The organism is Pseudomonas sp. PB106, from assembly GCF_009764645.1.
In the GTDB taxonomy this organism is placed as follows: domain Bacteria; phylum Pseudomonadota; class Gammaproteobacteria; order Pseudomonadales; family Pseudomonadaceae; genus Aquipseudomonas.
On the sequence record NZ_RWIM01000111.1, the window covers coordinates 1 to 56938 of the forward strand.

Sequence of the window (56938 nt, forward strand, 5' to 3'; positions counted from 1 at the left end):
GATTGCGGTGTGTCAGTCAGCAATTGTTCAGCTGACACACCGCAATCGCGAGCAGGCTCACTCCTACATTTGGTTTTGTGTACTCCCTCAAGTTTGTCTGGTGCCTGCTATGATGCGCGGCATCTCCATCGCTCAGGATCGCGCCGTTCCCCATGGATTACCGCAAACCTTCCGACCGTAAAAGCATGCACTCGCGCATCGTCCAGGAACTGGGCATGCAGATCGTCTCCGGACGCTTTTTGCCCGACGACAAACTGCCCGCCGAAGCCTTGCTCTGCGAGGAGTACGCGGTGAGCCGGCCGGTTTTGCGTGAAGCCACGCGGGTGCTGGTGGCCAAGGGTCTGGTGTACTCCAAACCCCGCGTCGGCACGGTGGTCAAGGCGCGCCGCGAATGGCACATGCTCGACCCGGACGTGCTGCACTGGCTGATGCAAAGCAGCCCGCAGAATGAATTCTTCAATGTGCTGACCAGCGTGCGCAGCATCATCGAACCCGCCGCTGCCGCCCTCGCCGCCCAGCATGCAACCGATGCCGATATCGCGGCGATTGGTGAAGCGTATCAACGCATGGAAGCGGCGCCGACGCCTGAGGCGTTGTTGCAGCCGGATCTGGATTTCCATAGCCGGATCGCTGACGCGACGCACAATGATTTGCTGGCGAACCTGTGCAATATGTTGTCGGTGGCGATTGCCGAGGCGCTGAAGCATTCGAATCAGCGGCCGAACCTGCATGAATTGGCGTTGCCACGGCACAAGGCAATTCTGACCGCCATCGAAAACCGCGATGCCCTCGGCGCCCGGCATGCAACGCTGGTACAGCTGGACGATGCCCGAAGTGCGCTCAGCGTCGTGCTCGGCACCGAACTCTCCTGAACAACAAAAAACCTGTGGGAGCTGGCTTGCCAGCGATGAGGGCTTAGCATTCAACAGCGATGTTGGCTGATAGTCCGCTATCGCTGGCAAGCCAGCTCCCACAGGGGTTTAGTGTGAGTTTCGAGAGACAAAAAAAGCCGCAACCCTAAGGTTGCGGCTTTGTCGTTTCAGCCTTTCAGATCAGTGGGCAAACAGCGAGTTACCCTTCTGCCCCGCCAGTTTCTCCGGCTTGATCAGGAACTTCGCCAGTGCCGGCAGCAGCCACAGCGCACCGAACATGTTCCACAGCAGCATGAAGGTCAGCATCAGGCCCATGTCGGCCTGGAACTTGATCGCAGAGAAGATCCAGGTGCACACGCCGATGGCCAGGCACAGACCGGTGAACAGCACCGCTTTACCGGTGGATTTCAGCGTCTGGTAATAGGCTTCCTGCAACGGCAGGCCGGCACGCAGGAAACTCTCCAGGCGGCTGTAGATGTAGATGCCGTAGTCGACACCGATCCCCACACCCAGCGCCACCACCGGCAAGGTCGCAACCTTCACGCCAATGCCCATGAACGCCATCAGCGCGTTGCCGAGGACCGAGGTCAGCACCAGCGGCAGGACGATGCACAGGGTCGCCGCCCACGAACGGAAGGTGATCATGCACATCACCGCCACGCAGATGTACACCAGAATCAGGATGGTCAGCTCAGCCTGTTTGATGACTTCGTTGGTGGCCGCTTCGATCCCGGCGTTACCGGCCGCGAGGATGAATTCCAGCCCGTCCTTGTTGTTGTCCTTGGCGAATTCCTGCACCGCGTGAACGGCCCGATCCAGGGTTTCAGCCTTGTGATCATTGAGGAACACCAGCACCGGCGCCAGCGAGCAACTGTTGTTGTACAGACCATCGGCGCGGGCAATCGAGTTGTTCAGCACGTCCGGGTTGCGCGACAGGGTTTCCCATTTCAGGTTGCCCTCGTTCATGCCCTTGATCATCTGCTTGGACACGGTCACCAGTGAGATCGCCGACTGCACGCCCTCGGTGTTCTGCATCTTCCACATCAGCTCGTCGATCGGCGCCATGGCTTCATAGCGCGAGCAGCCTTCAGCCTTGGTCTTGACCATCACCACCAGCACGTCGGAACTGGTCGAATAGTTGTTGATGATGAAGTTGTTGTCCTTGTTGTAGCGCGAATCCGGACGCAGTTCCGGCGCGCCTTGGTCGAGGTCACCGATTTTCAGGTTCTGGCTGTACCAGAGGCCGCCACCGAAGGCGATCAGCGCCAGGGTAATGGAGATCGGTGCGACTTTCGGGCTGGCGAAGTTCGACAGCAGGCGCCAGAACGGGTGTTCGCGGTTCGCGTCCTTCTTGCTCTTGGCGATGGCGCGCTTGCTGATGCCGACATAGGAAATCGCCACCGGCAGCAGAATCAGGTTGGTGAAGACGATCACCGCCACGCCGATGGACGCGCCGATGGCCAGTTCCCGGATCACGCCGATGTCGATGATCAGCAGCGTGATGAAACCCACTGCATCCGCAAGAATCGCGATCATCCCCGGCAGGAACAGTTGCCGGAACGTGCGTCGTGCGGCGGTTAGTGCGTTGTCGGCCTCGCTGGATTGCAGGGCGATGCCGTTGATCTTCTGCACGCCGTGGGAAATACCGATGGCGAAGATCAGGAACGGCACCAGCATCGAATACGGATCGAGCCCGAAGCCAAAGAAGTGCATCAAACCGAGCTGCCAGACCACCGCCACCAGCGTCGTACTCAACACCGCGATGGTGCTGCGCAGGCAGTTGGTGAACCACAACAGCAGGATCAGGGTGATGACGAAAGCGATGCCGAAGAACATCACCACCATCACCAGCCCATCGATCAGGTCACCGACCTTCTTGGCGAAACCGACGATGTGGATCTTGACGTTGGGGTTCTGCGCTTCGAACTTGTTGCGGATCTTGTCTTCGAGTTCATGGGAGAACTTGCGGTAGTCGAGTGCGAGCAACTTGCCCTGGTCTTCCGGGTCCGGATAGGACTCCAGCAGCGGGATGTCGACGATGCTCGATTTGAAGTCGTTGGACACCAGACGCCCGACCTGGCCGGACTTGAGCACGTTGTTGCGCAGCAGATCGAGGCTGTCCTGCGAGCCGTTGTAGCTCTGCGGAATCACTTCACCGCCGGCGAAACCCTCTTCGGTCACTTCGGTCCAGCGTACGCTCGGGCTCCACAGTGACTTCAGGCCGGAACGATCAACGCCAGAGATGTAGAACACCTCGTCGTTGATCTGGCGCAGGGTCTCCATGTACTCCTTGGAGAAGATGTCACCGTCCTTGGCTTCCACCGAAATGCGCACGGTGTTGCCCAGGTTCGCCAGATCGTTGCGGTGCTCCATCATCTTCTCGATGAATGGATGCTGGAGCGGGATCATTTTTTCGAAACTGGTCGACGGGCGGATCAGCGTGGCCTGCCAGAACAGGAAAACGCTCACCACCAGACAGATAAGGATCACTGCCGGGCGGTTGTTGAAGATCAGACGCTCAAGTACCGTCGCCTTTTCCTGCTGAGGAGTGATCAAGGAAGTCATAGCCCCGCCTTCTTATTATTAACTTCGGCGCCGTTTGGCTGAGTGGTGTGAACGCCACCCTGCCCGGTCAGAATCAGGTTGCCGTCGCCGGCAGCGGTGACGGAAGACAGCGAAATGCGATCCGGGCGGTTGAACACGCTGAAGGTCTCGCCGTTGTCGCTGCTGCTGATCACCGAACCGCCGTTGCCGACGATCACGATCGAGCCGTCCGGGAGCAAGGTGGCGCCGGACAGGCCGAACTCCAGCGCACCGCGCGCGGCTTTCAGCTCGACCTGCTCCCAGTTGCTGCCGAAATCGGTGGAGCGGTAGAGGTTGCCGCGCAAGCCGTAGGCCAGCAGGGTCTGCGGTTGCGCCGTGCCGATCACGCCGAACAGCGAGCCTTCGTATGGGCCTTCGAGTTTTTCCCAGGTCTGGCCCCAATCGGCGGAGCGGAACATGCTGCCCGACTCGCCGACGATGAACAGCCCGGCGTCCTTCACAGCAGCGATGGCGTTGAGGTGGAACTGGTCTTCGTTGTCGAGGCGGTCGCTGACGTCTTCCCAGTTTTTACCGCCGTCGGTGGTTTCCAGCAGCGCGCCGTACGCGCCCACGGCCATGCCGCTGTTGACGTCCTTGAACCAGACGTCGAGCAGCGGCGATTCACGTTTGAGGTCTTCGAATTGCTTGGTCCAGGTCAGACCGCCGTCTGCGCTGGCGAGGATTTGTGCGTCGTGGCCGACCGCCCAACCGTGCTTGTCGTCGACAAAATACACAGCGGTCAGCAGTTGCCGGCTCGGCACTTTGGCCTGGGTCCAGGTTTTGCCCTGGTCATCGGAATAGAGAATGTGCCCGCGATCCCCGACCGCGACCAGGCGCGTGCCGGCGTGGACGACATCAAGAATCAGGCTTTTCGCGGCTTTGCTGGATTCGGTGGCATAGACCACGTCGGCGGGCGCCTCGGCGGCAACCACAGGTGCCGACAACGTGGCAAAGCCCAGCAGAGAGAGTGCTGTGGCCAGCAACGCGGTGTTGCGTAACGCCGGCGGGCGGCAACGACTCATAGACCTTCCCCTATTTATTATTGTTAGGCCATCTGGCCTTCAAGGGCGCCGCAAGTGTGCTCCGCTGATGGCTGCTCAGGAGCATAGTCCTGAAACCCGCAATCCAGAGCCACTTCGGAAGCTGGCTCATCCTATCGGGCTTTCGAAACGTCTGACAATCGGCGCCACGTTATCTTTTGTTAACCGCACGGCTGGCAAATCCCCCTGTAGGAGTGAGCCTGCTCGCGATAGCGGTGTGTCAGTAAGAAATCATTGACTGATACACCGCTATCGCGAGCAAGCTCACTCCTACAGGGGGGTGTTGGTGGCTGCGGGATTTGAATACATGACCATTCGCCGGGGTGATGCGGCAAAAGTTATCGAGGGGACTTGCACGATCGGTATTATGGTATACCATCATACGCACAGACACTCTCAATCCCTCAACGGAGCAGCTCATGAGTTTCGAAATTCGCAAGATCGTCAGCTATGTCGAAGAAACCTTCATCGAAGGCGGCAAGGCCACTGACAAGCCAGTGACCATGGTTGGCCTGGCCGTGGTGATGAAAAACCCTTGGGTGGGCAATGGTTTCGTCGAAGACCTCAAGCCGCAGATCCGCGCCAACTGCTCCGACCTCGGTGCGCTGATGGTTGAGCGTCTGGTCGGCATCATCGGCGGTGCGGACAAAATCGAGGCCTACGGCAAAGCTGCTGTGGTGGGTGCCGATGGCGAGATCGAACACGCCTCCGCGGTGATCCACACCCTGCGCTTCGGCAACCACTACCGCGAAGCCGTCAACGCCAAGAGCTACCTGAGCTTCACCAACAAGCGCGGCGGCCCGGGCACTTCGATTCAGATCCCGATGATGCACAAGGACGACGAAGGTCAGCGTTCGCACTACATCACCCTGGAAATGCAGATCGAAGACGCGCCGCGCGCCGACGAAATCGTTGTCGTGCTGGGTTGCGCCGACGGTGGCCGCCTGCACCCGCGCATCGGTAACCGCTACATCGATCTGGAAGAACTGGCCGCCGAAAAAGCCCAGTAATCACAATAAAAAGGCATTGCAGGAGCGCTCCATGATTCGGCTCACCGCTGAACTCACCCCGGCTGGCACCAGTTACCTGGCGACCGGCCAAGGCCAGCCCGTGGTTTTGATCCACGGCGTGGGCCTGAACAAAGAAATGTGGGGCGGCCAGATTGTCGGCCTGTCCAGCCAGTACCGAGTGATCGCCTACGACATGCTCGGCCATGGCGCCAGCCCGCGACCGGCCAGCGGCACCAACCTGCTCGGTTACGCCGATCAGTTGCTGGAGCTGCTCGATCACTTGAATCTGCAACAGGCAGCGGTGATCGGTTTCTCCATGGGCGGTCTGGTTGCGCGGGCCTTCGCCCTGCATTACCCGGAGCGCCTGCAAAGCCTGGTGGTGTTGAACAGCGTGTTCAACCGCAGCGAAGAACAGCGTGCCGGCGTCATCGCCCGTACCGCGCAAGCGGCCGAACACGGCCCGGACGCCAACGCTGAAGCCGCATTGTCACGCTGGTTCAGCCGCGAATATCAGGCGGCCAATCCGGCGCAGATCGCCGCGTTGCGCCAGACCCTGGCCAATAATGATCCGCAGGGTTACCTGACCACCTACGAATTGTTCGCCACCCAAGACATGTACCGCGCCGACGACCTGGGCAGCATTCAGGCACCGACGCTGATCGCCACCGGTGAACTCGATCCGGGTTCGACCCCGGAAATGGCCGAGCAACTGGCCCGACGCATCCCCGGTGCGAAGGTTGCCGTGCTGCCCGAGCAACGGCATATGATGCCCGTAGAGTCGCCGCGACTGGTCAACCAGACGCTGCTGGAATTTCTCCAATTCGCACACTCCCGACAAAACCATATAAAGGGGATCGTTGCATGACACTCGCACGCTTCCAGATGTGCATCGGCGGAGAATGGGTCGACGCCCTCTCCGGCAAGACCTTCGAAAGCCTCAACCCGGCCACGGCGCAAGCCTGGGCCGAACTGCCTGACGCCGATGAAGCGGACGTCGAACGCGCCGTGCAATCGGCACAAGCCGCTTTCGACAGCCCGGCGTGGCGTGGCCTGACCGCCACCGCGCGCGGCAAATTGCTGCGCCGCCTCGGTGACCTGATCGCCGAAAACAAAGAACAACTGGCGCAGCTGGAAAGCCGCGACAACGGCAAGCTGATCCGCGAAACCCGTGGCCAGGTCAGCTATCTGCCGGAGTTTTTCCACTACACCGCCGGCCTCGCCGACAAACTGGAAGGCGGCACGCTGCCGCTGGACAAGCCGGATCTGTTCGCCTATACCGTGCACGAAGCGATGGGTGTGGTGGCCGCGATCATTCCGTGGAACAGCCCGCTGTACCTGACGGCAATCAAACTCGCCCCGGCCCTCGCCGCTGGCAACACGATTGTGATCAAGCCGTCCGAGCACGCCTCGGCGACGATTCTTGAGCTGGCACGTCTGGCCCTCGAAGCCGGAATTCCGCCGGGTGTGGTCAACGTCGTCACCGGTTACGGCCCGAGCACGGGCGCCGCCCTCACCCGCCATCCGCTGATCCGCAAAATTGCCTTCACTGGCGGTGCAGCCACGGCGCGGCATGTGGTGCGCAGCAGCGCCGAGAACTTCGCCAAACTGTCGCTGGAACTGGGCGGCAAGTCGCCGAACATCATTTTCGCCGACGCCGATCTGGACAGCGCGATCAACGGCGCGATTGCCGGGATCTACGCCGCGTCCGGGCAGAGTTGCGTGTCCGGTTCGCGCTTGCTGGTGCAGGACGAAATCTACGACGAATTCGTCAATCGGCTGGTCGAACGCGCCCAGCGCATTCGCATCGGCAACCCGCAGGAAGACAACAGTGAGATGGGCCCGATGGCCACCGCGCAGCAATTGGCGGTGGTCGAAGGTCTGGTCGCCGATGCCATCGCTGAAGGCGCGCGTTTGCGCACTGGCGGCAAGCGTCCGGCGGATCTCGGCGACGGCTGGTTCTACGAGCCGACGCTGTTCGAATGCGACCGCAATTCGATGAAGATCATGCAGGAAGAAGTCTTCGGCCCGGTGGCTTCGGTGATTCGTTTCAAAGATGAAGCCGAAGCGCTGGCGATTGCCAACGACTCGCAGTTCGGCCTCGCGGCCGGCATCTGGACCCGCGATCTCGGTCGCGCCCATCGCCTCGCTCGCGATGTGCGTTCGGGGATTATCTGGGTCAACACTTACCGCGCGGTGTCAGCGATGGCACCGATCGGCGGCTTCAAGAACAGTGGCTATGGACGCGAAAGCGGCATCGATTCGGTGCTGGCCTACACCGAACTGAAAACGGTGTGGATCAACCTGTCTCAGGCACCGATGCCTGATCCGTTTGTGATGCGCTAGGAGTCCTGCGAAATGATCGAACCCGGCATTTACAAAGACGTCATGAGCTCGTTCCCGTCCGGCGTCACGGTGGTGACCACCGTTGACCCGGATGGCGGGATCGTCGGCATCACCGCCAGCGCCTTCAGCGCGCTGTCGATTGACCCGGCGCTGGTGCTGTTCTGCCCCAACTATGCTTCCGACACCTATCCGATTCTGCGTGACAGCAAGAAGTTTGCGATTCACTTGCTGTCGGCTGACCAGACCGCTGAGGCCTACGCCTTTGCCGGTAAAGGCAAGGACAAGGCCGCCGGTATCGAGTGGCATCTGAGCGAACTCGGTAACCCTATTCTCGCTAAAGCCACCGCGATCATCGAGTGTGAGTTGTGGCGTGAATACGATGGTGGCGATCACGCGATTATCGTTGGCGCGGTGAAGAATCTGATCCTCCCGGCGCAACCGGTGACACCGATGATTTACCACAAGGGCAAGCTTGGGCCCCTGCCGACACTGGCCTGACGGATTCACACAACCCCCTGTAGGAGTGAGCCTGCTCGCGATAGCGGACTGACATTCAACATTGATGTCGACAGATCCACCGCTATCGCGAGCAGGCTCACTCCTACAAGGGATTCGTGGTGACTGGAGGATTTATGAATAACGAAAAGTACGAAAAAGGCCTGAAAATCCGCACTCAGGTACTCGGCGAAGCCTACGTCCGGCGCTCGATCGAGAACGCCGACGACTTCACCCGCCCCCTGCAGGAAATGGTCACCGAATACTGCTGGGGCCATGTCTGGGGTCGCGAAGGCTTGTCGCTCAAGGAGCGCAGCATGATCAACCTGGCGATGATCTCGGCGCTCAACCGTCCGCACGAACTCAAGCTGCATGTGCGTGGCGCCTTGCGTAACGGCCTGAGTCGTGAGCAAATACGCGAAATTCTGCTTCAGGTCGGCATTTATTGCGGCGTTCCGGCAGCCGTGGACAGTTTCCGGCTGGCCCGTGAAGCCTTTGCCGAAGCCGACGCCGAAGCCTCAGTTAACCCCTCGGCTGTTTAGATGCCCGTCTGGCATGGACAGCCAACCGAAAGAGCGGACCCCATGAAACGCCAGCCACTCGACGACAGCTTCAAGGTCAATCGCAACCCCGTTACCCTGCGCGAAATCGTGCTGGATAAACTGCGTAGCGCGATCATGAATTTCCAGCTCATGCCCGGTGATCGCTTGGTCGAGCGCGATCTGTGCGATCGCCTGGGCGTCAGCCGCACCTCCGTGCGTGAAGCCTTGCGTCACCTCGAATCCGAAGGCCTGGTGGAATTCGCCGATGCCAAGGGCCCGCGTGTCGCCATCATCACGTTGGCCGATGCCGTCGATATCTACGAATTGCGTTGCGTGCTCGAAGGCCTGATCGTTCAGCTGTTCACCCTGCGCGCCAAGGCCAAGGACATCAAAGCCCTGGAAAAAGCCCTCGACGACAACCGCAAGGCGTTGAAGGACGGCGAACTGCAACAGGTGATCGACTCGGTGCAAGGTTTCTACGACGTGCTGCTCGAAGGCTCAGGCAACCATGTCGCGGCCACTCAATTGCGTCAGTTGCAGGCGCGCATCAGTTACCTGCGCGCAACTTCGGTTTCTCAGGAAAACCGTCGCGGCGCGAGTAATCAGGAAATGGAAAAAATGGTCGCGGCGATCAAGAGCGGCGACCCGCTGGTGGCGCATCAGGCCTGTGTCGATCACGTTCGCGCAGCGGCTGCCGTGGCCCTCGACTATCTCAAGCGCAAACAGGAAGAAACAGGCGACACGCCTGCGATCACCCTGCCGATCGCGCTGAAAGAACCGCGCATAGGTCAATGACATGTTCAGCCCGAGCTTTTGCCCGAAATGCGGTGGCCCTGACCTCGGTCAGCAAGTGCCGCCGGGCGATACGCACGAGCGCCTGATGTGCCGCGGCTGCGGCTACATCCACTACGTCAATCCGAAAATCATTGCCGGCTGCATCATCGAGCAGGACGGCAAATACCTCTTGTGCCAACGGGCGATTCCCCCACGCCCCGGCACCTGGACGCTGCCGGCCGGCTTCATGGAAAGCGGCGAAACCACCGAGCAAGCGGCTGTGCGTGAAGTCTGGGAAGAAAGCGGTGTGCGTGCGGAAATCGTTTCGCCGTACTCGATTTTCAGCGTGCCGAAGATCAGCGAGGTGTACATCATCTTCCGCGCCATCGCGCTGGAGATTACCGGGCAGTACGGGCCGGAGACCATGGATTACAAGTTCTTCGCCTCTGAAGACATCCCGTGGGAGCAGATTTACTACCCGGCGATCCGGCAGATTCTTGAGCGCTATATCGAAGAGCGCCAGGCTGGGGTGTATGGGATTTACATGGGTAACGATGACAGCGGGAAGATTCACTTTATCCGCTGAAGATTACGTTTCCCCCTGCCTGATCGTTCCCACGCTCCGCGTGGGAACGATCAGTAGGCTTCAGAGTGGGGCGATGCCCTCGACGATAATGATCTCCGCCCTCGCCCATTCTTCGCGATAACTTTTCGCATCTTGGTACGCCGCCGAGTGGTAGCACGCCACAGCCTTCTCATAGCTCTCGAACTCGATCACCACGCTGCGCTGCGGCGTCTCGCGCCCTTCCATCGCCTCGCTGCGTCCGCCTCTGGCGAGAAACTTCGCGCCAAACGCGGCGAAGGCTGCCGGCGCACGCTGGGTGTATTGGCTGTAGTGATCGGCATCGGCTATATCGACATGAGCAATCCAGTACGCCTTCATAGTGACCTCTTTGCTGATTTTGTATTATGGTATACCAATATATTTCCAACGAACCCTGAGAGTCCAGCATGGCCTTCAACAGCATCGAAGAAATCATCGAAGATTATCGCCTCGGCAAAATGGTTTTGCTGGTCGATGACGAAGACCGCGAAAACGAAGGCGACCTGTTGCTGGCCGCCGACCGTTGCACGCCTGAGGCGATCAGCTTTATGGCCCGAGAGGCGCGTGGGCTGATTTGCCTGACCCTGACCGACGAACATTGCCAGCGTTTGGGCCTGGAGCAAATGGTCCCGGCCAACGGCAGCGTGTTCAGCACCGCGTTCACCGTGTCGATTGAAGCGGCGGTCGGCGTGACCACCGGCATCTCGGCGGCGGATCGCGCTTGCACCGTTGCAGCGGCCGTTGCGCCGAATGCCCGCGCTGAAGACCTGGTGCAGCCGGGCCATATCTTCCCGCTGCGCGCCAAGGAAGGTGGCGTGCTGACCCGCGCCGGCCATACCGAAGCGGGTTGCGATCTGGCGCGCCTGGCCGGTTTCACCCCGGCTTCGGTGATTGTCGAAGTGATGAACGATGACGGCACCATGGCCCGTCGCCCGGATCTCGAAGTGTTTGCGCGTAAGCATGGGATCAAGATCGGCACCATCGCCGACCTGATCCACTATCGCCTGAGCACCGAACACACCATCGAGCGAATTGGCGAACGCGAGCTGCCGACGGTGCATGGCACGTTCCGTTTGATCACCTTTGAGGATCGCATCGAGGGCGGCGTGCACATGGCGATGGTCATGGGCGATTTGCGCCGTGAAGAGCCAACGCTGGTGCGCGTGCACGTGATTGATCCGCTGCGGGATCTGGTTGGCGCCGAGTACAGCGGGCCGACCAACTGGACGTTGTGGGCCGCTTTGCAACGGGTCGCTGCCGAGGGGCACGGAGTTGTCGTGGTGCTGGCCAATCATGAATCGTCGCAGGCGCTGCTGGAACGGGTGCCGCAATTGACCCAGCCGCCGCGGCAGTTCAGCCGTTCGCAATCGCGGATTTATTCGGAGGTCGGGACTGGGGCGCAGATTTTGCAGAATCTTGGGGTTGGCAAATTGCGCCATCTCGGCCCGCCGCTCAAGTACGCCGGGTTGACCGGTTATGACCTGGAAGTGGTCGAAAGCATCCCCTTCACCGAATAACCCACGCCGAACACAAACCCAAATGTAGGAGTGAGCCTGCTCGCGATAGCGGTGTGACATTCAACAATGATGTTGGCTGATACACCGCTATCGCGAGCAGGCTCACTCCTACAGGGGTTTTGCATTTCAGATTCATTTCTTCGAACCACAAAAAAGGACAGCCGCCAGATAACCGGTAAGGCAAAGTGCTTGCACAAAGTTTGGAATACCATAATATGATATTCCATAGACCGGACACTCCAACGAACGTCCATCTACTGCTCCCGATAGGCGGGCAACAACGCAAGCCCGCTCAAAAACACAACAATGAGGGCGTGAACATGGTGTTGAACAAAGCTGCAACCGCGATCTTTTTTGCGGGACTGCTCAGCGTCACCGGCCAGGCTGCAATGGCTGCCGAAAGCGTGAATTTTGTCAGCTGGGGCGGAAGCACCCAGGATGCGCAGAAACAGGCCTGGGCCGATCCGTTCAGCAAGGCTAGCGGCATCACCGTCGTGCAGGACGGCCCGACCGACTACGGCAAACTCAAAGCCATGGTCGAAAGCGGCAACGTGCAGTGGGACGTGGTCGATGTCGAAGCCGATTTCGCCCTGCGCGCCGCTGCTGAAGGCCTGCTCGAACCCCTCGATTTCAAAGTCATCCAGCGCGACAGGATCGACCCGCGTTTCGTCAGCGATCACGGCGTCGGCTCGTTCTTCTTCTCCTTCGTCCTCGGCTACAACGAGGGCAAGCTCGGCGCCAACAAGCCGCAGGACTGGAGCGCCCTGTTCGACACCAAAACCTATCCCGGCAAACGCGCCCTCTACAAATGGCCAAGCCCAGGCGTGCTCGAACTGGCGCTGCTGGCCGATGGCGTAGCCGCCGACAAGCTCTACCCGCTGGATCTCGATCGCGCCTTCAAGAAACTCGACACCATCAAGAAAGACATCGTCTGGTGGGGCGGCGGCGCGCAGTCGCAGCAACTGCTGGCGTCCGGTGAAGCGAGCATGGGCCAGTTCTGGAACGGTCGTATTCACGCCCTGCAAGAAGACGGCGCGCCGGTCGGCGTGAGCTGGAAACAGAACCTGGTCATGGCCGACATTCTGGTGATTCCAAAGGGCTCGAAAAACAAGGACGCGGCGATGAAGTTCCTGGCCAGTGCCAGCAGCGCCAAAGGCCAGGCCGATTTCTCCAACCTGACCGCCTACGCCCCGGTCAACCTCGACAGTGTGGAGCGTCTGGATTCGACGCTGGCCCCCAACCTGCCGACTGCCTACGCTAAGGATCAGATCACTCTTGATTTCGCGTACTGGGCCAAAAATGGCCAAGCCATCGCGACACGGTGGAACGAATGGCTGGTCAAATGAAAATGGCGGCCACCGCGTCCCGTCCCTCCACTGCCACCGGGAGCGCGACCAGCGCTGCCGGCTCGGCCCACGGAACACAGGCGGTTGCGATGCAGCAAGCCCCGTCCCTCAGACAACGCTGGCGCGGCGCCGGCAACCTCGCCCCGGCGCTGCTGTTCATCGGCCTGTTCTTTCTGGCGCCGTTGATTGGCCTGCTGTTGCGCGGCGTGCTCGAACCGACGCCGGGCCTTGGCAACTATGAACAACTGTTCGCCAACTCGGCCTATGCCCGGGTGCTGCTCAACACCTTTTCGGTGGCCGGGCTGGTGACGCTGTTCAGCCTGCTGCTGGGCTTCCCGCTGGCCTGGGCGATCACTCTGGTGCCGCGCGGCTGGGGTCGCTGGATCCTCAACATCGTGCTGTTGTCGATGTGGACCAGCCTGCTCGCCCGCACCTATTCGTGGCTGGTGCTGCTGCAAGCCTCGGGCGTGATCAACAAGGCCTTGATGGCGATGGGCATCATCGATCAGCCGCTGGAAATGGTGCACAACCTCACTGGCGTAGTGATCGGCATGAGCTACATCATGATCCCGTTCATCGTGCTGCCGTTGCAGGCGACCATGCAGGCCATCGACCCGATGATCCTGCAGGCCGGCTCGATCTGCGGCGCCAGTCCGTGGACCAACTTCTTCCGGGTGTTCCTGCCGCTGTGCCGGCCAGGTCTGGCCTCCGGTGGCTTGATGGTGTTCGTGATGTCGCTCGGTTACTACGTGACCCCGGCGCTGCTCGGCGGGGCGCAGAACATGATGCTGCCGGAGTTCATCATTCAGCAGGTGCAATCGTTCCTCAACTGGGGTCTGGCCAGTGCCGGCGCCGCGTTGCTGATCGCGATCACTCTGGTGCTGTTCTACTTCTACCTGAAGCTTCAGCCGGAATCCCCGGTTGGCGCCAGTAACGCGAGGTAAGCCGACATGCTCCTGACCCCCAATGCGATGAGCCGCCGCATGCGTTTCGGCTTGTATGCAACCACCGGGCTGATCGGTCTGTTCCTGCTGTTGCCGATCGTGTTCATCGTGCTGCTGTCGTTCGGCTCGTCGCAGTGGCTGGTATTCCCGCCGCCGGGCTGGACGCTGAAATGGTACGGCCAGTTCTTCTCCAACCCTGACTGGATGAACGCTGCCGCGGCCAGCCTCAAGGTTGCCGTACTGACCACAATCTTTGCGGTTGCCCTCGGTCTGCCAACGGCGTTTGCGCTGGTGCGCGGACGTTTTCCCGGCCGGGAAATGCTCTACGGCCTGTTCACCCTGCCGATGATCGTGCCGTTGGTGATCATCGCCGTGGCGGTGTACGCGCTGTTCCTCAAGCTCGGTTACACCGGGACGATGTTCGCCTTCGTGGTCAGCCATGTGATCGTCGCGCTGCCGTTCACCATCATCTCGATCATCAACTCGCTGAAGCTGTTCGATCAGTCGATTGAAGACGCGGCGGTGATCTGCGGTGCCTCGCGCCTGCAAGCAGTGTTCAAGGTGACGTTCCCGGCGATTCGTCCGGGGATGGTCGCCGGCGCCCTCTTCGCCTTCCTGGTTTCGTGGGACGAAGTGGTACTCAGCGTGATGATGGCCAGCCCGACTCTGCAAACCCTTCCCGTGAAAATGTGGACCACCTTGCGCCAGGACCTGACGCCAGTGATCGCCGTCGCTTCGACGTTGCTGATCGGCTTGTCTGTTTTGGTCATGGTCATCGCCGCCGCATTGCGCCGGCGCAACGAAATCAGCGCTTGAGCGCCAGGAGTACGACATGAGTGCCGTGATCAAAGACGCCTCCCAGCAGACCGACAAACCCCTGGTCAGCCTGCGCAATCTGAACAAGCACTACGGCGACTTCGCCGCCGTCGACAACATCTCGCTGGACATCAAGGACGGCGAGTTCCTGACCTTCCTCGGCTCCAGCGGCTCGGGCAAAAGCACCACGCTGTCGATGCTCGCCGGATTCGAAACGCCGAGCAGCGGCGAGATCCTCGTCAACGGTGAATCGCTGGTCAATGTGCCGCCGCACAAGCGCGACATCGGCATGGTGTTCCAGCGTTACTCGCTGTTCCCGCATCTGTCGGTGCGCGACAACATCGCCTTTCCTTTGGCGATTCGCAAACTCGCGACGGCTGAGCGTGAAAAGCGCGTCGATGCGATGCTGAAACTGGTGCAGCTTGAGCAGTTCGCCCATCGCCGCCCTTCGCAACTGTCTGGCGGCCAGCAACAACGTGTCGCCATCGCTCGCGCTTTGGTTTACGAGCCGCGCATTCTGCTGATGGACGAACCACTCGGTGCCTTGGATAAAAAGCTGCGCGAGGATCTGCAGGATGAGCTCCGCCAACTGCATCGTCGTCTGGGCATCACCATCGTTTACGTGACCCACGACCAGGAAGAAGCCATGCGTTTGTCGCAGCGCATCGCGATTTTCAGTCACGGCAAGATTGTTGGATTGGGCAGCGGTTACGACCTTTATCAGAACCCGCCAAATGCGTTTGTCGCTTCGTTCCTGGGTAACTCGAACTTCCTCAAGCTCAAGGCGCAGGGCAATGCGGCGGCATCGTTTGAAGGGCAGTCATTGTCGATTCGCCTGACCGCTGGGTTGCGCACCGATCAGGATGTTTTGCTGATGGTGCGCCCGGAAAAGGCACTGGCGTTGAGCGTATCGCAGGCGATCAGCGAACCGCTGCCATCGGGGTGGAACGAGGTGTCAGCGAAGGTCGTGGAGGTGTTGTTTCTCGGTGAGAGTCAGACCTGCAGCGTGGTCACCTCGGGCGGCACCTCAATGACGGTTAAAGCACTGTCAGCCGCCGGCATGCCGCTCAAGGCTGGCGATCCGGTGCAAGTGCGCTGGGCCACCGCTGATGCTTGCGTCTACACCGAATGGACCGAAAGCGACCTCAACAAAGCCGCCGGCTCCCACTGAACCCCCCTGTAGGAGCTGCCGCAGGCTGCGATCTTTTGATCTTGCCGTTAAAAACAAGATCAACAGATCGCAGCCTCGTTTCACTCGACAGCTCCTACAGGAATGCATTCCAAATGTGGGAGCAGGCTCACTCCTACAATTGAACCGTGTTTGCGCCTCAGGGCCGCGGTGGCACTTTTTTTGATCTCAAGGCGCGACCGTCACATCGCCCTGTCCACTCTCGGCCAGCGCTGCAGCGACAAACCCCTCGGCCTTCTTGCGCTCGACAAACGCCCGCACATACGCCGCGCCTGCCTCTCGCCCACGGGGCACCGCCATGGCCTGGCGAATCGCCGTGAACTCGCCGTCCAGCACGCGATAGCGCGCGTCGGCGTTCGCCACTTTCTGCAATGGCTGACGGACACCGGCGGCGGCATCCAGGTGTTGCTCGATAAACAGGTCAACGGCACCCGCCGAGGTTTCGGCACGCTCCAATTGTGCGTGCTGCAGCGTGCGACTGAGGAACAGGTCGTAGGCTGCGCCTTTGCCAACGGCCAGTCGCAATCCTGGCTGATCGAGATCCTCGACGTTGCGATACGGTGCCTGCGCTTCGATCAGATAAGTCCCTTCAATGATCACGTACGGCTCGCTGAACGCGATCTGCGCTTCACGCACCGGCTCGATCGCAAGAAACGCCAGATTCCATACGCCCTCTTCCAACGCCGCGAAGACCTTGCCCGCCGCATCAAAGGTGCGCATCTCCAATTCGACACCCAACTCGGCAGCCAATGCTTTGGCCAATGCCACCGAAACACCCTGCGGCGCACCGTCCGCCCCGCGCTGTGCCAGCACCGGGTTGCCAAAATTGATGGCGGCATGCAGCACGCCGTCGGGCGCGAGATCGGCCATTACGGCCGGGGTGATTGCACTCATAGTGTTGCTCCCTGATCGGATAAAAAGTCAGTGTGCGTCGTAGCTGACACTGTCGAGGACACAACACGCAGCGCGTAAGCCTTATGTCGGTGCCTGACAGGCACTCAAGTGTTCCAGCGCCCGACGCGTCACCGCATCGATGTAAGCCGCGTCACCATAGACCCGCGCCAGCAGAATCGCCCCCTCGTAATCCGCCACCCATTGTCGAGCGGTCAGCAAGGCTTGTCCCTCATCGACCTGGCCTTCCAGCAAATGCGCAAACGCCTTGGCCCATGCATCGAAAAAGCCGCGAATCGGCTCCAGCAATTCACTTTTACCGTACGCCGCATCGACCGCCACCACGCCCATCAGGCAACCAATCGAGTCATCCTGAAACAGCCGCGCAGCCTTGCGGCCCATTTTGCTCAGGCGTTCTTGTGGCGTGAGTTTTTCGTCGAAGGCCACGGCAAACAAGGTCTGGTTGATGACTTGATGCGTCCAGTCGAGCACGTCACGCAGCAAGGCCTCCTTGTTCGGATAGTGGTGATAGAACGAAGCCTTGGTAAAGCCACAAGCGGACGCAAGCACGTCCATGGTGGTGCCATGATAGCCAAGGCGCTTGAAGGTATTGGCGCACCGCAGAAGCAGCTCTTCACGGGGGATTTTCAACGGTCGCACGAGTATTTCCTGATCCGGATAACTGGCGGTGATTCTATGACATAAGCCTGCCCTTCTCAATTTGACGGTTACCAACTGTTCGTTTAGTTTCTATTTACCGAACAGATGGTCAGTAACTGGCCGCCGACAAAAAATCAGGGAAAGCAGAGATGAACGAAGCCAACAGTGGCCCCGGCCGAGTCACCCGCGAACAACGCGGTCAGTTGTTTTTGATCGGTCTGGATCGCGCCGGCAAACGCAACGCATTCGACAGTGCAATGCTGACGGACCTGGCATTGGCCATCGGCGAGTATGAGCGCAATGACGAACTGCGCTGCGCCGTGCTGTTCGCGCATGGCGAGCACTTCACCGCAGGCCTGGACTTGATGGAGCTGACGCCGAAACTGGTGTCAGGCGCCTTCAAGTATCCTGAAGAAGGCATCGACCCATGGGGCGTTTCCAAACCGCGCAGGCGTAAACCGGTGGTGGTTGCCATTGAAGGCATTTGCTGGACGGCGGGCATCGAATTGATGCTCAACGCCGACATCAGCATTGCCGCCACCAATGCCCGTTTCGCTCATCTGGAAGTGTTGCGCGGGATCTCACCCGCCGGCGGTTCCACCGTGCGCTTTACCCGCGCAGCGGGCTGGACCGCCGCCATGCGCTACATGCTCACGGGGGAAGAGTTCGATGCCACTGCCGCCCTGCACATGCGCCTGCTGACCGAAGTGGTCGCACCCGGCCAGACTCTGGCACGCGCCATCGAATACGCCGAACGCATTGTCAAGGCTGCGCCTCTGGCGATTCAGGCGACGCTGCAATCGGCGTTTCTGGCGCAGGATCAGGGAGACGATGCGGCGCTGTCGAAGCTTGATGAACAACTGCTGGCCCTGATCAAAACCGAGGATGTCCGCGAAGGCGTCATGGCGATGATGCAAAAGCGCGAACCGCAGTTCAAAGGTCGCTGAAGGCTTTGCTCAACTCACTCGGAACAATTTCATGAACACCATGGCCGCAGCCTTTGCCAAATCGATCCAGAGACAGGACATCGCCCTCATTGCCCGCGATGGTTATCCGTTGTCCGCCAAGCGCTACGGCGCAGCGGGCGTCGTCAAAGGTAACCTGATCATGGCCGGTGCCACCGGGGTCCAGCAGCGTTTTTATCGGCGTTTTGCCGAGCACGCGGCGCGCCAGGGCTTTCACGTGCTGACCCTCGATTACCGGGGCATCGGTGAATCGAAGCCGGCTTCCCTCAAAGGCTTTGAGATGTCTTATCTGGATTGGGCTTATCAGGATCTGGCGGCGGCAGTGGATCTGCTAAGCCAGGAAGCGTTGCCGTTGTATTGGGTCGGCCATTCGTTTGGTGGTCACGCGATTGGTCTGTTGCCCAATCACCCCGCCCTGACAGCTTGCTACACCCTGGGCAGTGGCGCGGGGTGGAGCGGCTGGATGTCCCGAACCGAGGCCTGGAAAATCCGTCTGATGTGGACGTTTGTGCTGCCGGTGATTGTCGCCCGCAAAGGCTACATGGCCTGGAGCATGCTGGGCATGGGCGATGATTTGCCGCTGGGCGTTTACAACGACTGGAAACGCTGGTGCAAATTCCCCCACTACTACTTCGACGACCCCCGAGATGAGCCATCTGCATGCGCTCTACGCCGAGGTCACAACGCCATGCGTTTTCGCCACGTCGGTCGATGATCCGTGGGCGCCGCCGCGTTCGCGCGATGCGTTTGTCAAAGCCATGGTGAATGCGCCGCTGACATTGCTGGATCTGCAGCCGCCACTGGGCAGCAAACCGTACGGGCACATGGGTTACTTCCGCGAAACCGCACAGCCGTTGTGGGATGAGGTGCTTGATTGGCTGCAAAGCGTCCCTGCACACACCACATAAGTTGTAGGAGCTGCCGCAGGCTGCGATCTGTTGATCTTGCCGTTAAAAACAAGATCAACAGATCGCAGCCTCGTTTCACTCGACAGCTCCTACAGGGGTTTTGTGGTGTTTAGGTGATTGGGGAGTAGCCTTCGATTTCGTCCGGCCAAGCGGTGAGGATTTCGAAGCCGGTTTCGGTGACCGCAACCATATGCTCCCACTGCGCCGACAACGAGCCATCCTTGGTCAGCACGGTCCAGCCGTCCGGCATGTTCTTCACATGACGCTTGCCGGCATTGAGCATCGGCTCCACGGTAAAAATCATCCCGGCCTTGAGCTTCATGCCCTGATTGGGAAAGCCGTAATGCAGGATTTGCGGTTCATCGTGATAGACCTTGCCGATGCCGTGCCCGCAATACTCGCGCACCACGCTGAAGCCTTCCTTCTCCGCCAGGCTCTGAATCGCGTGGCCGATGTCGCCCAACGTCGCGCCCGGTTTCACCACGCGAATCCCCGCGCACATGGCGTCATAGGTGGTCTTGATCAGGTGCTGCGCCTCAGGCGTCGCCTCGCCGACCACGTACATGCGGCTGGTATCACCGAACCAGCCGTCCTTGATCACCGCGATATCGAGGTTGACGATGTCGCCATCCTTCAACGGCGTGCCCGACGGAATACCGTGGCAGACCACGTCGTTGACCGAGGCGCAGACGGTTTTCGGAAAGCCGTGATAACCGACGTTGGCCGGCACCGCTTTCTGCACATTGACGATGTAGTCGTTACACAGTTGATCGAGCTGATCCGTGGTGACGCCGGCCTTGACGTGCGGCACCAGCATCGCCAGCACTTCAGCGGCGAGTTTGCCGGCGGCGCGCGATTGCGCGATGTCGGCCGGGGTGTTGATCTTGATCTGGTTTCTCATGCGCTGACGGCTTCCTGTGTCAGTTGTTGCAGGTCGAGCCCGCCATTTTGTTCGGCACGGATCAACAAACGGCAAATGGCGCTGTGATCGAGGTTGGGGTGCAGTTCGGCGAGCATGCCGATGCGCATCCAGTGCTCGGCCTGCGCGTTGATCGAGCGGCTGAGCGCGTTGCTGGAGATGCGCAGATTCTCGTGCATGTCCTCTGAAATCTTTACGATGCCCATATATGGTTCCGATACGATGTGTATATGGATCGTATATTAGCCAAGCCTCGCCGAAGATTGCAAACCCTCAGCCAAGCGCCGCATCAAAAAACGACGAAATGAGCCGACTGGAGCGCCGTTCAGCCAAACAGTACAAATACGTTTCCGTAAACAGCTCTTCGCCCTCGATTCTGATCGTGCGAATTTTCGGGTCGGCAATGAACTCTGCTTCCGACACCACTCCCAACCCGAGCCCACGCACCACCGCTTCCCGCAACGCCTCACGACTGCCGATTTCCATGGCGATGCGCGGTTTCACCTGTGCCGCATTCAACGCCTGCTCCAGCACCAGTCGCGTGGTCGAGCCGGGCTCACGTTGCAGCAGTCGTTGCCCTTCCAGTTCTTCCAGGCGCACGCTGCCGCGATTGGCCAGCGGATGCTCATGGTGGGCAAACAGGATGATCGCGTGCCGCGCATAACGCACTGAACACAACGCTGGATCATCCTGACGCCCGGCCAACACCGCGATATCGGTGACGTAATTTTCCAGATCCGACAGCACTTGCGCCGAGTTACCCACGCGGATCGACACGTCGATATTCGGATGCTGTTGCAAATAACTGTCGACCATCTCGATCACATGAAACGGCCCCACCGCACCGACCTTGAGCTGGCCGCTGTCGAGCCGCCCGGAGTCGCGCAAAAGGTTGTGCGCTTCCAGTTCAGCAAGGCAATCCGTTGCGCGATCGGCAGCAATTGTCGACCGACGTCGGACAGTTCGATCCGCCGCCCACGCCGATGAAAAAGCTCCACGTTGTGCTGCCGTTCCAGGCTTTGCACTTGCGTCGTCAGCGTCGGCTGGCTCAACCCCGACGCCCGCGCCCCGGCACTGAAACTGCCGTGGCGGGCGACGGCGAGAAAGGCCCGCAATTTGGCGCTCGACATCCATAGACTCCATCAATAGTTAGCTACGGTTTCCCATATTGAATTGATTGAATGACTGTCACGTGACAGCCCTAGCCTGTGGCAACTCCCAACCACACCGTGGAATGCCATGAAAACAATTAACCAGTTCCTGCGTGCCGCCAGCCTTGCCGTACTTGCCCTGAGTGCCAGCCAGGTCTGGGCCAAGGACAAACTGACCATTGGCCTGATCCCCTCCGAAGATTCCCAAGCGATGATCGAATCGAGCAAACAAGTGCTCGACGATCTGCAAGCCAAAATCGGCATGCCGGTGGTGCCGTTCGTGGCCACCGACTACAACGGCATCATCGAAGCGCTGCGCTCGGGCAAACTCGACGTCGCCTACCTCGGGCCTTTCTCCTACGTGCTGGCGACCTCGGTGGCCGATGTCGAAGCGTTCTCCGTGGCGGTGACCAAGAAGACCGGCCAGAGCGCTTACAAAAGCGTGATTCTGGCACGCAAGGACAGCGGCATTCATTCGCTGGCCGACCTCAAGGGCCATACATTCGCGTTCGTTGACCCAAGCTCGGCGTCCGGTCATCTGTTCCCGAAAGCAGGACTGGAGCAGGCAGGGTTCGCCCCGGACACGCTGTTCAAACGGGTGATTTTCTCCGGTTCCCACGACGCCAGCATCCTCGCGGTGGAGAACAAGAAAGTTGACGCCGCTGCCGTGGCTGACCGCATCTTCGCCAGCGCCGTGGCCAAAGGCGTGGTGAAGCAGGATGACTTTGAAATCGTCTGGAGCTCCAAGCCGATTCCCGAATCGCCGATGGTCTGGCGCAAAGCGCTGGATCCGGAGCTGAAGAAGAAAGTCGCTGAGGCACTGGCCTCGATCAAGGACGTGCCGTGGGGCGACCAGGGCGTGCTCAACGGCTTCCAGCCCACCACCGACGCGTCCTATGACGTGGTGCGCGAAACCGCCAAGGTGCTCGATCTCGATTTGCGGAGCATGAAATGATCAGCATCCGCCAACTGACCAAACACTACGGCAGCAACCCGGTGTTGCGCGGCATCGACCTTGAAGTCGCAGCGGGCGAATTCGTCGTGGTGCTCGGTCAGTCCGGCGCCGGTAAATCGACCTTGCTGCGTTGCATCAATCGTTTGGCGCAGGCCGACAGCGGCACGCTGAACGTGGCGGGCATCGACGCTCTCGCCTGCCCGGACACCAGCGTTTTGCGCCGTGAAGTGGCGATGATTTTTCAGCACCACAACGTAGTGCCGCGCTTAAGCGTTTTGAAGAATGTGCTGACCGGTCGCCTCGGTTCCGTCGGCACCCTCGCCTCGATTCTGCAACTGTTTCGCCGTGACGATGTGGCGCTGGCAATGCAATGCCTGGAACGCGTCGAACTGGCACACAAGGCCGGTGAGCGCACCGATTCATTGTCTGGCGGGCAGAAGCAGCGCGTCGGTATTGCCCGCGCCCTGGCGCAACGACCGCAGGTAATTCTGGCCGATGAACCGATCGCCAGCCTCGACCCGAAAACCGCGCGACTGGTGTTGCAGTACCTGCGCGATGCCACCCGCGAACTGGGCATCACCGTGCTGTGCAATCTGCATCAGGTCGAATACGCCCGTGAGTTTGGCGACCGCGTGGTCGGCCTCGCTCACGGCAGTCTGGTGTTCGATGGCAAAGCGTCGAGCATGACCGACGCCGACCTGGCGCGAATCTATCCGGGGCAATCTGCGGAGTCTTCCGTAGCCATCCCGACGCCAACCCTGACTTATCGCGCCGCTTCGAGGGCCTGAGCATGCCATCGCAAAACTATCAGTGGGTCGGTGAGCGGCCCCGTGGTACACGCAGTTGGCTGACCACCGCCGGTATCGTCCTGATCGTGCTGTGGACGCTGAACTGGAGCGCGCAAGGTGCGCAGCTCAGTCTCGGTGAACTGGCGGCGGGTTTGCCGCAGATCGGTGACTTTCTCTCGCGCACTTTTCCGCCGGACCTGAGCATTCTTCCGCGTCTGGTCGCACCTGCGGTGGAGACTTTGCAGATTGCCATTTGGGGCACCCTGCTTGGCGTGTTGCTGGCGATACCAATCTCGTTCCTGGCCGCACGCAATCTAAGCCGCAATCGCTGGGTGTTTCACGCCACGCGTCAGGCGCTGAATTTCACCCGCAGCATCAACGAACTGATCCTCGCCTTGATCTTCGTGTCCGCCGTCGGCCTCGGCCCGTTCCCCGGCGTGTTGGCGCTGGCGCTGCATGGTCTGGGCATGCTCGGCAAGTTCTTCGCCGAGAGCATCGAAGAGATCGACCAAGGCCCGATTGAAGCGCTGCAAGCGACTGGTGCGCGGCCGTTGCAGGTGATCGTGTTTGGCGTTTTACCGCAGGTGATCACGGCGTGGATTGCGGTGATTCTGTACCGCTTCGAAGTCAATCTGCGCTCGGCCACCGTGCTGGGAATGGTCGGCGCCGGCGGCCTGGGGTTCGAACTGGTGAGCAGCCTGAAGTTGTTCAAATACCCGGAAACCGCGACCTGCATCATCGTCATCACCTTCATGGTGATCGTCGCCGACGCCATCTCCAGTCGCATGCGCGCGGCGATCCAGAGCGGTTCGGCACACTGACGTAGAGCGGCTATCGGCTGAGCCGATTCAAACCTGCGAATTATCGATTTGAGCCGTTGTCGACAGGCGCTGAGTATGGCGCCACACGACAACAACAAGAAGGATCCACCATGACTGCCCGCTTCCAGAACCCCGTCGATACCCGTTTCGGCTGGGGCAGCCTGCAAGACCTCGCTGCCATCACCGAGCTGCAAACCGTGGCCCTCGTGACCTTCCCTGAGGCCCGTGGCCTGGGGCTGGTCGATCGCCTGCAAGCGTTGCTCGGCGAGCGTCTGGTCTACGTGTTCGAAGACGTTCAGCCCAACCCGGACGTTGCCCATTTGCGCAGCACTTACGAGCAGTTCTGGGAGCAGGCCGGCGATTGCGATGTGGTGCTCGCGGTCGGGGGTGGCAGCGCCATCGATACCGCCAAAGCGTTGATCGTCGGCACCGAGTCCGGCCATTTCGATGAACTGTTGGCGCTGCTCGCAAGCGGCAAACCGTTCACCCCGGCGCGCTGCAAACAGCTGATCGCAGCACCCACCACCGCCGGCACCGGCAGCGAGGTCACGCCATGGGCAACCATCTGGGACAGCGCCAGCCAGAAGAAATACTCGCTGCACCTGGATTGCACCTGGCCACGCGTGGCGATCATCGACCCGCAGTTGATGCTGACCGTGCCCGCCGCCGTCACTGTTTCCACCGGCCTCGACGCGCTCTCCCATGCGCTGGAGTCGATCTGGAACGTCAACGCCAATCCGGTTTCCGACACCTTCGCCATCTCGGCGATCGAAGACATCCTCGAGTGCCTGCCGAGCCTGCAAAAAGACTTGTCCAGCCAGGAACTGCGCACTCGCATGGCACTGGCGGCGCTCAAGGCCGGCCTGGCGTTTTCCAACACCAAAACCGCGCTGGCGCATTCGATTTCCTACGAGATGACCTTACGCCACGGCCTGCCCCACGGCATTGCCTGCTCCTTCACCCTGCCGCTCGTGCTGGGTCTGGCGTGGGGGCATGACGCTACCCGAGACCGCGTCTTGCAGCGCGTATTCGGCGAAGACCTGCCCAAGGCTCAACAGCAGTTGCGCGAGTTCCTCCATGCCCTGGGCGTGAAAACCGAGTTTGCCGACTATGGCGTCTCGGCCAAGGACGCCGAAGACATCATTCACCTGGCGATGCAGGGCGCACGCGGCAAGAACTTCATTGGTTGCCAAGCCGCCTGACGCCGCCCCGAACCTGAAAAACCCAAGCACAGCCGGCGGCGCAAAACGCTGCGGTGATTTCCTGTCGCACCAAAAAAGAGTGCACCCGCCGACGACAACCGACGGGAACCCACAACAATAAGGAAAAGATCATGAATCGTGCCGAAACAATGCCTGGTCTCGCCGTACGTTCTGCCTCGTTCCGGGTCGCACAGTGGCGCATGCTGCTGGCGGCGATGTTTTGTTACCTGTTTTTCTACACTGGACGGCAGACCTTCGGTTTCGCCATTCCGGGGATTCAGGCTGAATTCGGCTTGAGCAAGGAAACCCTCGGCTGGGCGTCTGCTGCAATGCTATGGGCTTATGCGATTGGTCAGGCGATCAACGGCAACCTCGCCGATAAGTTCGGTGGCCGGCGCATCATGACTCTCGGCGCGGTGTTGTCCTGCGGCGCCAACTGGGTGACCAGTTTTGCCGGCGGCTTTGCCAGTCTGATTCTGCCGTGGGGCGTCAACGGCTACTTTCAGGCCTTGGGCTGGGCACCGGGCGGTCGGCTGATTGCCAATTGGTGGGCTGCCGGTGAGCGCGGCAAGGTTTATGGCTTCTACACTTTCGCCGCCGGTTGCGCGTCGATTCTATCGTACGTCACCTCTATCGTCGTGCTCGAAGTGCTGCAACTGGAGTGGCGCTGGATCTTCCGTTTGCCAGTGCTGCTGATGCTCGCCGGCGGGATCATTTTCTATCTGGTTGCCCGTGAACGCCCGCAGGATCTGGGCTTCGAACCGGTGGGCGACACCGGCGTGGCCAACGCTGACGACAAACATCAGGAAGCCGCGCATGGCGAAGTCGAGACCTCGGCACAACGCTATAAAGCGGTGCTGAAGAATCCGCGCCTGCTGATCGCCGCGCTGTCACTGGGCTTTCAAAACGCGGCGCGCTACGGCTTGATCGTTTGGGTGCCGGTGCACTTTCTCGGCGCCGACTGGAAAAGCGGTGACGGCATGATCGATCCGAAATGGATCACCGTCGCCCTCCCCGTCGGCATGGCGGTTGGCGCGTTGAGCAATGGCTGGGTGTCGGACAAGCTGTTCGGTTCCAAGCGCTATCTGGCGATCATGCTCTACATGTTCCTTGGCGCCGCGACGAGTTTGTGGATGTGGAGCCTGCCGCCGCACAGCGTGATCGGTCTGGTGGCGTTGTTCCTTTGCGGCTTCTTCGTCTACGGCCCGGCGTCGAGTTTCTGGGCGCTGTGCCCGGATCTGGTCGGTGCCAAACGCGCCGGTACCGCGACCGGGATCATGAACTTTTCGTCCTATCTGTTTGCCGGCCTGGCCGAGCCTTTGATTGGTCGTTTGCTTGACACCACGGCAAACACGTCTCTCATCTTCATAGTGGTCACCAGCGCCTGCCTGTGCAGCGCGGCGGTGGCATTGTTCATTCGACGCTGATGGGGCTTGCATGTACCAGTATCACAAGTGGTTGCGTTCGTTTCATGCGGTGGCGAAAACCGGCAGCTTCACCCTCGCGGCAGAGTACCTCAGCGTCGGTCAGCCGACCGTCAGCGAGCAGGTCAACGCGCTGGAGAAAACCTTCTCGGTCGAGCTGTTCCATCGGCGCGGGCGCTACATCGAGATGAGTTCCGCCGGGCACAAGCTCTACGCAATCACTCAAGGTTTGTTCGGCCAGGAAGATGAAGCGGTGCAACTGCTGCAGAGTTTCAAGCAACGCAAAAACGGCATGCTGCGCCTTGGTGCGGTGTCGCCGCCGATTGCGATGAACCTGACCTACGAGCTGATGCAGCGGCACCCGGACATTGAACTGGAAACCTCGTTTTCTTCGGAAAAGGAAACGCTCGCGCGGCTGTTCAACTTCGACATCGACGTGGCGATTCTGGCGCTGTCGGAATTCGATGAGCGCTTCCATACGCGGCTGTATCACCGCTATCCGATCATCGCCGTGGTGCGCGATGACCATCCGTGGGCCAGCCAGTCGCAGGTTCACATCAGCGAAATCAGTCGCGAGAAATGGGTGATGCGCGAGCAAAGTGCGCGCACCCGGCAACTGGTGGAAGAAAGCTGCAAGCGCCTCGCCATCGACCTCAACTGCGTCATGCAACTGAACAGCCGCGAAGCCATCGTCCACGCGATCGTCAAAGGCATCGGCATCGGTTTTGTCTCGGCGGTCGAGTACGCCGAAACCCCGGGCACCACGCCGATCACTTTTGTCGATCACCCGTTCTTTATCGAATACCACCTGTGCTGCCTCGGCATCCGCAGGAACCGGCCGGTGATTGCCGAACTGTTTGATGCGAATCCACCGCTGACCTGATCAGCACTGCCCCTTGAAACCGCCTACCTCATTACCGAGGGACGGCCCACGCTTACCTGAAAACGGAGATTGACCATGCAGTACCAACAACCGACTCACCTGCAAGCCGCGATCCTCGACTGGGCCGGCACCGTTGTCGATTTCGGCTCGTTTGCGCCGACACAGATTTTCGTCGAAGCCTTTGCCGAGTTCGGCGTCGCCGTGTCGCTGGAGGAAGCGCGCGGGCCGATGGGCATGGGCAAGTGGGATCACATCCGCACGCTGTGCAACCTGCCGCAGATTGCCGAGCGTTATCGTGCAGCATTCGACCGCGTGCCAAGCGATGACGATGTGACGGCGATCTATGAGCGTTTCATGCCGCTGCAGATCGAGAAGATCGCCCTGCATTCGGCGCTGATACCGGGCGCGCTGGAAGCGATTGTGGCGTTGCGCGACAAGGGTTTGAAAATCGGTTCGTGCTCGGGCTATCCGGCGGTGGTGATGGCCAAGGTCGTCGAACTGGCGCGGGAAAATGGTTACGTCGCTGACCATGTCGTCGCTACCGATGAAGTGCCCAATGGCCGGCCGCATCCGGCGCAGGCGCTGGCTAACGTGATTGCCTTGGGCATCGATGATGTGGCGGCATGCGTCAAGGTCGACGACACCTGGCCGGGGATTCTCGAAGGTCGCAGCGCCGGCATGTGGACGGTGGCGTTGACCTGTTCCGGCAATGCAATGGGCCTGACCTATGAGCAATACAAGGCGTTGCCGTCGGATCGTCTGGCGGAAGAACGTGCGCGGATCGGCAAGATGTTCGCCCCTTCGCGCCCGCATTATCTGATCGACACCATTGCTGAGTTGCCCGAGGTGATCGACGACATCAATGCGCGTCTGGCCCGGGGCGAAACCCCGCAAGCCTGCTAACGCATTCCCCCTCCCCATGATCGTTCCCACGCTCCGCGTGGGAATGCAGCCCCTGACGCTCCGCGTCACTGGACGCGGAGCGTCCCAAGAGGCATTCCCACGCATGAGCGTTGGAACGATCAGCTACTAAATCGCGGGCAAAAAAAAGCTGCCAAAACTGGCAGCAAAAACTTTAAGAACACGCGATGTATTGGCCTCAGCATAGGCGCCGAATAATGACAGTGTCATGACAGTCACACATTCATTGAACCGCCCCTGCCCCGTCATCAGGCTGTCATCAAGATCACGGCAGAATCCTCGCAAACCGTCTTGAGCCTTCGGGCGGATGCTGTGCAAGGATTCCCATGAAACAAGACGCCTCGCTGTTTGCCGCCATCGACCTGGGTTCGAATGCCTTCCGGCTGATGATCGGCCAATCGGTGCGCAGCCGCAAAGGCCTGCTGATCCAGGAAGTGAAAACCCTGCGAGAGCCGGTGCGGCTGGCCGAAGGTTTTGACGGTGGCGCGCTGGATGCGTTGGCACTGGATCGTGGCTGGCAGGCATTGGCGCGGTTCGGCAAGAAGCTGCGCGGCTTCGAGGCGGGTCGGGTTCGCGCGGTGGCGACCAGCGCGGTGCGCGAGGCCGACAACGCTCAGTTGTTTCTCGCCAGCGCCGAGCGGCATCTGGGTTTTCCGATTGACGTCATCTGCGGCCATGAAGAGGCGCGGCTGGTCTACGCCGGCGTGACCCACGCCCTGCCAAGCGACGCGGACATGCGCCTGGTGGTCGATATCGGCGGCGGTTCCACCGAGCTGATCCTCGGTCAGGGTTCACAACCGTTGCTCACCGAAAGCATCGCCATCGGCAGCGGCACCTTGAGTACGCGTTTCTTTCGCGGCGGCGAGGTATCCGCTGGCGCGCTGCAAGCCGCCGAACGTTTCGCCATCCTGCAATTCGAACACGTCGCGCGGCGTTATCGCGCTCAAGGCTGGCAGCAGACCATCGGCTCTTCCGGCACCGCACGCATGCTGGCCAAAGTGCTCAAGGCCAATCGCCTCAACGACTACGGCCAGGACGGCATCACCTACGGCGGATTGCTGCGCCTGTCGCTGCTGCTGCTGAAGGTGAACAACGTCCGGCAACTCAAGCTCGCTGGCCTGCAACCCCACCGCCAAAGCATCTTGCCCGCCGGGTTGGTACTGATGCTGGCGGCGTTCAAAGTGTTCGGCATCGCACAGATGGTGCCGTCCGAACCGGGCCTGCGCCTGGGCGTATTGCACGGTTTGATGAGTCAGCATTAATCCTCGCCCCAGCAGATTCGTCTCCCCTTCAGCGGCCTGATCGACTACCATGCCGCCGCCGGTTTCCACACGGGATTAATAGGGAATCCGAAATGCTTGCACAGCATCAATCGGAACTGCCCCCGCAACTGTAGGTGCTGAGCCTGCTCCACGACTGCCACTGGGATGACTCCCGGGAAGGCCGGAGCCAGGCGATGACGCATCAGTCAGGAGACCTGCCGGCACAGTGACTGACTAACCGGCGGGGTGTCCGGGAAGGACATCGTGCCGCGCGTCTCTTGATCAAATGCCGGCCTTGCGCAGTTTTCCCCAACCGCGTTCGATGGTGTGTTTCCAATCCGTACCCTCCCCGCTTCTCGTACGGATTCATTGGAGACTGCCCCATGCTGCTGCCTCGCGTTGCCACCCTCATCACCGGTCTGAGTCTTTGCACGCTGGCCCATGCGGCACCCACTCAATACCCGCTGACCATCGAGAACTGTGGCAGCCACCTGACCTTTCAGCACGCGCCGGCGCGCACCGTGACCATCGGCCAGGCCGGCACGGAAATGCTCTACGCCATGGGTCTGTCGGATAAAGTCGTCGGCACCTCGCTGTGGTTCAACAATGTCCTGGACAAGTACAAAGCGCAGAACGACCAGATCGAGCGCCTGGCCGACAACGAACCGAGTTTCGAAGCGGTCATCGGCAAGCGCCCGGAACTGGTCGCCGTGGAGCTGGAATGGATGGTCGGCCCACAAGGTGCGGTCGGCACCCGTGAGCAGTTTCATGAACTGAAAATTCCCACCTATCTGCTGCCTTCCGATTGCGAAGCCAAGGACAACCTGGTCGGTGCCGACGGCACGCGGCTGGCGCCTTTCAGCATCGACAGCATTTACAAAAGCGTGAGCCAACTGGCGCAGATCTTCGATGTGCAGGATCGCGGGCAGCAGCTCAATGATCAGCTCAAGGCCAGCCTGGCCAAATCCATCGCCACCGCCCAAGGCAAACAGCTTAAGGACGTCAGCGCCCTGGTCTGGTTCTCCAGCGCCGAAATGGACATCGAGCCGTTCGTGGCCGGGCACAAAGGCATTCCCGATTTCATGCTCAGCACCCTCGGCGTGCGCAACGTCGTGCAGTCCGACGAAGAATGGCCGACCGTCGGCTGGGAAACCATCGCCAAAGCCAACCCTACGTTCCTGGTGATCGCTCGCATGGATCGCCGCCGTTTCCCGGCTGACGACTATGAAAAGAAACTCGCCTTCCTGCGCAGCGACCCGGTGACGCGCAACATGGACGCGGTGAAAAACAACCGCATCATCATTCTGGATGCCATGGCCATGCAGGCCAGCCTGCGCATGTTCGACGGTCTGGAACAACTGGCCACGGCCATCAACGGCTATGACCTGTCGAAATGAGTTCTAGCCTGATCCGCACGTTGCTGGCCTTGGCGACACTGTTGATAGCAGTGGTCGCCGGCGTCGCCATCGGTGAAACCTCGATCAAACCGGACGTGGTCCTGCAAGTGCTGGCCAACAAGCTGTGGGGCGCCGGTTATGTGCTCGACCCCATCGACGAAGGCATCGTCTGGAACTATCGCCTGACCCGCGCGCTGGTCGCCGCTGCCTGCGGCGCCGGGCTCGCGACGTGCGGAGTGATTTTGCAGTCGCTGCTGCGCAATCCGTTGGCCGATCCGTATCTGCTGGGGATTTCCGCCGGCGCCTCGACCGGTGCGGTGATGGTCGCGTTGCTCGGCGTGGGTGCCGGTGTCATCTCGCTGTCGGTCGGTGCTTTCGCCGGTGCCGTAATGGCGTTCGTGCTGGTGATTCTGCTGGCGCGGGTCAGTGGCTCGGCCAGTGGCACCGGGCAGATCATTCTTGCGGGCATCGCCGGTTCGCAACTGTTCAATGCACTGACGGCGTTTCTGATTACCCGCTCGGCCAGCTCCGAACAGGCGCGCGGGATCATGTTCTGGCTGCTCGGCAATCTCGGCGGCGTGCGTTGGCCTTCGGTGTGGCTGGCGGTGCCGGCGGCATTGCTGGGGTTGGCGGTGTGCCTGTGGCATGGGCGTGCGCTGGATGCGTTTACCTTTGGCGCGGATTCGGCGGCGTCCCTCGGGATTGCAGTGCGGCGTGTGCAGATTCTGCTGATCGGTTGCGCAGCGCTGGTGACGGCGGTGATGGTGTCGATTGTCGGCTCGATCGGTTTTGTCGGGCTGGTGATTCCGCATGCCGCGCGCCTGCTGCTCGGCACCGGCCATGCGCGTCTGTTGCCGGCGAGTGCCTTGGGCGGCGCGGTGTTTCTGATTGCCGCTGACGTGTTGTCGCGCACCTTGATCAAGGGGCAAGTGATTCCGGTTGGAGTGATTACCGCGCTGGTCGGTGCGCCGGTGTTTGCCTTGATTCTGGTTGGCCGCAGGTCCGCGCGATGAGCAGTGTTTTGAGTTGCTCAGGATTGGCCTTCAAAGTGCGCGGCGCCGAGCTGCTCAACGGTGTCAGCCTTGCGCTGCAACGCGGTGAAACCCTTGGCATCGTCGGGCCGAATGGTTCGGGGAAATCGACGCTGCTGAAACTGCTCGCCGGGCTGCGCGAACCGAGCGCTGGCGAAGTGCTGCTTGACGACCAGCGCCTAAGCAAAATGGCCCGCCGCAGCATTGCGCAGACACTGGCGGTGGTCGAGCAACAGGCCGACACCGACGATGGCATTCGCGTGTTCGACGCCGTCGCGCTGGGGCGCACGCCTTGGCTGTCGGCGTTGCAACCGTGGTCCGTGGCGGACGATGCCATCGTCGAGCAGGCGCTGATCGATGTTGACGCCCTGCATCTGCGCAATCGTCTCTGGCGCAGTTTGTCCGGCGGTGAACGCCAGCGAGTTCACATCGCCCGGGCATTGGCTCAGCGACCGCAGATCCTGTTGCTGGACGAGCCGGCCAACCACCTCGACATCCAGCATCAACTGAGCATTCTCAAGGTGGTGCGAGCGCTGCCGGTGACCACGCTGATCGCGCTGCATGATCTGAATCAGGCGCTCAACTGCGATCGACTGGCGGTGCTGGAGCGCGGACGCCTGGTCGCGTTGGGCAAGCCGCTGGAAGTGCTGACCCCCGAGCGGTTGGAGGAAACGTTCGGGGTCACGGCGCATTACCTGACGGACCCGTTTGATGGCGCGCAGATCCTGCGTTTACATGGATGATTTTTTGCATGTGAGTGGTCTGCCACACCGGGTCAGGGTCGACATCGATAATCTCGAAACCCTGCCGTTGCCAGAACGCTATCGCGCCCGGCAGAAACGGATGAGTGTGCAGGTAGATCACCTCGACTCCGTCGGTCAGCGCCTGTTGTTTTAGCGCTCGATACAGCGCACCGGCCAACCCCGAACGCCGCTGCGATGGCAGGACGAACAGACGCACGATTTCCACGACCTTGCGTCCGGGATAGCCAAGGTGCGCGAAGCGCCGGTCATAGGGCAGATAGCCAATCGAGGCAACGATTTGCCCTTCATGGCGAACAATCAGAAACCGCCCCTTGCCTTGCAGATACACCTCGGCGAAACGCGCCAGGTCATCGGGCATGCCCGCCGCGTTGAGCTTTGGAAAAAGCTCGGCGCGGGCCGCCAAAACGAAATCCAGCACCTCAGGAATGTCTGCGTTGGACACGGCTTGAATGATCGGTTGATGGCTCATGAAAGGTCGAACACCTGAATTTCGGCCGGCCACCTTAACAACCGCCCCCTGTGGGAGGCCAGCAATCTCATCCCGCCACAGGCAGTTTTCACTGCAGGAAATTGAACCGCAGATCAAGCCATTGCCGTGGGTGAAGACGCCCTTTGGATAGCCAATGGCGCCTGGATATAAACGCCGCCAAACGCGTCCTGCAGCGATTTGATTTCGTTCTATCGTTAGATCGAATTGGCTGTATTTCCGGCGGACTAATGGTTGCGACAGAAGATGTCTGAGCCTATGTTGCACCCGAGTCTTTTCCCCGCGAATGGAACGCGATCAACACCACTAAGAGGTGAAGAAATGTCAAAGGAATCACGCCCTGCCGTACTTGGGCTGATAGGCAACACTCCGCTTGTTCAAGTCACCCGCTTCGATACCGGGCCCTGCACGCTGTTTCTCAAACTGGAATCGCAGAACCCCGGCGGTTCGATCAAGGACCGCATTGGTCTGGCGATGATCGACGCCGCCGAGCGTGATGGTCGCCTGCAACCCGGCGGGACGATTGTCGAAGCCACCGCCGGCAACACCGGTCTGGGCCTGGCACTGGTTGGCCGCGCCAAGGGTTATCGCGTGGTGCTGGTGGTGCCGGACAAAATGTCCACCGAGAAAGTCCTGCACCTGAAGGCCATGGGCGCCGAGGTGCACATCACCCGCTCCGATGTCGGCAAGGGCCATCCCGAGTATTACCAGGACGTCGCCGCCCGTTTGGCGAAAGACATTCCCGGCGCGTTTTTCGCCGACCAGTTCAACAACCCGGCCAACCCGCTGGCCCACGAATGCAGCACCGCGCCGGAGATCTGGGCGCAGACCGAGCATGATCTGGACGCCATCGTCGTCGGTGTTGGTTCGGCCGGTACGCTGACCGGTTTAAGCCGCTTCTTCAAACGCGTGCAGCCAGATCTGGAAATGGTCCTGGCCGATCCGGTCGGCTCGGTCATGGCGCAATACAGCCGCGACGGCACGATGCCGACGCCCGGTTCATGGGCGGTGGAAGGCATCGGCGAAGATTTCATCCCGTCGATCACCGACCTCTCCAGCGTGCGCCACGCCTACTCGATCAGCGATGAAGAAAGCTTCGATCACGCCCGCCAGTTACTCAAGGCCGAAGGCATTCTGGGTGGCTCGTCGACCGGCACCCTGCTCGCCGCTGCGCTGCGTTATTGCCGCGAACAGACTGAGCCGAAACGCGTAGTGAGCTTTGTCTGCGACACCGGCACGCGCTATCTGTCCAAGGTTTACAACGACCAGTGGATGACCGATCAGGGCCTGTTGCAACGCAAGGGTTACGGCGACCTGCGCGATCTGATCGCTCGCCGCTTCGAGGATGGCCGCGTGATCAGCGTCGGCCCCGACGACACGCTGCTGACCGCGTTCCAGCGCATGCGCCTGGCGGATGTCTCGCAATTGCCGGTGCTGGTCGAAGGCAAACAACTGGTCGGCGTGATCGACGAGTCGGACATCCTGCTGGCCGTTCACGAAGACGCCGCCCGCTTCAGCCAATCGGTGTCCAGTGTGATGACCGACAAACTGCAAACCCTCGCCCCTGGCGCCAGCCTATCCGAGCTGGAATCGGTGCTCAGCCGTGGCCTCGTCGCCATCATCGCCGACGCTTCAGGCTTCCATGGTCTGATCACCCGCACCGACATGCTCAACCAATTACGGAGATCCCTCGCATGAGTCAGCACGACGATAAATCCCAAGGCTTCGCGACCCGGGTGATCCACGCCGGACAGACGCCAGACCCGACCACTGGCGCGCTGATGCCGCCCATCTACGCCAACTCCACGTACTTGCAAGACAGCCCCGGCGTGCACAAAGGCTTCGATTACGGGCGCTCGCACAACCCGACGCGTTTCGCCCTGGAACGTTGCGTGGCGGACCTTGAAGGCGGCACCCGCGCGTTCGCGTTTGCCTCGGGGCTGGCGGCAATTTCGACGGTGCTGGAATTGCTCGATGCCGGCTCGCATATCGTCTCTGGCAACGACTTGTACGGCGGCACCTTTCGCCTGTTCGACAAGGTGCGTCAGCGCAGCGCCGGGCACCGGTTCAGCTTTGTCGACCTGACCGATCTGTCGGCGTTCGAGGCTTCATTGCAGGACGACACGCGCATGGTCATGGTCGAGACGCCGACCAACCCGCTGCTGAGCCTGTCGGATCTGGCAGCCATCGCGCGGATCTGCCGTGCACGCGGGATCATCTGCGTGGCCGACAACACGTTTGCCAGCCCGTATATCCAGCGTCCGCTGGAGCTGGGTTTCGACATCGTCCTGCACTCGACCACCAAATACCTGAACGGCCATTCCGATGTGATCGGCGGTATTGCCGTGGTTGGGCAGAATGCTGAACTGGCGGAAAAACTCGGTTTCCTGCAGAACGCCGTGGGCGCGATCAGCGGGCCGTTCGATGCGTTTCTGACGTTGCGCGGGGTAAAAACCTTGGCGTTGCGCATGGAGCGTCATTGCAGCAACGCGCTGGATCTGGCGCAGTGGCTGGAGCAACAACCGCAGGTCAAACGGGTTTATTACCCGGGGCTGGCCTCGCACCCGCAGCATGAACTGGCGAAGCGGCAGATGCGCGGTTTCGGCGGGATGATTTCCGTGGATCTGAACAGCGATCTGGCTGGCGCGCGACGTTTTCTCGAGAACGTGAAGATCTTCGCACTTGCAGAAAGTCTGGGCGGCGTGGAAAGCCTGATCGAGCATCCGGCGATCATGACCCATGCGACCATTCCTGCCGAAACCCGCGCAAAACTGGGGATTGGCGATGGACTGGTGCGTCTGTCGGTGGGCGTTGAAGACGTCGAAGACCTGCGCGCCGATCTGGCGCAGGCGCTGCAATCGATCTGACCTGGCAAGAACGACAAAGCCCGCACGAGGCGGGCTTTGGTGTTCGAGTAGGCGGCCAGTGCTGGTCTCTGGCTTACAAGGTTTATCGGGCTTCCCACAGTACCGGGTCAAATTGAAAGTTAGTGCCTCGGCTGCTTCACACGGCATAAGGGCTGGATCTCAGCGCGGAGATCTTTCTAACCGTGTACCTTTCGGAGCGCGCCCCACGCCCCCTTGCTATCCGATTGCGCATCAGTCTGCGTCTTCGCCTACATCTTTGAGCCTAGCAAAGGCTCGCCGCCACGCTCGTCTGTTTTTAGACTGAATTCAACTTTGCCCGCCGGGTGAAGGAAAAGAAACGCCTAACGCCCGTCGATCCCCCCGTCCTACCGCGTCCAGACAGCGATCTATACTGGATCAGTTCGATACTGATTACGTCGACACCCGTGCGCCTGACGGTGCGCCCGTGCCTTTCGCCAACCAGACTGACCCGAGCCGATGAATCGTGGCGCCAGCCACTATGCGGCGCACGAAGCGCTTTCGCCGAGCGGCTGCCGGGGCGTGGAGAAAATCATGAAATACAGGTTTTTGTCAGGCGTAGTAATGGCGGTCGCGGCCGCCGTAGCGATGCCAGGGGCCTGGGCGGGACAGCCGCAGGCATTGGCTGCGGATGGAGCGGATCATGTTGGCGCTCCTGCCGTGGCCTCTGACGGCGCTGACCATGTTGGCGCGAGTGCGGTGGCTTCCGACGGTGCCGATCACGTTGGCGCGAACGCGGTAGCTTCTGACGGTGCCGATCACGTTGGCGCGAACGCGGTAGCTTCTGACGGCGCCGATCATGTCGGCGCGAATGCGGTAGCTTCCGACGGCGCCGATCATGTCGGAGCGAATGCGGTAGCTTCTGACGGCGCCGATCACGTTGGCGCGAATGCGGTGGCTTCTGATGGTGCCGATCACGTTGGCGCGAATGCGGTGGCTTCTGATGGGGCCGATCACGTCGGCGCGAATGCGGTAGCTTCCGACGGCGCCGATCATGTCGGCGCGAATGCGGTAGCTTCTGACGGTGCCGATCACGTTGGCGCGAATGCGGTGGCTTCTGATGGTGCCGATCACGTTGGCGCGAATGCGGTGGCTTCTGATGGTGCCGATCACGTTGGCGCGAATGCGGTAGCTTCTGACGGTGCCGATCACGTTGGCGCGAATGCGGTGGCTTCTGATGGTGCCGATCACGTTGGCGCGAATGCGGTAGCTTCTGACGGTGCCGATCACGTTGGCGCGAACGCGGTAGCTTCTGATGGTTCGGAGCATGTTGGTGCAGGTGCATTGGCTTCAGATGGCGCTGATCGTACCGGCGTCAACCGGGTTGCCTATTCCCGAGTGGGTGTGGGATCAGACCGCGTTGCTTCAGCGCTGATGACCGGCAGTTATTCCGACCAGTTCAACAGTCCTCAGTAACTTCTCCCTGTTAGTGGGCGGCTCGCTCGAGCCGCCCACTAGTACATTTGTGCTAATCGACCACCCCGCCCTTCGGCGCTATATTCCCCCGCAACCCCGATGTTCCCCAACGTGGAGCTTTTGCTACGTGCGGGATCGTTGTGCCTGGAAATCAGAACAACACCAAGGAAGAGACACCATGAAATACCTCATCGCCACACTTACCCTTTCAGCCCTGTTCCTCACCGGTTGCGCCACGCCGAAACAATGGGAAGCCACCGGCGGCAGCAAAAACGATGGCGTCGTGCAGGTCTCTTATGAACTGGGCCAGTTCGAAAGCGGCCAGACCAACGCCGAACAAGGTCTGACCGTCGCTGCACAACGCTGCAAGACCTGGGGTTACAAAAACGCCGAGGTCACCGGCTCGGAGAAAAACATCTGCCGCACCATGGGCAAGTACAACTGCTTGCAAACCACCATTACCCAGGATTACCTCTGCCAGCGCTGATGGCATACACCCGGTTTTGACTGCCCCTCACAAAACCTGTGGGAGCCCGCCATGCTGGCGATGGCGGTGGATCAGCCAATGAAGATGTTGGCTGTGCCCGGCCAATCGCTAGCAGGGCTAGCTCTCACAGGATTCGCTTTGCCGGTCGCGCAGGGCTCGGAGGGTCGCGCGCAGCTCGGCCGGGCGGACCGGTTTGGACAGAATGGCAATGTCGCGATCGTGCAGCGCGGCCTGGATCTTTTCGATGTCGTGGCCGGTGATGATCATGGCCGGCACTGCCCAACCGCGCTGCCGGCGCACGTCGTCAATGCATTCGATGCCGGTGGCGTGGGTGCCGAGATCATAGTCGGCGACGATGATGTCGCAGTCGGTCAGCAAATCCCGCGCCGACAGCTCGGCCTGCACCACGCAACCCCAGCGCTCGAGCAACGCTGAAGTCGCCAGCAATACATTGCGATCATCCTCCACCAGACACACTTTCAACCCGGTCAGCAGACCGACCTGCCGGGCCTCGTCACGCGTGCCCGCCAACGCCGGTGGCGCAACGATGGGCAATCCGTTCAGGGCCACCGCCGTTCCCCGCCCAAGCCGCGAGCGCAAAGTCACACCCACACCCATCAACTCGCCCAGACGCTTGACGATCGCCAGCCCCAGGCCCACGCCTTCGACATCTTTGTCGCGCACTTGCCGCACCCGATAAAACTCCTCGAACACTTTGGCCAGATGCTCTTCGGCGATACCGTTGCCGCAGTCATAAATCGTGATCGCCAACCCCGCCCCGCGCCGCCGCACGCCGATCAGTACAGGCCGATGCGCACCGTATTTGAAGCAATTGGAAAGCACGTTCTGCACCATGGTCGCCAGCAACGCTGGATCGGTGCGCACCCAGTATTCACAGGGACGCAGGCGCAACTCTACCCCGGCCCAGCGCGCAGCTTCGGTGTTCTGGCGCACCAGATCCACCAGCCACTCGCCCAGATTCACGGCTTGCAGCTTCGGCGCTATCCGCCCGTTATCGAGGGTGTAGAGATCCAGAATCGAACGAAATAACTGCGACACGTTCAGCAGCGAGCGATCGATGCTGTCGACCAGACGCCGTTCTTCCTCGCCCAATCGCGACTCGCGCAAACACGCGGTAAATAAACCAATCGAGTGAATCGGCTGACGCAAATCATGACTGGCCTGCGCCAGAAACCGCGACTTTTCAAGATTCGCCGCCACAGCCTCTTCCGACGCCTTGCGCGTGCGCTCCAGCAACAGATGCGCATAAAACGGGATCACCGTGCTGGTGATCATTAGCATCAACACCATGTACGGCTGCGCCTGCCAGACCGGCGTCAGGCGATACACACACAACAGCGCCAGCAACGCCAGTGCCGTGGCAATCGCCAGGTATCGTGAGCCATAGCGCATGCCGTTGCCCAGGTTGACCCAGATGATCACCGCATACAGCGGCAATGCCGCCTCGCCGCCGACCACCAGCCCGAAACAGGTCCCGGTGTAATCATGAACCATCGCGAAAATCCGCCGCGCCGGATAATGCCCGGGCCAGCGCGCAATGGCCTGACGAAACACAATTGAAGCCAATAAAAACAGGGTGATGTAGGTGACAACAGGCAGATAGGTATCGAAGCGCTGCCCCGGCACAAACCCCATGATGACCATGTAGACCACGGCAATCGCGGCGATGATAATGCGCAGATTGGCTTGGTCGAGCTCGGTATTTTTCTCGAACTTCATCGTAAAACGTCCTTGTGCGGCAATCGTCAGATTCCGAATCAACCTGCAGGCAACGTTCGCTTGGGGTGCTAATGTGCAACCCCTGAGCAACGCCTGACCCAGGGAGGGTCACGCCATGACCTGCCGAATTATCATAGCCGACGATCACCCGCTGTTTCGCGAGGCGATGTTGCGCACGGTGCAGCGCCTCCTGCCCGACGCCGTGCTCGAAGAAGCCGGCGATCTCGCTGCGGTGCTGGCCTTGCTGCCATTGGGTGATGAACCGGATACGCTGATTCTCGATCTGCGCTTTCCCGGGCTGACCTGCGTCAGCCAGCTCGCCGAACTGCGCCGGCGCCTGCCGCGTACCACACTGATTGCGGTATCGATGGTTGATGATGAATCGCTGATCAATGAAGTGATGGCTGCCGGCATCGACGGTTTCGTCGGCAAGAACATCGCCCCCGATGAAATTGGGCAGGCGATTCTGGCGATTCGCCAAGGCGAGGTGCTGGTGAAATTCGCGCCGTCAGGGTTGTTGCCGCTGGAAACCGCAACCGCCCTCACCCCGCGCCAGCAAGAGGTGCTGCGGCTGATCGCCCAAGGCAAGACCAACAAAGAAATCGCCCGCGAACTGGATATTTCGCCGTTCACGGTGCGTATTCATGTGTCTTCTTTGTTGCGTACGCTGAACGTGCCCTCGCGGGCGGCAGCGGTGAAATACGCAGGTACGTTGTAGGAGCTGCCGAAGGCTCGGGCCGCGTTCGGACGATCTTTTGATCTTGTCTTTAAAACACAGTCAAAAGATCGCAGCCTGCGGCAGCTCCTACAACACCATCATGTTATGGATCAACCTGCGCCATCAGATCCGGCACCGATTCCGGGCGTTTCGCATAACGCTGGGCCAGCACCGCGCAGACCATCAACTGGATCTGGTGAAACAGCATCAGCGGCAGAATCAGCACGCCGATGGTGCTGCCGGCAAATAGCACCTGCGCCATTGGCACGCCGGTGGCCAGACTCTTTTTCGAACCGCAGAACAGAATGGTGATGCGGTCTTCCTGACTGAACCCGAAGGCCTTGCCCAACAAGGTTGAGGCGAGTAGCACCAGCGCCAGCAGGATGCAGCACACCACCACCAGACCGAGCAGATCGACGACTGGAATCTGATGCCAGATGCCTTCGTTGACCGCCTCGCTGAACGCACCGTAGACCACCAACAGAATCGAACCCTGGTCGACGAACTTCAGCCAGTTCTTGTTGCGCCCGACCCACGCGCCGATCCAGCGACGGGCAATCTGCCCGGCAATGAACGGCAGGAGCAATTGCACGCTGATCTTCAGGATCGCATCGAGGGTCGAGCCGCCGTCACCGTGAACGTTGAGCAACAACGTCACCAGCAACGGCGTGAGGAAAATCCCGAACAGGCTCGAGGCCGCTGCGCTGCAAATTGCGGCCGGAATGTTGCCTCGCGCCAACGAAGTGAAGGCAATCGCCGATTGCACCGTGGCCGGCAAAGCGCAGAGGTAAAGCATGCCCATGTACAGCTTGTCGCCGATCAACGGCGACAGCAGCGGCTTGAGCGCCAGACCCAGAAGCGGGAACAGCACAAAGGTCAGGCCGAACACCAGCAAGTGCAGACGCCAGTGACCGGCGCCGGCGATGATCGATTCGCGGGACAGCTTGGCGCCATGCAGGAAAAACAGCAGCGCGATGGCAATGTTGGTCAGCCAGCCGAAGCCGACGGCGACCTGACCGCTGGCCGGCAGGAAACTGGCGAGCAGCACGACGCCGATCAGGGTCAGGGTGAAGTTGTCGGGGAGGAATCTTGGGCGCGTCATGGTTTACTCATCCGGGGGTTGCCAGTACGTGATTGCGACTCTAACGTGACTGCAAATTACCGACTAACGCCGAAGATCCTCCAGATGCCGCCAAAAGGACACGACAAAAGCGTCAGACGCAGCATTCCCGGGCTGCCCAGCCTACCGCGTCCGCTGTACGGACGCACCGAATCGCTGCCTAATCGTGCGTTGACCCGTCGCCACAGTCACCCGTGGGTGCAATTGTCCTACGCGATCCAAGGCGTGCTGGAAGTGCAGACCAGCGCCGGGCGCTTCGTCGCGCCACCCGAGCGTGCAGTGTGGATTCCGGCGGGCGTGCCGCATCGGGTGTTCAGCTCGCCGCACACCGAGATGCGCAGTCTGTACATCGATTGCAACGTCGCCGGTTGGGCGATTGAGCGTTGCCATGTGCTGGGCGTCAGCGATTTGCTTCGGGAGTTGATCCGCGCCTTCAGTCAGGTGCCGGTGGAATATGACCAGAGCGGTGCACACGGGCGGATGGCGCAGGTGATCCTCGACCAGTTGGCCGAAGCCCCGCAAATCGACCTGATGCTGCCGCTGCCGCAAGACGCGCGTCTGAAGCAGATCTACCAGAGTCTGGAGCACCATCCGGAACAGCAGACTACGCTCAGCCACTGGAGCGAAAAATTCGGCGTCACCGAGAAAACCCTGACCCGTCTGTTTCTGCGTGACACCGGGCTGACCTTTCGCGCCTGGCGTCAACGCTTGCGCCTGCTCGGTGCGCTGACACCGCTGGAGCGCGGTGAACGCGTCACCGACGTGGCGTTGGCATGCGGATATGACTCGACTTCGGCGTTCATTTCAGCGTTCCGTCAACAGTTCGGAGAGACACCGGGAGAGTTTTTCCGCTGAATAACCCGATAATTATCGAACTTGCACATGCCTTTGCTCAAAGTTCAGGGTAGAGTTACGCCCATTGAAAATCTTTCGCACGTTCCACAATGAAAACCTTTTTGAGAACCTGACGGCGGTAATGACATGATCGAAGTCACTGAAGTTTCCATTGCCCAATTGCGCGCTGCGCTGGTCTCCGGCCAGACCACTTCGGTCGAGCTGGTGCAGGCTTATCTGGCGCGAATCGATGCCTACGACGGTGCTGACACCGCCACCGCGCTCAACGCCGTGGTGGTGCGCAACCCTGATGCGCTGAAAGAAGCGCAAGCTGCTGACGAGCGTCGCGCCAAGGGCGAAACCCTCGGCCCGCTCGATGGCATTCCTTACACCGCCAAGGACAGCTACCTGGTCAAAGGCCTGACGGCAGCCTCCGGAAGCCCGGCATTTGTCGATCTTGTCGCCCACCGTGATGCGTTCACCATCGAGCGACTGCGCGCGGCCGGGGCGATCTGCCTGGGCAAGACCAATATGCCGCCGATGGCCAATGGTGGCATGCAGCGCGGCGTCTATGGTCGCGCCGAAAGTCCGTATAACGCCGAGTACCTGACGGCGCCATTCGCCTCCGGCTCGTCCAACGGCGCCGGCACCGCCACTGCCGCCAGTTTCGCCGCGTTCGGTCTGGCTGAAGAAACCTGGTCGAGCGGACGCGGTCCGGCGTCGAACAACGGCTTGTGCGCCTACACGCCGTCGCGCGGAGTGATTTCGGTGCGCGGCAACTGGCCGCTGACCCCGACCATGGACGTCGTCGTGCCGTACGCGCGCACCATGGCCGACTTGCTCGAAGTGCTCGACGTCGTGGTCGCCGAAGACACTGACAGCCGTGGCGATCTGTGGCGCCTGCAACCGTGGGTGCCGATCCCGAGCGTCATGTCGGTGCGCCCTGCTTCCTATGCCGAACTGGCGGTGAAGGCCGACGCCTTGGCCGGCAAGCGTCTAGGCGTGCCGAAGATGTACATCAATGCCGACCCCGAGGCCGGCACCAGCGCAGAACCGGGCATCGGCGGCCCGACCGGGCAACGCATCAACACCCGCGAGTCGATGATCGACCTGTGGAAGCAGGCACGCGCCGCGCTGGAAGCGGCCGGCGCCGAAGTCATCGAAGTCGATTTTCCGCTGGTGTCCAACTGCGAAGGCGACCGCCCGGGCGCGCCGACCGTGTTCAATCGCGGCATCGTCTCCAAAGAGTTTTTGCACCACGAACTGTGGGATCTGTCGGCCTGGGCGTTTGACGACTTCCTGCGCGCCAACGGCGACCCAAAGCTCAATCGTCTGGTCGATGTCGATGGGCCGAAAATCTTCCCCCACGACCCAGGCACGCTGCCGAACCGTGAAGGCGATCTGGCCGCCGGCATGGACGAATACGTGCGCATGGCCGAGCGCGGCATCACGCCGTGGGATCAGATTCCGACGCTGCCGGACGGTCTGCGTGGCCTGGAGAAAACCCGCAAGCTCGATCTCGAAGACTGGATGGATGCGCTGAAACTCGACGCGGTGCTGTTCCCGACCGTGGCCGACGTCGGCCCGGCGGATGCCGATGTCAATCCGCAATCGGCCGACATCGCCTGGAGCAACGGCGTCTGGGTCGCCAACGGCAACCTCGCGATTCGTCACCTCGGCGTGCCGACCGTGACCGTGCCGATGGGCGTCATGGCTGACATCGGCATGCCGGCCGGCTTGACCTTTGCCGGTCGCGCCTATGACGATTCGACGCTGCTGCGCCTGGCCTCGGCGTTTGAATCGACGGGGTCCAAACGTCTGGTGCCACCGCGCACGCCGCCGCTGTCCTGAAACAAAACGGGGTCGAGACTGTTCAGTCCCGACCCCGCTTGCCGTTATCGATCCGCCAACTCTTCCAGCAGATCGGCTGACGGCACGAAATACAGGCCTCCGGTGACGGCGGTGCTGAAATCCAGCAACTTGTCGTAATTGCCCAGCGGTTTGCCGACGAACATGTTTTCCAGCATCTGCTCCATCGGTTCCGGTGAGCGCGGATAGCCGATGAAGAACGTGCCGAACTCCCCCGCTCCCGGCCGACCAAACGGCATGTTGTCGCGCAGGATCTTCACTTCCTCGCCCGCCGCATTGGAAATTGTGGTCAGCGCACTGTGGGAATTGCTCGGTTTGACGTCTTCCCCCAATTCGATATCCGACAGTTTTGTGCGACCGATCACTCGCTCCTGAGCCTCGACACTCAAACCGTTCCACGCCGTCATGTTGTGCAGGTACTTCTGCACCAACACGTAACTGCCGCCGCTGAAGTCCCGATCTTCGTCACCGACGATGGTGAAATTCACCGCTTTGCGACCGACCGGATTTTCCGTGCCGTCGACAAAACCGATGATGCTGCGCATGTCGAAATAGCGGAAACCCTGAACCTCGTCGACCACCGTCACGGCATCGCCGAGCACCGCCATGATCTGCGTGGCGAGTTCAAAACACAGGTCCATTTGATCGGCGCGGATGTGCAGCAACAGGTCACCCGGCGTGGCCGGTGCATGACGCCCTTCAACGCCGAACTCACGAAAAGCGTGCAATGACGCCGGCCGCGGACTGCCGAACAAGCGATCCCAGCCATTCGACGAGAACCCGCAGATACACGTCAGGTTGCCCGCTGGGACACGCTTGCCGACCGATCGCACCAGCCCGGCAACATCACCGCACCAGCCCTTCACTGTTTCCGCCGCATCGGCGCCCGGTTTAAGCGTTGCGACGATGAAAATCGCGCTGCTGGTGATCGGGCTGCCGACGGCTTGAGGTTCCAAAGGGTCGTTGCTCATCGCTGAAATGGCCGCTCTACAAGAGATGGATGAGAAGGTTCGGGACGCGATTACCGCCTGACACTTCGTTTTTTTCGAACTGTTGCGCAGAAATAAACGATTTTTCTTTGCCGCAACGTCGTCGCTAGCATGACCTCGTCTGACTCTAAACCAATAAGACAGGGAGCGTGACATGCCCGCCACGAACATCAATATCGGCGAGCCCTGGATGTGGGGCGCCTTCATCGTTTTCGTTCTTGCCATGCTGGCATTGGACCTGTTTGTTTTCGGCGGGCGCAAGGCGCATCGCGTGTCAGTGCGCGAAGCCCTGTCGTGGGTCATTGCCTGGTGCCTGCTGGCCCTGAGCTTCGCCGGTTTGCTCTGGTGGTATCTGCACGGTGAGTTCGGCGCTGACATCGCCCGGCAGAAAACCCTCGAATTCCTCACCGGCTATTTGATCGAGCAATCGCTGTCGATCGACAACATGTTCGTCTTCGTGATGATCTTCAGCTACTTCGCTGTGCCGCCTGAGTTGCAGCGCCGCGTGCTGTTGTACGGCGTGCTCGGGGCGATCGTGATGCGCGCGGTGATGATCTTCGCCGGTGTCTGGCTGGTGTCGCAGTTCGAATGGCTGCTGTACGCCTTCGGCGTATTCCTGATCATCACCGGGATAAAGATGCTGGTGTTCGCCGAGCAGCAGCCGGATCTCGACAACAATCCCTTGCTGCGCTGGGTGCGTGGGCATATGCGCATCACCAGTGGTTTTCACGGCGAGCGGTTTTTCATCCTGCAGAACGGCGTGCGCTGGGCGACTCCGATGTTTCTGGTGCTGGTGCTGATCGAGGCCAGCGACTTGATGTTCGCAGTCGACAGCATCCCGGCGATCTTCGCCGTCACCACCGATCCGTTCATCGTGTTCACCTCGAACATCTTCGCGATCTTGGGATTACGCGCGCTGTACTTCCTGTTGGCGGACATGGCCGACCGCTTTCATTTGCTCAAGTATGGGTTGGCGATTGTGCTGGTGTTTATCGGCGGCAAAATGGTGCTGATGCCGTGGCTGCACATGCCGGTGGAGTGGTCGCTGGCGGTGGTGGGTGCGGTGATTTTCGGGTCAGTGCTGCTGAGCCTGGTTATCACCCGAGGGGCCGAACGCAGCACCGAATGACACCCCAAAAAACACTGTAGGAGTGAGCCTGCTCGCGATAGCGGCTTGTCAGACAAGGCGATATTGACTGACCGACCGCTATCGCGAGCAGGCTCACTCCTACAGGGGATCGGTGTTACTTATCAGATTTGATGTTGGTCCAGACGCGGGTACGCACGCGTTCGAGCTTCTGCGGCAATGGCTGCACGACATAGAGGTTTTTCAGCGCTTCCGGGGTCGGTGTCAGGTTCGGGTTGTCCGTGATCTCTTTGTTGATCAGCGGTATCGAATCCTTGTTTGCATTCGGGTAGCCGAGGAAGTCGCTGATCGGCGCAATGACTTTCGGATCGAGCAAGGTGTTGAGGAATTCGTGGGCCTCTTCGACATTCTTCGCACTCTTCGGAATCGCGAAAGTGTCGAACCAGATCGGCGCGCCTTCCTTCGGCAAGCGCCAGTCGACCACCACGCCATTGTTCGCCTCTTTGGCACGGTTGCCGAACTGATAGAAGCTGCCGGAGTAACCGATGGCCACGCAGATGTCGCCGTTGGCGATGTCGGTCATGTATTTGGCCGAGTTGAAGTAGGTCACGTAGGGGCGAACCTTGAGCATCAGCTCTTTGGCTTTTTCATAGTCGGCGGGGTTTTGGCTGTTCGGGTCGAGGCCGAGGTAATGCAGAGCCAACGGCAGAATTTCGGTCGGCGAATCAAGCATCGCTACACCGCAGGATTTGAGCTTTTCCATGTTCTCGGGTTTGAACACCAGATCCCAACTGTCCACCGGCGCGTTGTCACCCAATGCGGCCTTGACCTTGGCCGGGTTGAAGCCGATCAGCACCGTGCCGACCATGTAAGGCACGCCGTACTGGTTGCCGGGATCGTTCTTGCCGAGCAGTTTCAACAGCTCCGGATCCTGGTGGCTCCAGTTCGGCAGTTTCGACTTGTCGAGTTTCTGGAACACGCCCGCCTTGATCTGCGTTTCGAGGAACTGGTTGGACGGCACGACCAAGTCATAACCGGAGTTGCCGGTGAGCAGTTTGGCTTCCAGGGATTCGTTGGTATCGAAGGTGTCCCAGGTCACTTTGATGCCGCTTTTTGCCGCGAAATCCTTGGGCACGGAGGGCAGGATGTAATCCGCCCAGTTGTACACGCGCAGTTCGCGCTGCTCGGCCTGGACGGCGCTGGCCAACAGCGTCAGCCCACACACGGTGGCACCCAGAATGCGTTTCATCGTGACCATGGTTGTTTCCCCAAAATGCGGCGTGAGTTCGATGGTTTTTATGTTCTGTACACGGCAGCGGCTTGAAAGGTAGCCAAGGGCAAAAATAGTCCAGCGTTTAATTGTGGTTTTGATTCTTGCTGACAGCGTAGCCGGTTCACAGTGGGTGATTGGCCAAAAGGGGATCGATGTGGCCAATATGAATGACCGCTGGGATGCGGACAAAACAATGCCCGGCACATGGCCGGGCATTATTGTTTACGCGGACTGCGTCAATCGGTGTAACCCAACTTCGCCGCCCTGCTCTGCTGAGCCTGGCCGCGTGTCGCCAGGCAGTAATACAGCGGAACAGTGACCACCAGGCCGACCAGCCACGACAGATCCGCGCCATCAACCAGATTGGCGTAAGGCCCGACGTACAGCGACGTATTGGCGAACGGCAATTGCACGATGATGCCGATGAAATAGGCGATGATCGCGTGCAGGTTGAAGCGTCCGTAGATCCCGCCATCGGCGCGGAAGATCGACGTAATGTCGTAGCAACCGCGCTTGATCAGATAGAAGTCGATCAGGTTGATCGACGCCCACGGCACCAGCACCAAGAGCAGCGCCAGAATCAGCCCGATGAACTCGGAAATGAAATCCGCCGAGGCCCCGAGCGCCACCACGCAGCAGCCCGCCAGCACCACACTCGACAGCACCACACGTACCTTGATGCTCGGCGTCCATTGGCTGGCGAAGGTCTGGATCGAGGTGATGATCGACAGCACCGCGCCGTACAGATTGAGCGCGTTGTGGCTGATGATGTTGAGCAGGAACAGCACCATCAGAATCGGCCCCAGCCAACCGGTGGACTGCTTGACCGCAACCATCGCTTCAGTGCCTTCCGGCGTTGCCAGCACAGCCACCGCGCCGAAGGTGAACGACAGAATGGTGCCGAGCGTCGCGCCCAGATAGGTCGCCCAGAACGGCTTGGCGATGCCGATGTCGGCCGGCAGGTAACGCGAGTAGTCGGACACGTACGGCGAGAAGCTGATCTGCCAGATGATCCCCAGCGACACCGTCGCCAGCCAGCCGGACAGGTTGAAACTGCCGCGAGTGAAGAAGTCCGCCGGCAAATCATGGGCGAAGATGTAGATGAAACCCGCCAGCAGCGCGCTGCCCATCACCCAGGTGCCGATACGGTTCAGCGTATGGATGAAGTTGTAGCCGATCACACCGATGGCCGTGGCCGCCAACGCACCGATCAGGATGCTCAACGGCGCCGGCACCGACGGCGCAATGCCGACGATGGATTTGCCGGCAAGGACGATGTTGGAAATGAAGAAACCGATGTAGATGATCGCCGCGAAAAACACGATCAACAGCGCGCCGTAGCGCCCGAACTGGCCGCGACTCTGGACCATCTGCGGAATGCCCATGCGCGGACCTTGCGCTGAGGCCAGCGCAATCACCACGCCGCCGATCATGTGCCCGAGCGCAATTGCCAGCAGCCCCCAGAGCAAATCGAGATGGAACACCTGAACCACCATGGCGCCGGTGACGATGGGCAGTGGCGCAATGTTGGTGCTGAACCAAAGGGTGAACAGGTCGCGGGCCTTCCCGTGGCGTTCCGCGAGTGGGACATAGTCGACCGTATGGTTCTCGATCAACGGATCTTGCCGGGACATCTGGGACATATGCATGAACTCGAGTTTGTCTGTTCTTATCGTTGTATGAAGCCAAACCGGGGGGACTCTATGGCCGCCCCTCAGATGCCGACCATATTATGGTATTCCAAACTTTGCACAAGACTGATCCGCTGATTTGAACGCGATCTGCGCTGATATCCTCGCTGATCCTGCCCTTCGCTGACTAGCCGAAAGCCCCGTAAACATTGACTTTCCGACGAAAGAAGCACGTTTATCGGTTCACCTGAAAATCCCTTGCAAAGAATGTATTACGGTATACCATCAGACCTACAAACACATAAAAACCGCGTCACAACACCCGAGGACTACCCAATGATCGATGCTGCCATCTACAAACAAGTCATGGGCTCGTTCCCGTCCGGCGTCACTGTTATCACCACGCTGGATGACGACGGCCAGATCATCGGCCTGACCGCCAGCGCGTTCAGTTCGCTGTCGATGGACCCGGCGCTGGTGCTGTTCTGCCCCAACTACAGCTCCGATTCCTATCCGGTCTTGATCAAGAACAAACGCTTCGCCATCCATGTTCTCTCCGGCGGACAGCAAAGCGAAGCCTACGCCTTCGCCCGTAAAGGCAAGGACAAGGCGCAGGGTATCGAGTGGACGTTGAGCGAGTTGGGCAACCCTATTCTGGCCAATGCCACGGCGGTGATCGAGTGCGAGTTGTGGCGCGAATACGAAGGTGGCGACCACGCGATCATGGTCGGCGCGGTGAAGAATCTGATCGTGCCGGAGCAAGTGTCCGCACCGTTGGTGTATTGCCACGGGAAGATGGGTGCGTTGCCTGCGGTGGCTTGATTCCTCAATCAACACATAACCCTGTGGGAGCTGGCTTGCCAGCGATAGCGTCAGTTCAGTCAGCATCAATATTGACAGTAATGACGCCATCGCTGGCAAGCCAGCTCCCACAGGTTTTTATGTGACCCGGTAATGAATATCAGGTCCGGAAACGACTCACCAACTGATTCAACGTCTGCGACAACGCCGTCAGATTCTGCGCATCCTGGCGCGTCGAATCCGCCAGACTCGCCACCAACTGCGCATCCCCGTGAATCTGGCTGATATGCCGATTGATGTCCTCGGCGACCTGATGCTGTTCTTCCGCCGCCGTGGCGATCTGCGTGTTCATGTCGCGGATCACGTCCACGGACTCACGTATCAATCCAAAACTCGCACGCGCCTCGTTGATCGACAGCACAGTGTCCTGCGACACCTCAAGGCTGGCGTGCATTTGCTTGCCCATTTGATGAGTGCGTCGTGCCAGGTTACCGAGCAAAGCGTCGATCTCGCCGGTCGAGTCTGCGGTTCTCTTGGCCAGCGCGCGCACTTCGTCGGCGACCACGGCAAAACCGCGTCCCTGCTCCCCTGCCCGCGCCGCTTCGATTGCCGCGTTCAACGCCAGTAGATTGGTCTGTTCGGCGATGGAGCGGATGGTGCCGAGGATCGACTGAATGTCGTTGCTGTCCTGCTCCAATTGCTGCATCGACTCGGCGCTGTGGCCGATCTCCTGGCTCAGGCGCCCGACGTTGTTCACCGCCGCGTCGATCTGCTGTTGCCCGGCGTGAGCCTGGCGCTGGCCGTTGTCGGCAGAGTCCGCCGCCTGGCTGCACGAACGCGCGACTTCGTTGGAGGTGGCGACCATTTCGTGGAACGCCGTTGAGACCATGTCCACCGCTTCGCGCTGCCGTGAGGCGACTTCAGCCATTTCCGCCGAAACCTCGGTGGCGCTGCCAGAGCTGCTGTGAATCTGCCCGGCCGCCTGACCGATGCGCTGGATTAACGTGCGGATCGCCTCGAGAAACTGGTTGAACCAGCCAGCCAGTTGCGCGGTTTCATCCTGCCCGCGTACATCCAGTCTCGCGGTCAGATCGCCCTCACCCTGTGCAATGCCTTCCAGACCACTGGCCACGCCACGAATCGGCTTGACCATCAACCCGGCAAACCACGCACCGGCCATGGCGAACAGCAGCGCGCAGGCAACAGCGATGGCGCCGATGATCCAGGTCAGCCGCGTGGCGCCGGCCATGACTTCACTGGCCTTGACCACACCGACGAAGCGCCAGCCCAGCGACTCCGACGGCCAGACCAGCGCCATGTAGCGCTCGCCGGCCAATTCGACTTCCACCAGACCTTTGCCCGCCTCGGCCAGTTGTTTGTAGCCCTCGCCCAGATCGGTGAGTTGCTTGAAGTTGTGCGCCGGATCGCTCGGGTCAACCAACACTGTGTTGTTGGCTTCCATCAGCATCAGATAACCGCTGTCCCCGAGGCGGATCTGCTTGACCAGATCGGTCAGTTGCTTGAGCGACACATCGATATTCACAACCCCGGCGTTGCTGCCCAACTGATTGTTGAAACTGCGCACAGTACTCACCAGCACCACATCGTCCGCTGCCCAGTAATAGGCATCGGTGCGCAGCGTCTTGCCGGGATTGGCCATCGCGGTTTTGTACCAGGGCCGCGTGCGCGGATCGTAACTCGCCAGTTTCGGGTCGCCCGGCCAGAACAGGTAACCGCCCTGCTCGGTGCCCAACGAGAGATAGGTGTAAGCCGGATGGGCCTTGGCCAGCCCGGCGAACAACGCGAACACCTGCTGATCCTGCGGCCCCATCGGGATCTGCGCGGCGTCACTGCTCAGGTAGCGTTTAAGGCTGCCATCAATGCCCTGCAACTGCGGATGCTCAGCCAGATAGGCGACGTTCTGGCTGATGCCCTCGAAGAACAACTGCATGGCGTTCTCGACCTGGCGCACCTCCCTTCCGGTGCTGTCGATAAAGTTGTCCCGCGCCCCGTCGCGCACATTGAGGATGATCAGCACGGCCACCAGCAACACCGGCAGGCTGGCGATCACCGCGAACGCCAGAGTCAATTTTTGTTTTATGTTCATGTTTACTGCGCCTTCCTTGTTCGAAGTGTCGGTCAGAAATATTTTGCGGATATTCCGTATTATGGTATACCAATATTCAATCAACCGACCAGCCGTCCTCGAAGGCGTGCTTGAATGGTGAGAAGACTTGCGAGCGTTCAGCGCTCACGCCAGTGACACAGGCCCGCAAACGACCGGCCATCAACAAAAGATCCGAGGTAGCGTCATGAAATTTTCCCTGTTCGTACACATGGAACGCTGGGACGAAAGCGTCAGCCACCGCCAACTGTTCGAAGACCTGACCGAACTGACCTTGATGGCCGAGGCCGGTGGTTTCAGCACCGTGTGGATTGGCGAACACCACGCCATGGAATACACCATCTCGCCGAGCCCAATGCCGCTGCTGGCCTACCTCGCGGCCAAAACCACGACCATCCACCTCGGCGCCGGCACCATCATCGCGCCGTTCTGGCACCCGTTGCGGGTCGCCGGTGAATGCGCCTTGCTCGACGTCATCAGCAACGGCCGCATGGAAGTCGGCCTGGCCCGTGGCGCTTATCAGGTTGAATTCGACCGCATGGCCGGCGGCATGCCTGCCTCATCCGGCGGCCAGGCGCTGCGCGAAATGGTTCCGGTGGTCCGCGCCCTGTGGCAAGGCGACTACGCCCACGACGGCGACATCTGGAAATTCCCCACTTCGACCAGCGTGCCGAAGCCGATTCAAAAACCGAATCCGCCGATGTGGATCGCCGCCCGCGACCCGGACTCGCACAACTTCGCCGTGGCCAACGGCTGCAACGTCATGGTCACGCCGCTGATGAAAGGCGACGAAGAAGTCCTCGATCTGAAGAACAAGTTCCAGACAGCGCTGGACAACAACCCAGACGTGCCACGTCCGCAACTGATGGTGCTGCGCCACACCCACGTGCACACCGCTGATAACCCTGACGGCTGGAAAGTCGGCGCCAAAGCGATCTCGCGTTTCTACCGCACCTTCGATGCGTGGTTTGGCAACAAGGCAACGCCGGTCAACGGCTTCCTCGACCCAAGTCCGGAAGAGAAGTTTGCCGGACGTCCGGAGTTTGAACTGGAAAGCCTGCACAAGACCGCCATGATCGGCACGCCGGAAGAAATCATTCCGCGGATCAAGTACTACCAGGAACTGGGGGTGGATGAGTTCAGTTTCTGGTGCGATAACAGCTTGCCGCATGCGGAGAAGAAGAAATCGCTGGAATTGTTTATCAAGCATGTGGTGCCGGCGTTTCGGTGAGCCCTTGGGATTGAGTGAATGAAAAACGCCCCGGTTAATTTGGGGCGTTTTTTTGTTTTAGTCGAAATCGATTAAATCCAGGGTCGCTTGCAGCTTCACCGGTCAGGCATCACCGCCAAAAAAGTACTTGTTGCCTCCTGCATCCTTCAGATCATCTGTAGTGCCCTTCGCCGCATCCTGTCTGAGCTCAGCCCTTCCTCATCCATTCATCCACCTATCAATCAAACAACTTACACACCACCCCAGAACATCCCATAGCAAGGAAGCCTTTGTGAGGATCATCAAACTCACCAACTTTTTTAACTAACAACCCCTCCTTTTCAAATACATCATATAAAAATCTTGAATCCTCAACTGTATTACCAGTCCATCCCGTACCCAATGTTATTTCTTCCAAATGATTTTTAGGCAAGGCGACTAAATATGAACATCTCTCATTCAGAACAGCGTTCAATATCAATCTATCTGCCACACCTGATACACACAGCATGCCAAAAAACTTCAATTTCCCATCACATTCGACGACAACCTCTTTCGCTTGAGTCCCACCAATCAGGTTGACTCCTCGCGATTTCAACCCCCCCCACAAACCCCGATACCTGACTACTCTGGTATCTGGCTGCCAAGTTGAATTACCTATGAATGCATAAAGGCCATACCCAGATAGTTTTTTGTCGATTTCTTTTCGAATATAACTCAGTACTAAAATCGAGAAATCATGCGAAGAACACGGAATTAAAAAACTCGCCGCCGAAATCACCAAATCGCCACTCTCATTAGCTCGCGGTAGATTAATCACGTCATTAGAGGCAGCAACATCAGGCACTCTTAAAATATTAATTTCAGTAGTCATAATGGTTTCCTGCTTCATCATTAAAATGAGAACCCCGATTTTGCGGATCTCCCTCACCATAATCATGGCCTCCCGCATCATCGCGAATTCTCACCGTACGAACCCCACCTCCTGAAGCAGGAACATCAAATTCGTAGATTGTCCCAGGCTGAGGGTTGCCCCGTTTGTCAACACTTGGCAGCACCCGGCTAGGTTGTTGACTTGTCGGGATACCTGATTGGCGTTTCGCTTCGTTAAACGCTCCCCCTCGACCAGCCCCCTGAGGACTCAAATTCTCAGGAATTGTACCCTTCGCATCGATTCTACCTGGTAAGAAAATTGCGCCGACCTTGACCAGTTCTGCACCAACTTTCGTGAAGAACCCGCTGTCTTGGGAGTTCACTACACCAGCCATGCCCGCGGTAGAGCTCAAATTTCTCGATTGGACATCACCAACCCAAGCGGCCTCTGCGCCCCGTCCTTCAACCCTTAATTTCTTGACTAGCTCTGAAAATTTTTGATCATCATCAGCGAGATCATGTGCGATTTGGCGGCACGTATCAGGTGTTTTCTCACATACCCCACTGATTTCCATTTCTCGCATTTTATCGAGCGCTTCATATTTATCCCTGACAGCAAGCTTTTCCTTCTCCGTGGTTTTGCTGTCCATTTCAGCGAGCATCTCTTTCACCTCACGGTGGTAGAGATAGTTGTAGGTTGTGGCACTCCCGGCGATGCTGGCTCCCAACTGTGAATCGCCGTCCACTAGGGCTGCAGCGAGAACGCCCGTCAACTGGGACAGCATCACCTGCATTTGGTCATTGCCGCCAGCGAAGTCGATGAGCACATTCATCGCGGCTTCGTTCAGCCCGGCCGCAGCAGCGCCCGTAGCAAAATCCCCGCCCATGACTTGGGAGATCAAACCACCCATCAACGCATGCGCTACTACCTTTTCAATACTGCCTTCCGGAAACTTGATTGTGTTGTCGCCAACAAAATTGAATCCCGTCGCCATGGCGACATTGCCCGCTTCTCCCAGCAACGCAGATCCGAAGTTATCAGCAAAACTACCGCCGCCGATGGTCGTGGAGATGCCACTGGAAATGACAGCACGTCCTGTAGTGCGGATCGCGACATCGGTAAAGTTGCTGCTGGTTAAAATGCTCGCTGTTTTGCTGTTCCCAGCCGCAAACCAGTTGGCATCCGCGTAATCGAGCATGCCCGCCGTGAATCCCGCGATGGCTGCACCCTTCAGGCTGTCGGCACTGAATGTTTCTTTGAAGGCAGCACCCAGATTGCCTTTGTTACTGATGGTGCTGGTTACAGCCGTCGTCGCCAGACTGGTAGCAACGACGCCGGTGAAGCCTCCACTGACCAGAGCCAACCCACCCGGCCCCATTACGAACGACATCATGATCGCGATAGCGATTTGTGCTGCCGGACCAACGCCCGAATTCTCATACTTGAACGACTCGTGAATCTCCTTCACGCGCCGCCAATCCACATCCCCCCGTGCCTCGGCGTCCTTCAACCACGCCAGTTGCGGGTCGGCCTTGACCATCGTGTCGATTGTCTGGCTCACGGACTCCTGATTGACATCCTTGATATCAATCTTCAGCCCGTCGACCGCTTTGATGATGATGTTGCCCTTGGCGATCATCTGCGTCTGACGCAGGGTTTCGTCGGTGTTGCCGCGACCTTTCGCTGAGACCCACGCGGCGTTGTTGTTGGTTTTGGTATGGCTCTCATCGTGCAGATCTTTCACCCCTTCGAAGGTGATGGAGCCGCCGCTGTCGAGGACGATGTCCTTGCCGCTGTCGAGCTTGGCGACCTGGTAGCGTTGATCGCCCTTGCTGACCAGTGAGAGGTTGCCGCCGGTTTTGATTTCGCTGCCGACGTAGGTGGTGTCGGTGACTTCGTCGCGTTGCAGTTTCAGGTTGCCGAAACCACCCTTCTCCTTCATGTCGTAAAGGGTGTAATCCTTGTTCTGCGCCGCCAGCAGGTTCAGGTTGTTGCCGGCATAGACGTAGGCTTCGTTGCCTGCGCTGATCTTGCTCGCGACCAGTGTGGTGTCGCGGCCAGAGTTGGTTTTTACGTCGCCGCCAGCGATGAATTCAGCGGCTTTCTGGACGGTGTGGTTGTCTTCTTCATGGACGCGTTTCTTGCCGTCCTTGCTGTGGGTTTCGACGTTGTTTTCGTCGCCGGCCGAGGTCATGAAGATGTCGCGCTTGGCGTCGGCGGTGAGGTTGCCTTTGGCTTCGGCGGTGCTGGCGACGACGTTGATGTCGCGACCGGCATCAAGCTTCAGGTTGCCACCGGTTTTCACCGTCGAGGACAGATTGTCCACGGTGGTGGTAATGATTGAGCGATGGCCGCCATCGAACGATTCGTGCAGT

The 56938-nt window shown here is 59.9% G+C and carries 51 protein-coding genes, 4 pseudogenes and 1 riboswitch (1 of these 56 cut by a window edge); of the genes and pseudogenes, 36 read left to right on the forward strand and 19 right to left on the reverse strand.

Annotated features, from left to right (window positions below):
- Both EJA71_RS27430 and EJA71_RS14185 read left to right on the forward strand, forming a co-directional pair.
- Positions 1–181 (forward strand): hypothetical protein (locus EJA71_RS27430; RefSeq protein WP_218576485.1); only part of this gene is annotated, 181 nt, incomplete at its 5' end.
- On the forward strand, positions 153–872 hold the full coding sequence (locus EJA71_RS14185) for a FadR/GntR family transcriptional regulator (RefSeq protein WP_158957799.1): 720 nt from the start codon (positions 153–155) through the stop codon (positions 870–872). The genes EJA71_RS27430 and EJA71_RS14185, both read left to right, overlap by 29 nt.
- A 180-nt stretch (positions 873–1052) precedes the next feature.
- Here the strand turns inward: EJA71_RS14185 and EJA71_RS14190 are convergent, their stop codons facing one another.
- Together EJA71_RS14190 and EJA71_RS14195 are read right to left on the reverse strand one after the other, a co-directional pair.
- Complete coding sequence (locus EJA71_RS14190; protein ID WP_158957801.1) at positions 1053–3437, reverse strand: RND family transporter; 2385 nt, start codon at positions 3435–3437, stop codon at positions 1053–1055.
- Positions 3434–4477: a YCF48-related protein gene (locus EJA71_RS14195; protein WP_158957803.1), complete on the reverse strand. Its 1044-nt coding sequence runs from the start codon at positions 4475–4477 to the stop codon at positions 3434–3436. Before EJA71_RS14195 ends, EJA71_RS14190 begins: the two co-directional genes overlap by 4 nt.
- A gap of 437 nt (positions 4478–4914) precedes the next feature.
- On the opposite strand from EJA71_RS14195, the gene EJA71_RS14200 reads away from it, so the two are divergent.
- The 7 genes from EJA71_RS14200 (at position 4915) to EJA71_RS14230 (ending at position 10245) form a co-directional block, all read left to right on the forward strand.
- Positions 4915–5505, forward strand: a complete 591-nt coding sequence (locus tag EJA71_RS14200; protein WP_122594276.1) for an amino acid synthesis family protein — start codon at positions 4915–4917, stop codon at positions 5503–5505.
- Between the two features lie 31 nt (positions 5506–5536).
- The gene (locus EJA71_RS14205; protein WP_158957805.1) at positions 5537–6370 is read left to right on the forward strand and encodes an alpha/beta fold hydrolase; all 834 of its coding nucleotides are present in this window, start codon (positions 5537–5539) and stop codon (positions 6368–6370) included.
- Positions 6367–7848 carry an aldehyde dehydrogenase gene (locus EJA71_RS14210; protein ID WP_158957807.1) on the forward strand — a complete coding sequence of 494 codons (1482 nt, stop codon included), beginning with the start codon at positions 6367–6369 and terminating at the stop codon, positions 7846–7848. Before EJA71_RS14205 ends, EJA71_RS14210 begins: the two co-directional genes overlap by 4 nt.
- Before the next feature lie 12 nt (positions 7849–7860).
- Complete coding sequence (locus EJA71_RS14215; RefSeq protein WP_158957809.1) at positions 7861–8346, forward strand: flavin reductase family protein; 486 nt, start codon at positions 7861–7863, stop codon at positions 8344–8346.
- A 134-nt stretch (positions 8347–8480) separates the two neighbouring features.
- On the forward strand, positions 8481–8885 hold the full coding sequence (locus EJA71_RS14220) for a carboxymuconolactone decarboxylase family protein (RefSeq protein ID WP_158957811.1): 405 nt from the start codon (positions 8481–8483) through the stop codon (positions 8883–8885).
- Positions 8886–8927: 42 nt separating this feature from the next.
- Positions 8928–9680 (forward strand): GntR family transcriptional regulator, encoded by a 753-nt coding sequence (locus tag EJA71_RS14225; RefSeq protein WP_158957813.1) that lies wholly within the window; start codon positions 8928–8930, stop codon positions 9678–9680.
- Between the two features lies 1 nt (position 9681).
- On the forward strand, positions 9682–10245 hold the full coding sequence (locus EJA71_RS14230) for an NUDIX hydrolase (protein ID WP_158957815.1): 564 nt from the start codon (positions 9682–9684) through the stop codon (positions 10243–10245).
- A 60-nt stretch (positions 10246–10305) separates the two neighbouring features.
- Here the strand turns inward: EJA71_RS14230 and EJA71_RS14235 are convergent, their stop codons facing one another.
- Positions 10306–10602, reverse strand: coding sequence for a DUF1330 domain-containing protein (locus EJA71_RS14235; RefSeq protein ID WP_158957817.1), 297 nt, complete (start codon positions 10600–10602; stop codon positions 10306–10308).
- Positions 10603–10670: 68 nt separating this feature from the next.
- Between EJA71_RS14235 and ribBA the strand changes: the two genes are divergently transcribed.
- The 5 genes from ribBA to EJA71_RS14260 all read left to right on the forward strand — a co-directional run bounded on the left by ribBA (position 10671) and on the right by EJA71_RS14260 (position 16057).
- A complete protein-coding gene (gene ribBA, locus EJA71_RS14240; protein ID WP_095050094.1) occupies positions 10671–11780 on the forward strand; it encodes a bifunctional 3,4-dihydroxy-2-butanone-4-phosphate synthase/GTP cyclohydrolase II in 1110 nt (369 codons plus the stop codon).
- A 320-nt stretch (positions 11781–12100) separates the two neighbouring features.
- Complete coding sequence (locus tag EJA71_RS14245; protein ID WP_158957819.1) at positions 12101–13126, forward strand: ABC transporter substrate-binding protein; 1026 nt, start codon at positions 12101–12103, stop codon at positions 13124–13126.
- The gene (locus EJA71_RS14250) at positions 13123–14070 is read left to right on the forward strand and encodes an ABC transporter permease (RefSeq protein WP_166674938.1); all 948 of its coding nucleotides are present in this window, start codon (positions 13123–13125) and stop codon (positions 14068–14070) included. Before EJA71_RS14245 ends, EJA71_RS14250 begins: the two co-directional genes overlap by 4 nt.
- A 6-nt stretch (positions 14071–14076) precedes the next feature.
- The gene (locus tag EJA71_RS14255) at positions 14077–14886 is read left to right on the forward strand and encodes an ABC transporter permease (protein WP_122594265.1); all 810 of its coding nucleotides are present in this window, start codon (positions 14077–14079) and stop codon (positions 14884–14886) included.
- Between the two features lie 16 nt (positions 14887–14902).
- The gene (locus EJA71_RS14260) at positions 14903–16057 is read left to right on the forward strand and encodes an ABC transporter ATP-binding protein (protein ID WP_158957821.1); all 1155 of its coding nucleotides are present in this window, start codon (positions 14903–14905) and stop codon (positions 16055–16057) included.
- 186 nt (positions 16058–16243) lie between these two features.
- Here the strand turns inward: EJA71_RS14260 and EJA71_RS14265 are convergent, their stop codons facing one another.
- Together EJA71_RS14265 and EJA71_RS14270 are read right to left on the reverse strand one after the other, a co-directional pair.
- Positions 16244–16969, reverse strand: a complete 726-nt coding sequence (locus tag EJA71_RS14265) for a transporter substrate-binding domain-containing protein (protein WP_158957823.1) — start codon at positions 16967–16969, stop codon at positions 16244–16246.
- Between the two features lie 81 nt (positions 16970–17050).
- The gene (locus tag EJA71_RS14270; RefSeq protein ID WP_008088096.1) at positions 17051–17626 is read right to left on the reverse strand and encodes a TetR/AcrR family transcriptional regulator; all 576 of its coding nucleotides are present in this window, start codon (positions 17624–17626) and stop codon (positions 17051–17053) included.
- A 149-nt stretch (positions 17627–17775) separates the two neighbouring features.
- Between EJA71_RS14270 and EJA71_RS14275 the strand changes: the two genes are divergently transcribed.
- A complete protein-coding gene (locus EJA71_RS14275; protein ID WP_158957825.1) occupies positions 17776–18573 on the forward strand; it encodes a crotonase/enoyl-CoA hydratase family protein in 798 nt (265 codons plus the stop codon).
- Between the two features lie 31 nt (positions 18574–18604).
- A pseudogene (locus EJA71_RS14280) lies at positions 18605–19499 on the forward strand (alpha/beta fold hydrolase).
- 109 nt (positions 19500–19608) lie between these two features.
- Here EJA71_RS14280 and map read toward each other — a convergent pair.
- From map to EJA71_RS14295, 3 genes and pseudogenes are all read right to left on the reverse strand, one after another.
- Complete coding sequence (gene map / locus EJA71_RS14285) at positions 19609–20400, reverse strand: type I methionyl aminopeptidase (RefSeq protein WP_158957827.1); 792 nt, start codon at positions 20398–20400, stop codon at positions 19609–19611.
- On the reverse strand, positions 20397–20624 hold the full coding sequence (locus tag EJA71_RS14290) for a ParD-like family protein (protein WP_007918027.1): 228 nt from the start codon (positions 20622–20624) through the stop codon (positions 20397–20399). The genes map and EJA71_RS14290 overlap by 4 nt, the downstream gene beginning before the upstream one ends.
- Before the next feature lie 67 nt (positions 20625–20691).
- Positions 20692–21548: pseudogene (locus tag EJA71_RS14295) on the reverse strand (LysR substrate-binding domain-containing protein).
- A gap of 109 nt (positions 21549–21657) precedes the next feature.
- Here EJA71_RS14295 and phnD point away from each other — a divergent pair.
- The 11 genes from phnD (at position 21658) to EJA71_RS14350 (ending at position 32996) form a co-directional block, all read left to right on the forward strand.
- A complete protein-coding gene (gene phnD, locus EJA71_RS14300) occupies positions 21658–22524 on the forward strand; it encodes a phosphonate ABC transporter substrate-binding protein (RefSeq protein ID WP_158957829.1) in 867 nt (288 codons plus the stop codon).
- The gene (gene phnC / locus EJA71_RS14305) at positions 22521–23312 is read left to right on the forward strand and encodes a phosphonate ABC transporter ATP-binding protein (RefSeq protein WP_158957831.1); all 792 of its coding nucleotides are present in this window, start codon (positions 22521–22523) and stop codon (positions 23310–23312) included. Before phnD ends, phnC begins: the two co-directional genes overlap by 4 nt.
- Positions 23313–23314: 2 nt before the next feature.
- Positions 23315–24133 carry a phosphonate ABC transporter, permease protein PhnE gene (gene phnE, locus EJA71_RS14310; protein WP_158957833.1) on the forward strand — a complete coding sequence of 273 codons (819 nt, stop codon included), beginning with the start codon at positions 23315–23317 and terminating at the stop codon, positions 24131–24133.
- Positions 24134–24243: 110 nt separating this feature from the next.
- Positions 24244–25335 carry an iron-containing alcohol dehydrogenase PsrA gene (gene psrA, locus EJA71_RS14315; RefSeq protein ID WP_158957835.1) on the forward strand — a complete coding sequence of 364 codons (1092 nt, stop codon included), beginning with the start codon at positions 24244–24246 and terminating at the stop codon, positions 25333–25335.
- Between the two features lie 131 nt (positions 25336–25466).
- Complete coding sequence (locus EJA71_RS14320; protein ID WP_158957837.1) at positions 25467–26762, forward strand: MFS transporter; 1296 nt, start codon at positions 25467–25469, stop codon at positions 26760–26762.
- Positions 26763–26772: 10 nt separating this feature from the next.
- Complete coding sequence (locus EJA71_RS14325; RefSeq protein WP_158957839.1) at positions 26773–27642, forward strand: LysR substrate-binding domain-containing protein; 870 nt, start codon at positions 26773–26775, stop codon at positions 27640–27642.
- Between the two features lie 75 nt (positions 27643–27717).
- Complete coding sequence (gene phnX / locus EJA71_RS14330) at positions 27718–28545, forward strand: phosphonoacetaldehyde hydrolase (RefSeq protein WP_158957841.1); 828 nt, start codon at positions 27718–27720, stop codon at positions 28543–28545.
- A gap of 344 nt (positions 28546–28889) precedes the next feature.
- Positions 28890–29825, forward strand: a complete 936-nt coding sequence (locus EJA71_RS14335; protein ID WP_158957843.1) for a Ppx/GppA family phosphatase — start codon at positions 28890–28892, stop codon at positions 29823–29825.
- Between the two features lie 42 nt (positions 29826–29867).
- A riboswitch (cobalamin riboswitch) is annotated at positions 29868–30063 on the forward strand.
- A 145-nt stretch (positions 30064–30208) separates the two neighbouring features.
- On the forward strand, positions 30209–31222 hold the full coding sequence (locus tag EJA71_RS14340; protein WP_158957845.1) for an ABC transporter substrate-binding protein: 1014 nt from the start codon (positions 30209–30211) through the stop codon (positions 31220–31222).
- Positions 31223–31230: 8 nt separating this feature from the next.
- Positions 31231–32235: an iron ABC transporter permease gene (locus EJA71_RS14345; RefSeq protein WP_178113698.1), complete on the forward strand. Its 1005-nt coding sequence runs from the start codon at positions 31231–31233 to the stop codon at positions 32233–32235.
- Positions 32232–32996, forward strand: coding sequence for an ABC transporter ATP-binding protein (locus EJA71_RS14350; protein ID WP_158957849.1), 765 nt, complete (start codon positions 32232–32234; stop codon positions 32994–32996). The genes EJA71_RS14345 and EJA71_RS14350 overlap by 4 nt, the downstream gene beginning before the upstream one ends.
- Here the strand turns inward: EJA71_RS14350 and EJA71_RS14355 are convergent.
- On the reverse strand, positions 32935–33486 hold the full coding sequence (locus tag EJA71_RS14355) for a GNAT family N-acetyltransferase (protein WP_158957851.1): 552 nt from the start codon (positions 33484–33486) through the stop codon (positions 32935–32937). The genes EJA71_RS14350 and EJA71_RS14355 overlap by 62 nt on opposite strands.
- Before the next feature lie 339 nt (positions 33487–33825).
- On the opposite strand from EJA71_RS14355, the gene EJA71_RS14360 reads away from it, so the two are divergent.
- Together EJA71_RS14360 and EJA71_RS14365 are read left to right on the forward strand one after the other, a co-directional pair.
- Positions 33826–35202, forward strand: a complete 1377-nt coding sequence (locus EJA71_RS14360; RefSeq protein ID WP_158957853.1) for a pyridoxal-phosphate dependent enzyme — start codon at positions 33826–33828, stop codon at positions 35200–35202.
- Positions 35199–36371, forward strand: a complete 1173-nt coding sequence (locus EJA71_RS14365) for a cystathionine gamma-synthase (protein ID WP_158957855.1) — start codon at positions 35199–35201, stop codon at positions 36369–36371. The genes EJA71_RS14360 and EJA71_RS14365 overlap by 4 nt, the downstream gene beginning before the upstream one ends.
- Before the next feature lie 570 nt (positions 36372–36941).
- Here the strand turns inward: EJA71_RS14365 and EJA71_RS27835 are convergent.
- Entirely contained in the window at positions 36942–37658 is a 717-nt protein-coding gene (locus EJA71_RS27835) for a hypothetical protein (RefSeq protein ID WP_158957857.1), read from the reverse strand.
- Positions 37659–37983: 325 nt separating this feature from the next.
- Between EJA71_RS27835 and yecR the strand changes: the two genes are divergently transcribed.
- Positions 37984–38292, forward strand: coding sequence for a YecR family lipoprotein (yecR, locus tag EJA71_RS14375; RefSeq protein ID WP_158957859.1), 309 nt, complete (start codon positions 37984–37986; stop codon positions 38290–38292).
- 117 nt (positions 38293–38409) lie between these two features.
- On the opposite strand, the gene EJA71_RS14380 is transcribed toward yecR, so the two are convergent.
- The gene (locus EJA71_RS14380; protein WP_158957861.1) at positions 38410–40032 is read right to left on the reverse strand and encodes a hybrid sensor histidine kinase/response regulator; all 1623 of its coding nucleotides are present in this window, start codon (positions 40030–40032) and stop codon (positions 38410–38412) included.
- A 115-nt stretch (positions 40033–40147) separates the two neighbouring features.
- On the opposite strand from EJA71_RS14380, the gene EJA71_RS14385 reads away from it, so the two are divergent.
- The gene (locus tag EJA71_RS14385) at positions 40148–40750 is read left to right on the forward strand and encodes a response regulator transcription factor (protein ID WP_158957863.1); all 603 of its coding nucleotides are present in this window, start codon (positions 40148–40150) and stop codon (positions 40748–40750) included.
- A 103-nt stretch (positions 40751–40853) separates the two neighbouring features.
- Here EJA71_RS14385 and EJA71_RS14390 read toward each other — a convergent pair whose 3' ends face one another.
- On the reverse strand, positions 40854–41852 hold the full coding sequence (locus EJA71_RS14390) for a bile acid:sodium symporter family protein (protein ID WP_158957865.1): 999 nt from the start codon (positions 41850–41852) through the stop codon (positions 40854–40856).
- An 84-nt stretch (positions 41853–41936) separates the two neighbouring features.
- On the opposite strand from EJA71_RS14390, the gene EJA71_RS14395 reads away from it, so the two are divergent.
- Positions 41937–42725 carry a helix-turn-helix domain-containing protein gene (locus EJA71_RS14395; RefSeq protein ID WP_158957867.1) on the forward strand — a complete coding sequence of 263 codons (789 nt, stop codon included), beginning with the start codon at positions 41937–41939 and terminating at the stop codon, positions 42723–42725.
- Positions 42726–42851: 126 nt separating this feature from the next.
- A complete protein-coding gene (locus EJA71_RS14400; RefSeq protein WP_158957869.1) occupies positions 42852–44555 on the forward strand; it encodes an amidase in 1704 nt (567 codons plus the stop codon).
- Between the two features lie 44 nt (positions 44556–44599).
- On the opposite strand, the gene EJA71_RS14405 is transcribed toward EJA71_RS14400, so the two are convergent.
- The gene (locus tag EJA71_RS14405; protein ID WP_158957871.1) at positions 44600–45544 is read right to left on the reverse strand and encodes a Dyp-type peroxidase; all 945 of its coding nucleotides are present in this window, start codon (positions 45542–45544) and stop codon (positions 44600–44602) included.
- A 172-nt stretch (positions 45545–45716) separates the two neighbouring features.
- On the opposite strand from EJA71_RS14405, the gene EJA71_RS14410 reads away from it, so the two are divergent.
- The gene (locus EJA71_RS14410) at positions 45717–46691 is read left to right on the forward strand and encodes a TerC family protein (protein WP_158957873.1); all 975 of its coding nucleotides are present in this window, start codon (positions 45717–45719) and stop codon (positions 46689–46691) included.
- A 115-nt stretch (positions 46692–46806) separates the two neighbouring features.
- Here EJA71_RS14410 and EJA71_RS14415 read toward each other — a convergent pair whose 3' ends face one another.
- Together EJA71_RS14415 and EJA71_RS14420 are read right to left on the reverse strand one after the other, a co-directional pair.
- Positions 46807–47907: a polyamine ABC transporter substrate-binding protein gene (locus EJA71_RS14415; protein ID WP_158957875.1), complete on the reverse strand. Its 1101-nt coding sequence runs from the start codon at positions 47905–47907 to the stop codon at positions 46807–46809.
- Between the two features lie 251 nt (positions 47908–48158).
- Positions 48159–49565 carry a cytosine permease gene (locus EJA71_RS14420; RefSeq protein ID WP_158957877.1) on the reverse strand — a complete coding sequence of 469 codons (1407 nt, stop codon included), beginning with the start codon at positions 49563–49565 and terminating at the stop codon, positions 48159–48161.
- Positions 49566–49889: 324 nt separating this feature from the next.
- On the opposite strand from EJA71_RS14420, the gene EJA71_RS14425 reads away from it, so the two are divergent.
- Positions 49890–50375: a flavin reductase family protein gene (locus EJA71_RS14425; RefSeq protein ID WP_158957879.1), complete on the forward strand. Its 486-nt coding sequence runs from the start codon at positions 49890–49892 to the stop codon at positions 50373–50375.
- Between the two features lie 139 nt (positions 50376–50514).
- Here the strand turns inward: EJA71_RS14425 and EJA71_RS27840 are convergent, their stop codons facing one another.
- Complete coding sequence (locus EJA71_RS27840) at positions 50515–51282, reverse strand: methyl-accepting chemotaxis protein (protein ID WP_371925682.1); 768 nt, start codon at positions 51280–51282, stop codon at positions 50515–50517.
- Between the two features lie 138 nt (positions 51283–51420).
- Positions 51421–52461 (reverse strand): annotated as a pseudogene (locus tag EJA71_RS27845) (cache domain-containing protein); the annotation flags it as partial.
- 205 nt (positions 52462–52666) lie between these two features.
- Here EJA71_RS27845 and EJA71_RS14435 point away from each other — a divergent pair.
- Positions 52667–53710, forward strand: coding sequence for an LLM class flavin-dependent oxidoreductase (locus tag EJA71_RS14435; RefSeq protein WP_129392825.1), 1044 nt, complete (start codon positions 52667–52669; stop codon positions 53708–53710).
- Positions 53711–53927: 217 nt separating this feature from the next.
- Here EJA71_RS14435 and EJA71_RS14440 read toward each other — a convergent pair whose 3' ends face one another.
- Positions 53928–54563, reverse strand: coding sequence for a hypothetical protein (locus tag EJA71_RS14440; protein ID WP_158957883.1), 636 nt, complete (start codon positions 54561–54563; stop codon positions 53928–53930).
- 52 nt (positions 54564–54615) lie between these two features.
- Positions 54616–56938 (reverse strand): annotated as a pseudogene (locus EJA71_RS14445) (DUF637 domain-containing protein) (its annotated part continues 5792 nt past the right edge of the window); the annotation flags it as partial.

Excerpts from the sequence above, each read along its gene's own strand:
- EJA71_RS14385 (WP_158957863.1), top strand. The coding sequence starts at position 40,148 with ATGACCTGCCGAATTATCATAGCCGACGATCACCCGCTGTTTCGCGAG.
- yecR (WP_158957859.1), top strand. The coding sequence starts at position 37,984 with ATGAAATACCTCATCGCCACACTTACCCTTTCAGCCCTGTTCCTCACC.
- EJA71_RS14440 (WP_158957883.1), bottom strand. The coding sequence starts at position 54,563 with ATGACTACTGAAATTAATATTTTAAGAGTGCCTGATGTTGCTGCCTCT.
- EJA71_RS14255 (WP_122594265.1), top strand. The coding sequence starts at position 14,077 with ATGCTCCTGACCCCCAATGCGATGAGCCGCCGCATGCGTTTCGGCTTG.
- EJA71_RS14225 (WP_158957813.1), top strand. The coding sequence starts at position 8,928 with ATGAAACGCCAGCCACTCGACGACAGCTTCAAGGTCAATCGCAACCCC.
- EJA71_RS14410 (WP_158957873.1), top strand. The coding sequence starts at position 45,717 with ATGCCCGCCACGAACATCAATATCGGCGAGCCCTGGATGTGGGGCGCC.
- ribBA (WP_095050094.1), top strand. The coding sequence starts at position 10,671 with ATGGCCTTCAACAGCATCGAAGAAATCATCGAAGATTATCGCCTCGGC.
- EJA71_RS14230 (WP_158957815.1), top strand. The coding sequence starts at position 9,682 with ATGTTCAGCCCGAGCTTTTGCCCGAAATGCGGTGGCCCTGACCTCGGT.
- EJA71_RS14215 (WP_158957809.1), top strand. The coding sequence starts at position 7,861 with ATGATCGAACCCGGCATTTACAAAGACGTCATGAGCTCGTTCCCGTCC.
- EJA71_RS14420 (WP_158957877.1), bottom strand. The coding sequence starts at position 49,565 with ATGTCCCAGATGTCCCGGCAAGATCCGTTGATCGAGAACCATACGGTC.
- EJA71_RS14195 (WP_158957803.1), bottom strand. The coding sequence starts at position 4,477 with ATGAGTCGTTGCCGCCCGCCGGCGTTACGCAACACCGCGTTGCTGGCC.
- EJA71_RS14205 (WP_158957805.1), top strand. The coding sequence starts at position 5,537 with ATGATTCGGCTCACCGCTGAACTCACCCCGGCTGGCACCAGTTACCTG.
- EJA71_RS14360 (WP_158957853.1), top strand. The coding sequence starts at position 33,826 with ATGTCAAAGGAATCACGCCCTGCCGTACTTGGGCTGATAGGCAACACT.
- EJA71_RS14400 (WP_158957869.1), top strand. The coding sequence starts at position 42,852 with ATGATCGAAGTCACTGAAGTTTCCATTGCCCAATTGCGCGCTGCGCTG.
- EJA71_RS14220 (WP_158957811.1), top strand. The coding sequence starts at position 8,481 with ATGAATAACGAAAAGTACGAAAAAGGCCTGAAAATCCGCACTCAGGTA.
- EJA71_RS14425 (WP_158957879.1), top strand. The coding sequence starts at position 49,890 with ATGATCGATGCTGCCATCTACAAACAAGTCATGGGCTCGTTCCCGTCC.
- phnC (WP_158957831.1), top strand. The coding sequence starts at position 22,521 with ATGATCAGCATCCGCCAACTGACCAAACACTACGGCAGCAACCCGGTG.
- EJA71_RS14320 (WP_158957837.1), top strand. The coding sequence starts at position 25,467 with ATGAATCGTGCCGAAACAATGCCTGGTCTCGCCGTACGTTCTGCCTCG.
- EJA71_RS14210 (WP_158957807.1), top strand. The coding sequence starts at position 6,367 with ATGACACTCGCACGCTTCCAGATGTGCATCGGCGGAGAATGGGTCGAC.
- EJA71_RS14235 (WP_158957817.1), bottom strand. The coding sequence starts at position 10,602 with ATGAAGGCGTACTGGATTGCTCATGTCGATATAGCCGATGCCGATCAC.
- EJA71_RS14185 (WP_158957799.1), top strand. The coding sequence starts at position 153 with ATGGATTACCGCAAACCTTCCGACCGTAAAAGCATGCACTCGCGCATC.
- EJA71_RS27835 (WP_158957857.1), bottom strand. The coding sequence starts at position 37,658 with ATGCTCCGAACCATCAGAAGCTACCGCGTTCGCGCCAACGTGATCGGC.
- EJA71_RS14245 (WP_158957819.1), top strand. The coding sequence starts at position 12,101 with ATGGTGTTGAACAAAGCTGCAACCGCGATCTTTTTTGCGGGACTGCTC.
- EJA71_RS14335 (WP_158957843.1), top strand. The coding sequence starts at position 28,890 with ATGAAACAAGACGCCTCGCTGTTTGCCGCCATCGACCTGGGTTCGAAT.
- EJA71_RS14265 (WP_158957823.1), bottom strand. The coding sequence starts at position 16,969 with ATGAGTGCAATCACCCCGGCCGTAATGGCCGATCTCGCGCCCGACGGC.
- map (WP_158957827.1), bottom strand. The coding sequence starts at position 20,400 with ATGAGAAACCAGATCAAGATCAACACCCCGGCCGACATCGCGCAATCG.
- EJA71_RS14275 (WP_158957825.1), top strand. The coding sequence starts at position 17,776 with ATGAACGAAGCCAACAGTGGCCCCGGCCGAGTCACCCGCGAACAACGC.
- EJA71_RS14365 (WP_158957855.1), top strand. The coding sequence starts at position 35,199 with ATGAGTCAGCACGACGATAAATCCCAAGGCTTCGCGACCCGGGTGATC.
- EJA71_RS14390 (WP_158957865.1), bottom strand. The coding sequence starts at position 41,852 with ATGACGCGCCCAAGATTCCTCCCCGACAACTTCACCCTGACCCTGATC.
- phnE (WP_158957833.1), top strand. The coding sequence starts at position 23,315 with ATGCCATCGCAAAACTATCAGTGGGTCGGTGAGCGGCCCCGTGGTACA.
- EJA71_RS14200 (WP_122594276.1), top strand. The coding sequence starts at position 4,915 with ATGAGTTTCGAAATTCGCAAGATCGTCAGCTATGTCGAAGAAACCTTC.
- phnD (WP_158957829.1), top strand. The coding sequence starts at position 21,658 with ATGAAAACAATTAACCAGTTCCTGCGTGCCGCCAGCCTTGCCGTACTT.
- EJA71_RS14380 (WP_158957861.1), bottom strand. The coding sequence starts at position 40,032 with ATGAAGTTCGAGAAAAATACCGAGCTCGACCAAGCCAATCTGCGCATT.
- EJA71_RS14250 (WP_166674938.1), top strand. The coding sequence starts at position 13,123 with ATGAAAATGGCGGCCACCGCGTCCCGTCCCTCCACTGCCACCGGGAGC.
- EJA71_RS14350 (WP_158957849.1), top strand. The coding sequence starts at position 32,232 with ATGAGCAGTGTTTTGAGTTGCTCAGGATTGGCCTTCAAAGTGCGCGGC.
- EJA71_RS14435 (WP_129392825.1), top strand. The coding sequence starts at position 52,667 with ATGAAATTTTCCCTGTTCGTACACATGGAACGCTGGGACGAAAGCGTC.
- EJA71_RS14415 (WP_158957875.1), bottom strand. The coding sequence starts at position 47,907 with ATGGTCACGATGAAACGCATTCTGGGTGCCACCGTGTGTGGGCTGACG.
- EJA71_RS14355 (WP_158957851.1), bottom strand. The coding sequence starts at position 33,486 with ATGAGCCATCAACCGATCATTCAAGCCGTGTCCAACGCAGACATTCCT.
- psrA (WP_158957835.1), top strand. The coding sequence starts at position 24,244 with ATGACTGCCCGCTTCCAGAACCCCGTCGATACCCGTTTCGGCTGGGGC.
- EJA71_RS14325 (WP_158957839.1), top strand. The coding sequence starts at position 26,773 with ATGTACCAGTATCACAAGTGGTTGCGTTCGTTTCATGCGGTGGCGAAA.
- EJA71_RS14405 (WP_158957871.1), bottom strand. The coding sequence starts at position 45,544 with ATGAGCAACGACCCTTTGGAACCTCAAGCCGTCGGCAGCCCGATCACC.
- EJA71_RS14290 (WP_007918027.1), bottom strand. The coding sequence starts at position 20,624 with ATGGGCATCGTAAAGATTTCAGAGGACATGCACGAGAATCTGCGCATC.
- EJA71_RS14395 (WP_158957867.1), top strand. The coding sequence starts at position 41,937 with ATGCCGCCAAAAGGACACGACAAAAGCGTCAGACGCAGCATTCCCGGG.
- phnX (WP_158957841.1), top strand. The coding sequence starts at position 27,718 with ATGCAGTACCAACAACCGACTCACCTGCAAGCCGCGATCCTCGACTGG.
- EJA71_RS14260 (WP_158957821.1), top strand. The coding sequence starts at position 14,903 with ATGAGTGCCGTGATCAAAGACGCCTCCCAGCAGACCGACAAACCCCTG.
- EJA71_RS14190 (WP_158957801.1), bottom strand. The coding sequence starts at position 3,437 with ATGACTTCCTTGATCACTCCTCAGCAGGAAAAGGCGACGGTACTTGAG.
- EJA71_RS14340 (WP_158957845.1), top strand. The coding sequence starts at position 30,209 with ATGCTGCTGCCTCGCGTTGCCACCCTCATCACCGGTCTGAGTCTTTGC.
- EJA71_RS27840 (WP_371925682.1), bottom strand. The coding sequence starts at position 51,282 with ATGGCTGAAGTCGCCTCACGGCAGCGCGAAGCGGTGGACATGGTCTCA.